The 57,183-nt window shown below is 71.7% G+C and carries 49 protein-coding genes (1 of these 49 only partly in view); 26 read left to right on the top strand and 23 right to left on the bottom strand.

Features of this window, described 5'->3' with window-relative positions:
• The 3 genes from rfbG to PSR1_RS01110 all read left to right on the top strand — a co-directional run.
• On the top strand, window positions 1–291 hold the final stretch of the coding sequence (gene rfbG, locus PSR1_RS01120) for a CDP-glucose 4,6-dehydratase (protein ID WP_059435807.1). 822 nt of this gene lie to the left of the window's left edge; 291 of the gene's 1,113 nt are visible here — the last part of the coding sequence; the start codon falls outside the window, past its left edge; its stop codon occupies window positions 289–291.
• Entirely contained in the window at window positions 292–1,659 is a 1,368-nt protein-coding gene (gene rfbH, locus PSR1_RS01115; protein ID WP_059435806.1) for a lipopolysaccharide biosynthesis protein RfbH, read from the top strand.
• 339 nt (window positions 1,660–1,998) lie between these two features.
• Window positions 1,999–3,531, top strand: a complete 1,533-nt coding sequence (locus PSR1_RS01110) for a capsule assembly Wzi family protein (protein ID WP_237757774.1) — start codon at window positions 1,999–2,001, stop codon at window positions 3,529–3,531.
• Here PSR1_RS01110 and PSR1_RS01105 read toward each other — a convergent pair.
• The gene (locus PSR1_RS01105) at window positions 3,515–5,086 is read right to left on the bottom strand and encodes a glycosyltransferase (protein WP_059435804.1); all 1,572 of its coding nucleotides are present in this window, start codon (window positions 5,084–5,086) and stop codon (window positions 3,515–3,517) included. The genes PSR1_RS01110 and PSR1_RS01105 overlap by 17 nt on opposite strands.
• A 258-nt stretch (window positions 5,087–5,344) precedes the next feature.
• On the opposite strand from PSR1_RS01105, the gene PSR1_RS01100 reads away from it, so the two are divergent.
• Complete coding sequence (locus tag PSR1_RS01100) at window positions 5,345–6,667, top strand: nucleotide sugar dehydrogenase (protein ID WP_059435803.1); 1,323 nt, start codon at window positions 5,345–5,347, stop codon at window positions 6,665–6,667.
• 15 nt (window positions 6,668–6,682) lie between these two features.
• On the opposite strand, the gene PSR1_RS01095 is transcribed toward PSR1_RS01100, so the two are convergent.
• Window positions 6,683–7,579 (bottom strand): SDR family oxidoreductase, encoded by an 897-nt coding sequence (locus PSR1_RS01095; RefSeq protein WP_059435802.1) that lies wholly within the window; start codon window positions 7,577–7,579, stop codon window positions 6,683–6,685.
• Window positions 7,580–7,743: 164 nt separating this feature from the next.
• Here PSR1_RS01095 and rfbA point away from each other — a divergent pair, with 164 nt between their 5' ends.
• The 3 genes from rfbA to rfbB are packed head-to-tail and all read left to right on the top strand — an operon-like array spanning window position 7,744 to window position 10,201.
• Window positions 7,744–8,628 (top strand): glucose-1-phosphate thymidylyltransferase RfbA, encoded by an 885-nt coding sequence (gene rfbA / locus PSR1_RS01090; protein WP_059435801.1) that lies wholly within the window; start codon window positions 7,744–7,746, stop codon window positions 8,626–8,628.
• Window positions 8,628–9,194, top strand: a complete 567-nt coding sequence (gene rfbC / locus PSR1_RS01085) for a dTDP-4-dehydrorhamnose 3,5-epimerase (protein ID WP_059435800.1) — start codon at window positions 8,628–8,630, stop codon at window positions 9,192–9,194. Before rfbA ends, rfbC begins: the two co-directional genes overlap by 1 nt.
• Complete coding sequence (gene rfbB, locus PSR1_RS01080; RefSeq protein WP_059435799.1) at window positions 9,191–10,201, top strand: dTDP-glucose 4,6-dehydratase; 1,011 nt, start codon at window positions 9,191–9,193, stop codon at window positions 10,199–10,201. The genes rfbC and rfbB overlap by 4 nt, the downstream gene beginning before the upstream one ends.
• Window positions 10,202–10,213: 12 nt before the next feature.
• On the opposite strand, the gene gmd is transcribed toward rfbB, so the two are convergent.
• Window positions 10,214–11,236, bottom strand: coding sequence for a GDP-mannose 4,6-dehydratase (gene gmd, locus PSR1_RS01075; RefSeq protein WP_059435798.1), 1,023 nt, complete (start codon window positions 11,234–11,236; stop codon window positions 10,214–10,216).
• Entirely contained in the window at window positions 11,233–12,183 is a 951-nt protein-coding gene (locus PSR1_RS01070) for a GDP-L-fucose synthase (RefSeq protein ID WP_059435797.1), read from the bottom strand. Before PSR1_RS01070 ends, gmd begins: the two co-directional genes overlap by 4 nt.
• Window positions 12,184–12,503: 320 nt before the next feature.
• On the opposite strand from PSR1_RS01070, the gene PSR1_RS01065 reads away from it, so the two are divergent.
• On the top strand, window positions 12,504–13,826 hold the full coding sequence (locus PSR1_RS01065; protein WP_059435796.1) for a nucleotide sugar dehydrogenase: 1,323 nt from the start codon (window positions 12,504–12,506) through the stop codon (window positions 13,824–13,826).
• A 111-nt stretch (window positions 13,827–13,937) separates the two neighbouring features.
• Here PSR1_RS01065 and PSR1_RS23290 read toward each other — a convergent pair whose 3' ends face one another.
• The 7 genes from PSR1_RS23290 to PSR1_RS23270 all read right to left on the bottom strand — a co-directional run bounded on the left by PSR1_RS23290 (window position 13,938) and on the right by PSR1_RS23270 (window position 21,896).
• On the bottom strand, window positions 13,938–15,158 hold the full coding sequence (locus PSR1_RS23290; RefSeq protein WP_082100081.1) for a glycosyltransferase family 4 protein: 1,221 nt from the start codon (window positions 15,156–15,158) through the stop codon (window positions 13,938–13,940).
• Entirely contained in the window at window positions 15,155–15,727 is a 573-nt protein-coding gene (locus PSR1_RS23285) for a putative colanic acid biosynthesis acetyltransferase (RefSeq protein ID WP_082100080.1), read from the bottom strand. Before PSR1_RS23285 ends, PSR1_RS23290 begins: the two co-directional genes overlap by 4 nt.
• A 7-nt stretch (window positions 15,728–15,734) precedes the next feature.
• The gene (locus PSR1_RS24020; RefSeq protein WP_237757777.1) at window positions 15,735–16,433 is read right to left on the bottom strand and encodes a glycosyltransferase; all 699 of its coding nucleotides are present in this window, start codon (window positions 16,431–16,433) and stop codon (window positions 15,735–15,737) included.
• Window positions 16,434–16,843: 410 nt separating this feature from the next.
• A complete protein-coding gene (locus PSR1_RS23275; protein ID WP_160308987.1) occupies window positions 16,844–17,977 on the bottom strand; it encodes a glycosyltransferase in 1,134 nt (377 codons plus the stop codon).
• Window positions 17,978–18,007: 30 nt separating this feature from the next.
• On the bottom strand, window positions 18,008–19,138 hold the full coding sequence (locus PSR1_RS01050) for an acyltransferase (protein ID WP_160308986.1): 1,131 nt from the start codon (window positions 19,136–19,138) through the stop codon (window positions 18,008–18,010).
• Window positions 19,126–20,454 carry a hypothetical protein gene (locus PSR1_RS24015; RefSeq protein WP_059435792.1) on the bottom strand — a complete coding sequence of 443 codons (1,329 nt, stop codon included), beginning with the start codon at window positions 20,452–20,454 and terminating at the stop codon, window positions 19,126–19,128. Before PSR1_RS24015 ends, PSR1_RS01050 begins: the two co-directional genes overlap by 13 nt.
• Complete coding sequence (locus PSR1_RS23270; protein ID WP_082100076.1) at window positions 20,451–21,896, bottom strand: lipopolysaccharide biosynthesis protein; 1,446 nt, start codon at window positions 21,894–21,896, stop codon at window positions 20,451–20,453. The genes PSR1_RS24015 and PSR1_RS23270 overlap by 4 nt, the downstream gene beginning before the upstream one ends.
• A 555-nt stretch (window positions 21,897–22,451) precedes the next feature.
• Between PSR1_RS23270 and PSR1_RS01040 the strand changes: the two genes are divergently transcribed.
• The 4 genes from PSR1_RS01040 to PSR1_RS01025 all read left to right on the top strand — a co-directional run bounded on the left by PSR1_RS01040 (window position 22,452) and on the right by PSR1_RS01025 (window position 27,679).
• Window positions 22,452–23,768: an MraY family glycosyltransferase gene (locus PSR1_RS01040; RefSeq protein ID WP_237757773.1), complete on the top strand. Its 1,317-nt coding sequence runs from the start codon at window positions 22,452–22,454 to the stop codon at window positions 23,766–23,768.
• A gap of 136 nt (window positions 23,769–23,904) precedes the next feature.
• Window positions 23,905–24,351 carry a low molecular weight protein-tyrosine-phosphatase gene (locus PSR1_RS01035; RefSeq protein WP_059435790.1) on the top strand — a complete coding sequence of 149 codons (447 nt, stop codon included), beginning with the start codon at window positions 23,905–23,907 and terminating at the stop codon, window positions 24,349–24,351.
• A complete protein-coding gene (locus PSR1_RS01030) occupies window positions 24,348–25,442 on the top strand; it encodes a polysaccharide export protein (protein ID WP_237757771.1) in 1,095 nt (364 codons plus the stop codon). The genes PSR1_RS01035 and PSR1_RS01030 overlap by 4 nt, the downstream gene beginning before the upstream one ends.
• Window positions 25,442–27,679: a polysaccharide biosynthesis tyrosine autokinase gene (locus tag PSR1_RS01025; protein WP_059435788.1), complete on the top strand. Its 2,238-nt coding sequence runs from the start codon at window positions 25,442–25,444 to the stop codon at window positions 27,677–27,679. Before PSR1_RS01030 ends, PSR1_RS01025 begins: the two co-directional genes overlap by 1 nt.
• Window positions 27,680–27,809: 130 nt before the next feature.
• Here PSR1_RS01025 and PSR1_RS01020 read toward each other — a convergent pair whose 3' ends face one another.
• The 3 genes from PSR1_RS01020 to PSR1_RS01010 are packed head-to-tail and all read right to left on the bottom strand — an operon-like array spanning window position 27,810 to window position 29,362.
• Complete coding sequence (locus PSR1_RS01020) at window positions 27,810–28,241, bottom strand: hypothetical protein (RefSeq protein WP_059435787.1); 432 nt, start codon at window positions 28,239–28,241, stop codon at window positions 27,810–27,812.
• 16 nt (window positions 28,242–28,257) lie between these two features.
• Entirely contained in the window at window positions 28,258–28,740 is a 483-nt protein-coding gene (locus PSR1_RS01015; RefSeq protein ID WP_059435786.1) for an anti-sigma factor, read from the bottom strand.
• The gene (locus PSR1_RS01010; RefSeq protein WP_059435785.1) at window positions 28,733–29,362 is read right to left on the bottom strand and encodes a sigma-70 family RNA polymerase sigma factor; all 630 of its coding nucleotides are present in this window, start codon (window positions 29,360–29,362) and stop codon (window positions 28,733–28,735) included. The genes PSR1_RS01015 and PSR1_RS01010 overlap by 8 nt, the downstream gene beginning before the upstream one ends.
• 207 nt (window positions 29,363–29,569) lie before the next feature.
• Between PSR1_RS01010 and PSR1_RS01005 the strand changes: the two genes are divergently transcribed.
• The 8 genes from PSR1_RS01005 (at window position 29,570) to PSR1_RS00970 (ending at window position 40,854) form a co-directional block, all read left to right on the top strand.
• Window positions 29,570–32,923 (top strand): DUF4175 family protein, encoded by a 3,354-nt coding sequence (locus tag PSR1_RS01005; RefSeq protein ID WP_059435784.1) that lies wholly within the window; start codon window positions 29,570–29,572, stop codon window positions 32,921–32,923.
• Window positions 32,924–33,006: 83 nt separating this feature from the next.
• The gene (locus tag PSR1_RS01000; protein ID WP_237757770.1) at window positions 33,007–34,677 is read left to right on the top strand and encodes a tetratricopeptide repeat protein; all 1,671 of its coding nucleotides are present in this window, start codon (window positions 33,007–33,009) and stop codon (window positions 34,675–34,677) included.
• The gene (locus PSR1_RS00995; protein WP_059435782.1) at window positions 34,674–35,693 is read left to right on the top strand and encodes a MoxR family ATPase; all 1,020 of its coding nucleotides are present in this window, start codon (window positions 34,674–34,676) and stop codon (window positions 35,691–35,693) included. Before PSR1_RS01000 ends, PSR1_RS00995 begins: the two co-directional genes overlap by 4 nt.
• A 282-nt stretch (window positions 35,694–35,975) precedes the next feature.
• Complete coding sequence (locus PSR1_RS00990) at window positions 35,976–36,317, top strand: GIY-YIG nuclease family protein (RefSeq protein WP_202813213.1); 342 nt, start codon at window positions 35,976–35,978, stop codon at window positions 36,315–36,317.
• A complete protein-coding gene (locus PSR1_RS00985) occupies window positions 36,314–37,222 on the top strand; it encodes a DUF58 domain-containing protein (protein WP_059435781.1) in 909 nt (302 codons plus the stop codon). Before PSR1_RS00990 ends, PSR1_RS00985 begins: the two co-directional genes overlap by 4 nt.
• Complete coding sequence (locus tag PSR1_RS00980) at window positions 37,219–39,372, top strand: BatA domain-containing protein (protein ID WP_059435780.1); 2,154 nt, start codon at window positions 37,219–37,221, stop codon at window positions 39,370–39,372. The genes PSR1_RS00985 and PSR1_RS00980 overlap by 4 nt, the downstream gene beginning before the upstream one ends.
• Window positions 39,373–39,399: 27 nt before the next feature.
• The gene (gene nagZ / locus PSR1_RS00975; RefSeq protein ID WP_059435779.1) at window positions 39,400–40,497 is read left to right on the top strand and encodes a beta-N-acetylhexosaminidase; all 1,098 of its coding nucleotides are present in this window, start codon (window positions 39,400–39,402) and stop codon (window positions 40,495–40,497) included.
• A 48-nt stretch (window positions 40,498–40,545) separates the two neighbouring features.
• The gene (locus PSR1_RS00970) at window positions 40,546–40,854 is read left to right on the top strand and encodes a hypothetical protein (RefSeq protein WP_059435778.1); all 309 of its coding nucleotides are present in this window, start codon (window positions 40,546–40,548) and stop codon (window positions 40,852–40,854) included.
• Here PSR1_RS00970 and PSR1_RS00965 read toward each other — a convergent pair.
• The gene (locus PSR1_RS00965) at window positions 40,748–41,827 is read right to left on the bottom strand and encodes an alpha/beta hydrolase family protein (protein WP_059435777.1); all 1,080 of its coding nucleotides are present in this window, start codon (window positions 41,825–41,827) and stop codon (window positions 40,748–40,750) included. The two genes, PSR1_RS00970 and PSR1_RS00965, sit on opposite strands and share 107 nt — an antisense overlap.
• A gap of 145 nt (window positions 41,828–41,972) precedes the next feature.
• A complete protein-coding gene (locus tag PSR1_RS00960; protein ID WP_059435821.1) occupies window positions 41,973–43,328 on the bottom strand; it encodes a response regulator in 1,356 nt (451 codons plus the stop codon).
• 187 nt (window positions 43,329–43,515) lie between these two features.
• Between PSR1_RS00960 and PSR1_RS00955 the strand changes: the two genes are divergently transcribed.
• Genes PSR1_RS00955 through PSR1_RS00935 form a run of 5 tightly spaced genes read left to right on the top strand, consistent with a single transcriptional unit; the run spans window position 43,516 to window position 48,270 of the window.
• Complete coding sequence (locus PSR1_RS00955) at window positions 43,516–44,730, top strand: ABC transporter substrate-binding protein (RefSeq protein WP_059435776.1); 1,215 nt, start codon at window positions 43,516–43,518, stop codon at window positions 44,728–44,730.
• A 27-nt stretch (window positions 44,731–44,757) separates the two neighbouring features.
• Entirely contained in the window at window positions 44,758–45,690 is a 933-nt protein-coding gene (locus PSR1_RS00950; RefSeq protein ID WP_059435775.1) for a branched-chain amino acid ABC transporter permease, read from the top strand.
• On the top strand, window positions 45,690–46,748 hold the full coding sequence (locus PSR1_RS00945) for a branched-chain amino acid ABC transporter permease (protein ID WP_059435774.1): 1,059 nt from the start codon (window positions 45,690–45,692) through the stop codon (window positions 46,746–46,748). The genes PSR1_RS00950 and PSR1_RS00945 overlap by 1 nt, the downstream gene beginning before the upstream one ends.
• Entirely contained in the window at window positions 46,745–47,557 is an 813-nt protein-coding gene (locus PSR1_RS00940; protein ID WP_059435773.1) for an ABC transporter ATP-binding protein, read from the top strand. Before PSR1_RS00945 ends, PSR1_RS00940 begins: the two co-directional genes overlap by 4 nt.
• Window positions 47,554–48,270: an ABC transporter ATP-binding protein gene (locus PSR1_RS00935; protein ID WP_059435772.1), complete on the top strand. Its 717-nt coding sequence runs from the start codon at window positions 47,554–47,556 to the stop codon at window positions 48,268–48,270. The genes PSR1_RS00940 and PSR1_RS00935 overlap by 4 nt, the downstream gene beginning before the upstream one ends.
• A gap of 105 nt (window positions 48,271–48,375) precedes the next feature.
• Here the strand turns inward: PSR1_RS00935 and PSR1_RS00930 are convergent, their stop codons facing one another.
• From PSR1_RS00930 to PSR1_RS00900, 7 genes are all read right to left on the bottom strand, one after another.
• Window positions 48,376–49,398 carry an alpha/beta fold hydrolase gene (locus PSR1_RS00930; protein WP_059435771.1) on the bottom strand — a complete coding sequence of 341 codons (1,023 nt, stop codon included), beginning with the start codon at window positions 49,396–49,398 and terminating at the stop codon, window positions 48,376–48,378.
• An 11-nt stretch (window positions 49,399–49,409) separates the two neighbouring features.
• On the bottom strand, window positions 49,410–51,065 hold the full coding sequence (locus PSR1_RS00925; RefSeq protein WP_059435770.1) for a hypothetical protein: 1,656 nt from the start codon (window positions 51,063–51,065) through the stop codon (window positions 49,410–49,412).
• A gap of 85 nt (window positions 51,066–51,150) precedes the next feature.
• Window positions 51,151–51,759, bottom strand: a complete 609-nt coding sequence (locus tag PSR1_RS00920; protein WP_059435769.1) for a hypothetical protein — start codon at window positions 51,757–51,759, stop codon at window positions 51,151–51,153.
• Window positions 51,756–53,063 carry an MFS transporter gene (locus tag PSR1_RS00915; protein ID WP_059435768.1) on the bottom strand — a complete coding sequence of 436 codons (1,308 nt, stop codon included), beginning with the start codon at window positions 53,061–53,063 and terminating at the stop codon, window positions 51,756–51,758. Before PSR1_RS00915 ends, PSR1_RS00920 begins: the two co-directional genes overlap by 4 nt.
• Complete coding sequence (locus tag PSR1_RS00910; RefSeq protein WP_059435767.1) at window positions 53,060–54,643, bottom strand: class I adenylate-forming enzyme family protein; 1,584 nt, start codon at window positions 54,641–54,643, stop codon at window positions 53,060–53,062. The genes PSR1_RS00915 and PSR1_RS00910 overlap by 4 nt, the downstream gene beginning before the upstream one ends.
• Window positions 54,616–55,623, bottom strand: coding sequence for a 3-oxoacyl-ACP synthase III family protein (locus tag PSR1_RS00905; RefSeq protein WP_059435820.1), 1,008 nt, complete (start codon window positions 55,621–55,623; stop codon window positions 54,616–54,618). The genes PSR1_RS00910 and PSR1_RS00905 overlap by 28 nt, the downstream gene beginning before the upstream one ends.
• Entirely contained in the window at window positions 55,620–56,279 is a 660-nt protein-coding gene (locus tag PSR1_RS00900; RefSeq protein ID WP_082100075.1) for a TetR/AcrR family transcriptional regulator, read from the bottom strand. The genes PSR1_RS00905 and PSR1_RS00900 overlap by 4 nt, the downstream gene beginning before the upstream one ends.
• Before the next feature lie 126 nt (window positions 56,280–56,405).
• Here PSR1_RS00900 and PSR1_RS00895 point away from each other — a divergent pair, with 126 nt between their 5' ends.
• Entirely contained in the window at window positions 56,406–57,152 is a 747-nt protein-coding gene (locus PSR1_RS00895; RefSeq protein ID WP_059435766.1) for an SDR family oxidoreductase, read from the top strand.
• Window positions 57,153–57,183: the final 31 nt, after the last annotated feature.

Here is a 57,183-nt window from a genome sequence, read left to right as displayed (position 1 = left end):
CCGCGCCACGAGGACGCGCGCACGGTCCGCGAGGTGGTGGAGACGCTCGTGGCCGCCTGGGGCGGCGGCGCCTGGGAGGACCGGAGCGACCCGGCCGCGCCGCACGAGGCGGGGGTGCTGCGCCTGTCGGTGGAGAAGGCGTGGGCGCGGCTGGGCTGGGCGCCGCGCTGGAGCTTCGAGGAAGGGCTGCGCCGGACGGTGGAGTGGTACCGGGCGCACGCCGCCGGCGCGGGCGCGCCGGCGCTCGCCGAGCTGTGCCGCGCGCAGATCCGCGCATACCTGGAGCGCTGAGTGTCGATCGATCCGAAGGAGCGGGAGCGGCAGCTCACCGCCGAGATCCTGGAGCGCGTGCGCGAGATCGCGCGGCTGCGCGAGGGCGCCGAGCCGGCGTTCGTGCCGGGCAAGTCGGCGGTGCGCTACGCCGGGCGCGTGTACGGCGCGCCGGAGCTGACGAACCTGGTGGAGAGCGGCATCGAGTTCTGGCTCACCGCCGGCCGCTGGCACCGGCGCCTCGAGGAGCGGCTCGCCGAGTGGTACGGGGTCGAGCACGCGCGGCTCGTGAACTCCGGCTCGTCGGCGAACCTGCTCGCGGTCGCGGCGCTCCGCTCGCACCTGCTCGGCGAGCGCCGGCTCCGCGACGGGGACGAGATCATCACGGTCGCGGCCGGGTTCCCCACCACCGTGGCGCCGGCGCTCCAGCTCGGGCTGGTGCCGGTGTTCGTGGACGTGTCGCTGCCCGGCTACAACCTCGACGTGTCGCAGCTCGAGGCGGCGCGCTCGCCGCGGACGCGCGCGGTGATGGTGGCGCACACGCTCGGCAACCCCTTCGACCTCGCCGCGGTGAAGGCGTTCTGCGAGCGGCACCGGCTCTGGCTGGTGGAGGACAACTGCGACGCGGCCGGCTCGCTCTACCAGGGGCGCAAGACCGGCACGTTCGGCGACCTCGCCACGCTCTCGTTCTACCCGCCGCACCACATGACCATGGGCGAGGGCGGCGCGGTGCTGACCTCCGACGACACGCTCAAGCGCGCGGTCGAGTCGCTGCGCGACTGGGGCCGCGACTGCTGGTGCAACCCCGGGGTGGACAACACCTGCCGCCGGCGCTTCGAGTGGCAGCTCGGCGAGCTGCCGCGCGGCTACGATCACAAGTACGTGTACGGCCACCTCGGCTTCAACCTGAAGGTCACGGACATGCAGGCCGCGGTGGGCCTGGCGCAGCTCGAGCGGCTGGCCGGGTTCGTGGAGGCGCGGCGCCGGAACTGGGCGTTCTACCGCGAGGCGCTCGACGACCTGTCCGACGCGCTGGTGCTGCCCGAGCCCACGCCCGGCTCGGAGCCGTCCTGGTTCGGCTTCATGATGACGGTGCGGGAGGGCGCCGGCGTCACGCGCGACGCGCTGGTCCGGCACCTCGAGGGCCGGAAGATCCAGACGCGCATGCTGTTCGCCGGCAACCTGGTGCGGCAGCCCGCGCTCACCCAGCTCGTGCAGGACGCGCGCGACGAGGGCCGGCCGCCGCCGTTCCGCGTGGTGGGCGACCTCGCCAACACCGACGCGATCATGAACCGCTCGCTGTGGGTCGGCGTGTATCCCGGGCTGACCGAGGCCATGCGCTCGTACGTGGCGGCGACGATCCGCGAAGGCGTGCGCGGCGCGGTCTGACCGGCCCGCTCGCGGCGCGGCGCCGGGGCGGTTACACTGCGCGTCCCGATGCGAACCGCCCGCGCGTCCGTCCTCGTCGTCGCCGTCGCCGTCCTGACCGCGCAGCCCGCTCGTGGTTCGACAGGCTCACCACGAGCGGAGATAGCGGGCTCACCACGAGCGGAGATGGAGGATGCGACCACCGCTCGTGGTTCGACGGGCTCACCACGAGCGGACGCAGCAGGCTCGCAAGGAGCGGAGGCAGCAGGCTCACCACGAGCGGACGCAGGGGCTGCGCCCCGGGAAGCCCCGCTCACCCCGAGCCTGTCGAGGGGCGAGCGGGGTTGCACCCCGGTCCCGATGGCGGTGGACGGGATCGGCACCCCGTCCGACGAGCTGCTCCGCCTGGGCGAGCTGTCCGGCGCGGTCCCCCTCTCCCCCCGCGTGCTCCGCCGCGCCGGGGCGCGGGTGGAGACGCGCTGCGCCGAGGCCGCGCTGCCCTGGGACACCGCCGGCCTCGAGGCCGGCGCCGGCGCGGACGGCGTCCGGCTCGTGCCGCTCCGGCTCGACGCCGCCTGGAACTCGCACTACCCGTCCGGCGGGAACGACGGCCTGCTCTGGACCGGCCGCGGCACCTCGTCGATGCTCTCCGGCGGCGCGTCGTTCCGCTGGGGCGCGCTCTCCGGCGCGCTCGCGCCGGCCGTGTCCTGGTCGCAGAACCGCTGGTTCACCACGCGCCAGAACGGCCAGTCCGGCGACCTCGCGTTCCGGAGCCCGTTCTACGGCGACGGCATCGACTACCCGCAGCGCTTCGGCGCCGGCCCGTTCGCGGACTGGAGCCTCGGCCAGAGCTACCTGCGCGCCGACGCGTGGAACGTGGCCGTCGGGATCTCCACCGAGAACCTCTGGATCGGCCCCGGGATCCGGAACGCGCTCACCATGACGAACGCCGCGCCCGGCTTCCCGCACGCGTTCGTCGGCACCTCGCGCCCCGCGGACATCGGCATCGGCACCGCCGAGGTGCTGGTGTACTGGGGCCGCCTCTCGCGCTCGACCTACGTCGAGCACCCCACCCACCCGATGGTGAGCGGGCTCGTGCTCGACTACACGCCGCGCTGGGTTCCCGGGCTGACCGTCGGGCTCTCGCGCCACTTCGTGCAGGTCTGGGACGGCCTGCGGGTGGGCGACTGGCTGGCGGTGTTCCAGAGCCCGCGCAAGAACGACCTCAAGGGCTGGTACGACGATCCCACCGGCAACAACCCCAACGACAACCAGCTCGCGTCGCTGTTCGCGCGCTGGGTGTTCCCGGAGGCGCGGCTCGAGATCTACGGCGAGTTCGGCCGCGAGGACCACGAGGGCTCGCTGTACCAGTACGTCCGCGAGACCGACCACACCGGCGCGTACCTGCTCGGCCTCCAGAAGCTGTTCGGCGGCGGCGCGCGCACGGTGCGGCTCCAGCTCGAGGCGACCGCGCTCCAGGCGGTGCGCCCCCCCGACAGCCTGCGCGGCATGCCGACCTGGTACACGCACGGCCGCGACCTCTCCTGGACGAACGAGGGCCAGCTCCTCGGCGCGTCGATCGGCCCCGGCTCCGACAGCCAGACCGTGGCGGTGGACGTGTTCGGCCCGCGCGGCCGGATCGGCGGCTACCTGGAGCGCGTCCGCCGCGACAACGCCTACTACTGGAGCGCCATCGAGCCGCTCCGCGACGACGCGCTCACCCAGGACGTCGAGGTGACCGCCGGCGCGCGGCAGCTCCTGTTCGCGGGGCCGTTCGAGGTCTCGTGGGACGCGAGCGCGTCCTACCGCTGGTCGCGGGCGTTCCTGCCGCGGAACGAGCCCAACCTGCGGCTCGTGGTGCAGGTGGCGCTGCCGGTCATGCCGACGCGCTGACGTCCGGCGGCGCGGCGCCCTCCGGCGCGGCGCCCGCGTCGGGGCCGGACCCGGACGGCGCGGCGCTCGCCGACGTCGGCCGCAGCACCGCGATGAGCGAGAGCGGCGGGAACGGCAGCGCGCGGTCGATCAGCCGGAACAGCGGCGTGAGCAGGTTGAGCGCCTTGATCTGGAGGAGGCCGAAGGAGCGGCGCTTCAGGAGCTTCCCGTTCAGCCACCAGGCCGGCGTGCCCACGCGGTTGAAGTGCAGGAGCTCCTGGACCTCGAAGCCGGCCTTGCCGGCGAGCTCCACCAGCGTGTTCTCGGTGTAGCGCCGCTTGTGCCCCAGCACCTCGTCGAGCGTGCCGAACAGGTCCGGGCCGCGCGGCACGAGCACGATGGCGCGGCCGGTCTCGGCGAGCGCCGCGCGGACGTTCCGGAGCGCGCCGAGGTCGTCGTCCACGTGCTCGATGATGTTGAGGCACACCACCGTGTCGAACCCGCCCTCCACCGCGGGGAACGACTCGCCCTTCGTGACGTCGGTGAGCGTGACGTCGAGGTACGGGCGATCGAGGGTGAGGCCGCGCAGCGTCTGGAGGTAGAGCGGGTTGACGTCGGAGGCGACGTAGGTGTTGCGCGGGACCAGGCGCCGGGTCAGGTTTCCGGTGCCGCTGCCGATCTCGAGCACGCGCTGCCCGCAGAACGGCCGGATCACGTCGGCCATCCAGGCGTTGAAGCGCGGCGCGCGGGCGAGCCGGCCCAGGATCTGCGAGCCGTACGCGTCCTCCTGGTAGACGTGGTCGGAGAGCCAGAAGCGGGTGATGGCCCACAGCGCCTTCACGCCGTCCCGCCAGTTGATCTTCTTGCCCTCCTGGTAGGTCCGCCCCGAGTAGCTGATGGGGATCTCGAAGATGCGGGCCTCGCGCTTCGCGAGCTTGATGGTCAGCTCGGGCTCGAGCCGGAAGTCGTTCGAGACGATGGGGATCGACTTCAGGAGGTCGGTGCGGACCGCCTTGTAGCAGGTCTCCATGTCGGTCAGGTTCACGTTGGTCACCCAGTTGGTGAGGAACGTGAGCAGCCGGTTGCCGAGCTCGTGTCGGAACAGCAGCGCGCGCCGGGCCTCGCCGCCCGCGAAGCGCGAGCCGAACACCGCGTCCGCCTCCTCCTCCACGAACACCTTCACGATGCGGGCGAGGTCGCGCGGGTGGTACTCGAGGTCCGCGTCGTGGATCACCGACAGCTCGCCGTCCGCCTCGGCGAGCGCGGTGCGGATGGCGCGGCCCTTCCCGCCGTTCATCACGTGGCGGAGGAACACCCACTGGAACTTGCCCTGCCGGCCGTGGCCGCACAGCTCCACGCCGTTCTCGATGGGCCCGTTCTCCAGCCACTGGACGCCGCGGGCGGCGGCGAAAGCGCGCAGGACCTCGCCGGTCGCGTCGCGCGAGCAGTCGTCCACCACCACCACCTGCACGCGCTCGAGGTGCGGCGAGCCTTCCAGGATCTCGAGCCGGCCGAGGGAGGTCGAGACGAGGTGCTGCTCGTTGTAGACGGGGACCAGGACGGAGAGGGAGGTCATCGCGCAGGGGTTCTAGCAGACGCGGCCGGGTGCGGGTACTCGCGGGCGGGGAGCGGGCGGGCGGCCTCCGGGAGCCCCTCCCGCGCCTGCTGCGGCAAACCGGCGCCGTCCCGACCCAGGACGGGCACCATGGCTCCCCGGCATGAAAGCCCCCGCCCCCGGTGGTAGGTTCGGCCGTCCCTGGCGCCCCACCGGACGGTAGGCGGCGCGGGGGACGAGACGCAGGGCGGCCGGCAGGGCCGGTCGTGGGGGGACATCGTGATCAGGGAACTCGAGGCGCGGATCGCCGCGCGCACCGCGCGCGTGGGGGTGATCGGCCAGGGCTACGTGGGGCTGCCGCTGGCGCTGGTGTTCCGGGAGGCAGGGTTCCCGGTGCTGGGGCTCGACGTGGACCCGGCCAAGATCGAGGCCATCTCGCGGGGCGAGTCGTACATCAAGCACATCGGCCCCGACCGCGTGAAGGCGGCGGTGGAGAGCGGGCAGTACTCCGCCACCACCGACTTCGAGCGGCTGCGCGAGTGCGACGCGATCCTCATCTGCGTCCCCACGCCGCTCGGGCCGCACCGCGAGCCGGACAACTCGTACATCCACTCGACCGCGGAGAAGATCGCGAAGCAGCTCCGCCCCGGGCAGCTGGTGGTGCTCGAGTCCACCACGTACCCCGGGACCACCGACGAGGAGGTGAAGCCGCTGCTCGAGAAGAGCGGGCTCCGCTTCGGCGACGACTTCCTGCTCGCGTTCTCGCCCGAGCGCGAGGACCCCGGCCGCAAGGACTTCAGCACCCGGACCATCCCGAAGGTGGTCGGCGGCGTGGACGAGGCGTCCACCCGGGCCGCCGCCGCGCTGTACGGCGCCGCGCTCGAGCACGTCGTGCCGGTGTCGAGCGCGCGGGTGGCGGAGTCGTGCAAGCTGCTCGAGAACGTGTTCCGGTCGGTGAACATCGCGCTCGTGAACGAGCTGAAGGTGATCTTCGACCGGATGGACATCGACGTGTGGGAGGTGATCCGCGCCGCGTCCACCAAGCCGTTCGGCTTCATGCCGTTCTACCCGGGCCCCGGCCTCGGCGGGCACTGCATCCCGCTCGACCCGTTCTACCTGTCGTGGAAGGCGGCCGAGCACGGTGAGTGGGCGCGCTTCATCGAGCTCGCCGGCGAGATCAACACGCGGATGCCGCGCTACGTGGTGCAGAAGGTGGCCGACGCGCTGAACGGCGACCACAAGTCGGTGAAGGGCTCGCGGGTGCTGGTGCTCGGGCTCGCCTACAAGGCGAACATCGACGACGACCGCGAGTCGCCCTCGTACGAGATCATCGAGCTGCTCCGCGAGGGCGGCGCGGTGGTGGACTACTGCGACCCCTACTTCCCGAAGGCCCACCGGACGCGCAAGCACGACCTCGGCCTCTCGTCGGTGCCGCTCGACGCGGCCACGTTCGCGTCCTACGACGCGGTGGTGGTCGCGACCGCGCACGAGCTGTTCAAGGACGCGAAGCTCTACCGCGGCGTGCGCCTGGTGGTGGACACGCGGAACCTGCTCCCCGCGCTCATGCAGGGGAACGGCGGGCCGCGGGTGGTGAAGGCGTAGCCGCGGGCGGGGCCGCTACCCGCGCGCCAGCCACTGCGCGTGGAAGCGGTCCAGCGCGGTGTCGATGGGGAGCGGCTTCGACCGCAGCAGCGCGGCCGCGCGGCCGACGTCGAGGCCGCTCCGGAGCGGTCGCGGCGCGAGCAGCTTCACCTCGGCGGTCTTCACCGGGACGATCTCGCCGGAGAGGCCGAAGCGCGCCGCCACGCGCCGGGCGAAGTCCACCCGGTCGAGCGCGGTCGCGCCCGCGGTGTGCAGCACGCCCCGGTAGTCGTGGTCCAGGAGCAGCTCGAGCGTCATCTCCGCCGCGCTCTCGGCGAGCGTGGGCGAGACCACCTGGTCCGAGAACGCCTTCACCGGCTCGCCTCGGGAGAGCTTCTCCACCACCTGGGTGGCGAAGGTCGGCTTCGCGCCCCTGCGGCCGCTGTACACCACCGCCACCCGCGCCACGGCGGCGTCCGGCGCGATCACGAGCGCCGCCTCCTCGCCGCAGCGCTTGGTGCGAGCGTAGGCGCCCCGCGGGTCCGGCACGTCGTCCTCGCGGTAGCCGCCGCGCGTGCCGTCGAAGACGTAGTCGGTGGAGACCGCCACCAGGCGCGCCCCGAGCGCCCGGCAGGCGCGCGCCACCTGCTCGGTGCCGCCCACGTTGGCGCGCCAGGCCAGCTCCGGCTCGCGCTCGCAGCCGTCCACGTCGGTCATCGCGCCGGCGTGGAGGACCGCCCCGGCGCGGAACTCGAGCAGGGCCCGCTCGACCGAGTGCCCGTCCGAGAGATCGGCGTCGGCCCAGGCGAACCCGCCCGGCGCGAGCCGGCACGGGCCGCGGCCGATCCCCAGCACCTCGTGGCCGGCCGAGACGGCCAGCCCGACCGCGGCCCCCCCCAGCAGCCCGTTCGCCCCGGTGATCGCGATGCGCACGCGGCGAGCCTACCGCCGAACCGCGCTGCGGCAAACGAGCGCCGTGCGACCCGGCGCGGGCACCATGCCTCCCGGGCATGAAAGCCGTGGGTCCCGGTGCTAGGGTGGGTCGTCCGTGGCGCCCCCAGGGCGGCGCGCGGCCGCACTCGGGGGAAGACCACCGCATGATCAGTCGCAAGGGAATCATCCTCGCGGGCGGAGCCGGTACGCGGCTCTATCCGGCCACGCTCGCGATCTCGAAGCAGCTGCTGCCCGTCTACGACAAGCCGATGGTCTACTACCCGCTCACGGCCCTGATGCTGGCCGGGATCCGGGACATCCTCGTCATCTCCACGCCGCAGGACACGCCGCGCTTCGAGGAGCTGCTCGGGGACGGGCGGCACTGGGGGCTCAACCTCCAGTACAAGGTCCAGCCCAGGCCGGAGGGCCTGGCGCAGGCGTTCGTCCTTGGCGCCGACTTCGTGCGCGGCGGGCCCTCGGCGCTCGTGCTCGGGGACAACATCTTCTACGGCCACGAGCTGCAGAACATCCTCAGGGCCGCGGACGCGCGCACCGACGGCGCCACCGTGTTCGCGTACGCCGTCACCGACCCCGAGCGCTACGGCGTGGTGGAGTTCGACGCCGAGCGCCGCGCGGTGAGCATCGAGGAGAAGCCCGCGAAGCCGAAGTCGCGCTACGCCGTCACCGGGCTGTACTTCTACGACCGCAACGTGGTCGAGCTCGCCTCCACCATCCGGCCGTCCGCCCGCGGCGAGCTCGAGATCACCGACCTCAACCGGCTCTACCTCGAGCGCGGCCAGCTCTCGGTCGAGATCATGGGCCGCGGCTACGCCTGGCTCGACACCGGCACGCACGACTCGCTGCTCGACGCCGGGCAGTTCATCGCCACCATCGAGAAGCGGCAGGGGCTCAAGATCGCGTGCCCGGAGGAGGTCGCCTGGCGGCAGGGCTGGATCGACGACGCCCAGCTCGAGGCGCGCGCCGCCGCGCTCGGCAAGTCGACCTACGGCCAGTACGTGCGCAGCCTGCTCGCGACCCGGGTCTTCTGATGCAGGCCCGAGGCACCGTCATCCCCGACGTGCTGGTGCTCGAGCCGAAGGTGTTCGGCGACGCGCGCGGCTTCTTCTACGAGAGCTTCAAGCAGAAGGCGTTCGACGCGGCGGTGGGGCGCCACGTGGAGTTCGTGCAGGACAACCACAGCCTCTCCACGCGCAACGTGCTCCGCGGCCTGCACTACCAGCTCCCCAACCCGCAGGCGAAGCTCGTGCGGGTCACGCGCGGCGAGGTGTTCGACGTGGCGGTGGACCTCCGGCGCGGCTCGCCCACCTTCGGGCGCTGGGCCGGCGAGCTCCTCTCCGCCGGGAACCGGCGCCAGCTCTGGATCCCCGAGGGCTTCGCGCACGGGTTCCTCGTGCTCTCCGACGAGGCCGAGTTCCTCTACAAGATCACCGACTACTGGCACCCCGAGCACGAGCACTGCATCCGCTGGGACGACCCGGCCCTCGGCATCGACTGGCCCACCGGCGGCGCACCGCCGATCGTGTCGGCCAAGGATGCCGCCGGGCGGCCGTTCCGCGAGGCCGCCGTGTTCGAGGGCCCGGAGCACCATCGATGAACGTCCTCGTCACCGGCGGCTGCGGCTTCATCGGCTCGAACCTGGTCCGGCTGCTCCTCGCCGAGCGGCCCGGCTGGCGGGTCGTCAACCTCGACAAGCTCACCTACGCCGGCAACGCCGAGAACCTGGCCGACGTGCACGGCAGCTCGCAGTACCGGTTCGTCCGCGGCGACATCGGCAACGGCGAGCTGGTGGCCGACGTCTTCCGGACCGAGCGGATCGACGCGGTGATGCACCTCGCCGCCGAGAGCCACGTGGACCGGTCGATCCTGGCGCCGGCGGTGTTCATCGACACCAACGTGCGCGGCACGCAGGTGCTGCTCGAGGCCGCCCGCGAGCACGGGGTGAAGCGGTTCCTGCACGTCTCCACCGACGAGGTGTACGGCTCGCTCGGCCCCACCGGCTACTTCACCGAGACGACGCCGCTCGACCCGTCGTCGCCCTACTCGGCCTCGAAGGCCTCGAGCGACCTGCTCGCGCTCGCCTACGCGCACACGTTCAAGCTGCCCGTGGTGGTGACCCGCTGCTCGAACAACTACGGGCCCTACCAGTTCCCCGAGAAGCTCATCCCGCTCATGATCGCGAACGCGCTCCGCGACATCCCGCTGCCGGTGTACGGCGACGGCATGAACGTGCGCGACTGGATCCACGTCGAGGACCACTGCCGCGGCCTGCTCGCCGCGCTCGAGCACGGCCACGACGGCGAGGTCTACAACTTCGGCGCCTCGAGCGAGCGTCACAACATCGACATCGTGAAGCAGGTGCTCCGGCACGTGGGCAAGCCGGAGACGCTCATCACCTACGTGAAGGACCGCCTCGGCCACGACCGCCGCTACGCCATCGACGCCACCAAGGCGCGCACCAGGCTGGGCTGGGCGCCGCGCCACCGGTTCGAGGAGGCGCTCGCCGACACCGTGCGCTGGTACCGCGAGCACCGCCCGTGGTGGGAGCGGATCATCTCCGGCGAGTACCTGAAGTACTACGAGAAGCAGTACGGGCGGGGGTAGCCGCCGGCGCGGCTATCCGTGCCGCGACACCGCCGGCCCCGCGCCCGCGCGCAGCTCGCGCTCGGCCAGCTCCAGGTCGGACTCCATCATGAGCCGGACCAGCTCGGCGAAGCTGGTGCGCGGCTTCCAGCCGAGCTGGCGCGTCGCCTTGGAGGGGTCGCCGAGGAGGTAGTCCACCTCGGTCGGGCGGTAGTAGCGCGGGTCGATCTCGACGTACTGGCGGTAGTCGAGGCCGGCGTGGCCGAAGGCCGCCTCGCACAGCTCGCGGACCGAGTGCGCCTCGCCGGTGGCGACCACGTAGTCGTCGCCCTTCGGCTGCTGGAGCATCAGCCACATCGCCTCGACGTAGTCCTTCGCGTAGCCCCAGTCGCGCTTCGCCTCGAGGTTGCCGAGGTAGAGCTTCTGCTGGAGCCCGACCTTGATGCGCGAGGCGGCGCGGGTGACCTTGCGCGTGACGAACGTCTCGCCCCGCCGCGGCGACTCGTGGTTGAAGAGGATGCCGTTCGAGACGTGGAGGCCGTAGGCCTCGCGGTAGTTCACGCCGATCCAGTAGGCGTAGACCTTGGCGCAGCCGTAGGGGCTGCGGGGGTAGAACGGCGTGGCCTCGTTCTGCGGCGGCGGCGAGGCGCCGAACATCTCCGAGGACGACGCCTGGTAGATGCGGGTGTCGGCGAGGTTCAGCTCGCGGACCGCCTCGAGCAGGCGCGTGGCGCCGAGGCCGGTGACCTCGCCGGTGTACTCCGGGACGTCGAAGGACACGCGCACGTGGCTCTGCGCGCCCAGGTTGTAGATCTCGTCCGGCCGGAGCTTCTTCAGCAGCAGGTTGAGCGACGAGCTGTCGTTGAGGTCGCCGTAGTGCAGGAACAGCCGGCAGCCCGGGGTGTGCGGGTCCTGGTAGATGTGGTCGATCCGCTGCGTGTTGAAGGACGAGGAGCGGCGGACCATGCCGTGGACCTCGTAGCCCTTCTCGAGCAGCAGCTCCGCGAGGTAGCTGCCGTCCTGGCCGGTGATGCCGGTGATGAACGCCTTCTTCACGGGATGCTCCCTCGGTTGGCCTCGAACCACTCCACCGTCTCGCGCAGCCCGTCCTCGAAGCCGATGCGCGCCTTCCAGCCGAACTCGCGCAGGGCCTTGGAGGTGTCGAGCATGCGCCGCGGCTGGCCGTTCGGCTTGGTGGTGTCCCAGACGATCTCGCCCTCGAAGCGGCACAGCCGGGCGACGAGCGGCACGAGGTCGCGGATCTTGATCTCGAACCCCGCGCCCAGGTTCACCGCCTCGGACTTGTCGTAGCGCTCGGCCGCGTCGAGGATGCCCTCGGCCGCGTCGCGCGCGTGGAGGAACTCGCGCGAGGCGGAGCCGTCGCCCCACACCACGATCTGCCGGTCGCTGCGCTCGCGCGCCTCGACGCACTTGCGGACGAGCGCCGGGATGACGTGCGAGGTGCGCAGGTCGAAGTTGTCGCGCGGGCCGTACAGGTTCACCGGGAACAGCACCACCGAGTGGAACCCGTACTGCTGCCGGTAGGCCTCGCTCTGGACGAGCAGCATCTTCTTGGCGAGGCCGTAGGGCGCGTTCGTCTCCTCCGGGTAGCCGTTCCAGAGGTCCTCTTCCCTGAACGGCACCGGGCAGAACTTCGGGTACGCGCAGATGGTGCCGAGCGCGACCAGCTTCTTCAGCCCGACCTGGCGGCCCACCTCGATGAGCTGAACGCCCATCATGAGGTTGTCGTAGAAGAACTTGCCCGGGTTCTCGCGGTTCGCGCCGATGCCGCCCACGCGCGCGGCGAGGTGCAGGACCATCGTCGGCCGCGCGTCGCGGTAGAGCGCCCGGACCCCCTCCATCTGGACGAGGTCGTAGTCCTTCGAGCGGGGCACGAACACCTCGGTCGCGCCGCGCCGCCGCAGCTCTTCCTGGACGAAGCCGCCGAGGAACCCCGCGCCGCCCGTGACGACGATGCGCTCGGAACGCCAGTCGAAATCCATGGGGGCGCAGAGTAGGGGGCGGGGCGGCGGACGTCAATTGTGGGGGCGGGCGTCACGTTGGGCGACGTGGGCGTTCAGCTTTGGAGCCACGGAGCCTACCCGGCAACCGTCCGCTCGTTCAGGTCGGGAGCGTGATGGACTCGTGACGCACACGTCCAAGGTGACGGACCCACGCTAGCGCGAAGCCGCTCGACCGCGCCCGTCTCGACTCAACGTGAGTCGGTCTGTATATTGCGCGCTGCGAATCGCGCAACCGGGCTAGTGCATTGAAGCTGTGTTCGGCAGCGCGCCGCGACAGCGACATTCATTCCGGAGCTACGTTGAAGAGCGCACTTCTCGACAGCATTAAGGCGCGCACCGCGCGCGTGGGTGTCATCGGCCAGGGGTACGTGGGGCTGCCGCTGGCGCTGGTGTTCCGCGAGGCCGGCTTCCCGGTGCTCGGGCTGGACGTCGATCCCGCCAAGATCGCGGCCATCGGGCGGGGCGAGTCGTACATCAAGCACATCGGCCCCGACCGCGTGAAGGCGGCGGTGGAGAGCGGGCAGTACTCCGCCACCACCGACTTCGAGCGGCTGCGCGAGTGCGACGCCATCCTCATCTGCGTCCCCACGCCGCTCGGGCCGCACCGCGAGCCCGACAACTCGTACATCCACTCGACCGCCGAGAAGATCGCGAAGCAGCTCCGCCCCGGTCAGCTCGTCGTGCTCGAGTCCACGACGTACCCCGGGACCACCGACGAGGAGGTGAAGCCCATCCTCGAGAAGAGCGGGCTCCGCTTCGGCGACGACTTCCTGCTCGCGTTCTCGCCAGAGCGCGAGGACCCCGGCCGCAAGGACTTCAGCACCAAGACCATTCCGAAGGTGGTCGGCGGCGTGGACGAGGCGTCCACCCGCGCCGCGGCCGCGCTCTACGGCGCCGCGCTCGAGAACGTGGTGCCGGTGTCGAGCGCTCGCGTGGCCGAGTCGTGCAAGCTGCTCGAGAACGTGTTCCGGTCGGTGAACATCGCGCTCGTGAACGAGCTGAAGATGATCTTCGACCGGATGGACATCGACGTGTGGGAGGTGATCCGCGCCGCGTCCACCAAGCCGTTCGGCTTCATGCCGTTCTACCCCGGCCCTGGGCTCGGCGGACACTGCATCCCGCTCGACCCGTTCTACCTCTCGTGGAAGGCCGCCGAGCACGGTGAGTGGGCGCGCTTCATCGAGCTCGCCGGCGAGATCAACACGCGGATGCCGCGGTACGTGGTGCAGAAGGTCGCCGACGCGCTGAACGGCGACCACAAGTCGGTGAAGGGCTCGCGGGTGCTGGTGCTCGGGCTCGCCTACAAGGCGAACATCGACGACGACCGCGAGTCGCCCTCGTACGAGATCATCGAGCTGCTCCGCGAGGGCGGCGCGGTGGTGGACTACTGCGACCCGTACTTCCCGAAGGCGCACCGGACCCGCAAGCACGACCTCGGCCTCTCGTCCGTCCCCCTCGACGCCGCCACGTTCGCGTCCTACGACGCCGTGGTGGTCGCGACCGCGCACGAGCTATTCAAGGACGCGAAGCTCTTCCACGGCGTGCGCCTGGTGGTGGACACGCGCAACCTGCTCCCCGCGCTCGTGCAGGGGAACGGCGGGCCGAGGGTGGTGAAGGCATAGGCATACCGCAACGGACGGGCCGGGGTGCCTTGGCGCGGGCCTGCGGGGCGATCAAATCTGAATCCCGCTCAGCGACGTCCCCGTCGAGCAGGAATTGGATGCGCGATACCGCTAAGCGACCCTGGGTGAGTCCGCGCACAACGTCTCTAGCAGTTGCCTAAACGTTCCAGTAGCAACGCTGCGAGTGTAGTGCTGAGTGAGAGCAGCGCGAGCGCGCCGCCCGAGCGCGAGTCGCTCTTCCGGTGCGTCTGCTAGGGCACCGATCGCCAGCGCGAGGCCTTCCGAATCCCCGTTCGCGAAGATGCGGCCGCAATCGTGCCGAAGAATCGTCCGGGCCACCTCGCTACCTTTGGGCCCAACGTATAGCGCGGGACGACCTACAGCCATAATGCCGTAGAGCTTGGAGGGCTCAATAAGGCCCTCCACCTCTTGCGAAAGCCCGATGAGGTGCAAGTCACCCGCCGAAAGCGATTCGGCAAGTTGCTCCCTGGGCTGGTACGGCGCGAGCCGAACATTCGGGAGTTCTCGCGCGGCAGCCTCTACAAGCGCGCGCTGAACGCCCTCGCCAACAAATATGAACGCAATATCGGAACGGCCGTGCAATCTGCGCGCTGCATCGAGCAATGTGACAATGTCGTGGGCCTGGCCGATATTGCCTGAGTACATGACGAGCGTGCGCGCTCCGCGGGCGAGCTCGCTACGCAGTCGATTTCCTGAGTGCTCAATAGGCCGAACTGAATCGCCATCGGACCAGTTGGGTATAACAGACACGGCTGTGGGGCGCGCACCGCCAGCAATACAGCGCGCGCCCATGGCCTCGCCGAGAACCACGATCCGGTCAGCGCGCGCCATTACTGCGTGGGACGTGGCTGCCATGAGGCGTGCCACGAGCGCCCGAGGCTTCAGCGCTCCGAATGCGACCGCAACGTCTGGGTAAAGATCCTGCACCCAATACACAAGGCGCGCTCGCTTAACGCCCTTCAGAGCGAGGGCAGTGGCAGCGATAAGCGGCGGCGTCGTCATCGCGACAACAACGTCGTGCCGAGGAAGCCGTGCGAGCGCCGCGGTCGCCGCGAGATAGAAGCTCGCGTAATCAGCGGCACGATGGAACAGCGTGCGCTTGCCAAACGACGTAGCGGACGCACGTACGATCTCCACCCCACGATGCACGGATCGCTGTGCGAGTTGTTGGCCGCCAAGGTAGCTGCCGCGTCCAGCGAGCGCCGTTACGTTCATTCCAGCGGTAACGAGATCCTCAGCAAGGTCGGTCGCGATCTGCGAGGTAGCTGAAAGATCCGGGTGAAAGAACTGATTCAAAAGTAGGACCTTCATTCCGCAACCTCGATACGACGCTCCTTCACCTTTCTCGCTGGAACGCCGACGTAGATGCCGTAGGGAACGGTATCTCCGGACAGCACGGAACCGGCCCCTAGGATGGCATGGGATGCGAGCCGACTTCCCGGCAGCAGGAGAGAATTCACCGCAGCCCAAGCGCCTTCCTCGATGACGACTTCACGCACAACGAGGTCAAACGTCGAGCGCGACCAGTTGTGATTCCCGGTCTCAATCATGCAGCCCTGCGAGAGACAGGCGTTGCTCAGAATGGTGACCTTTGCAAGGGAATCAAGCCAGGCCGCCTCGCCGATCCAAACGTCGTTCCCTATCGCGAGAAGCCAGGGGTACTTGATATTCACTCTTGGCTTTATCACCACGCGCTCCCCGACCTGCGCGCCAAACGCGCGCAAGAGCGATACCTTCAGTCGTGACGGCCAAGGGAACCAAGTCAAAAAGAACCACCGGCTAAACAGGAGCCACAGAACGCGAATGGGCAGGCTGCGCCCGGTCGAGTACCAAGCGTTGTCAAACGTCGCGAGTCGTACTGATGATCGCCGGTTATCCATCACGCTCCTACTCCTCGACCGCGCAGATCGCGCCCAGCATGCTGTCTGCCATCTTTCGAGTGTCGAGGTCAGACGCGGTGGCGAGGGCAGCGTGCGACAGACGGGCCCACAGCTCACGGTCTTTCAAAAGATGTCGTATAAGCTCAGCGAGTTGAGGAACTGAGCGGCTCCGATAGAGCAAGCCGTTGATCCCGTCGCGAACAAATCGGGCCTCTGGGCCATGCCTCCCAAGGTCATCACCGATGAGCGGAGGGCACCCATAGGACATCGCGTGCACGATCGAGAGACCGCCATTGGCGGGATAGACCGTGCAGAGGGCGGCCCCGAACAAGCCTGCAAGACACGCCTCGTCGTAGACGGGTCCGTGCCACTCAACTCTGTCAGCGACGTTAGCGCGCCTGGCGTATTCCATCAAAGCCCCACGATGAGGACCATCGCCGATAATGCCGAGGCGCACGTCGTCAGGCAATGCACACAACGCATCGATCACCTCCTCGGTTCTGTTCTCAGCAAACAACCGCGAGCAGAACAACACGAGCTTCCGCTCTCTGGAGGAAGGTACGGAAGCCGCCGCGCGTGCGGCAGCGATAGATACCTGGTCGAGGCCGTTACGACATACGAACACTGCTAGTCCCCTGTGCCGCGCACGCCACTGCTGAGCCGTACAGTCATCGTAGAACACGACACCGCTCGCAAGCCGTGCCATCCAGGACCGCAAACTGTGGCGAAACGCGCTCTCACTCTTGGAGTAGCCGTGCCCCCACACAAGGGCCGCCTTCCCCAAAGCACGCGCCAACAGCAGCGCTATCCAATGACTGAGATAACGGGTGTTCCAAGGAAGAACCACGGTGCGGGTCGCGGAACTGCAGACAGCCGAAATAATCTTGGCCTGCCAAAGCAAGCCGCCCGGAAGTCGATACGTGCGAACCCTAGCGAGTGGGAGAGAGTTACCCTGGCTTTCAGGGAGCAAGGGCTCGCCGGATGCAATGAGACGCAGGCGCCCCCGTAGCAAGCCAGTGAGGGCGACAAACATGGCCGTTCTGTATGTGGGGACCGCAGGCTGAACCAAAACGACTCGTCCTGACGACCTCATCGGACGCCTCGTATCGTCCACATCTACACTCCGGCTCGGAAGAGAATGGAATCCGGCGGCGTTCCCCCGCCAGCAATCCATCGATAAAGCTCCACCATCTTCGCAGACACGTGTGCCCAGCTGTAGTTGGCCACAACCTCACGCCTGCCCCGCTCGCCGATAGTCTGGAGCTCGTAGGCCGAAGCACCCATCATCGCGTCCAAGGTCGAAGCCAATGAATCCGGTTCAGGGGTCGTGACCCAGCCAGCGCCAAAGGCTTCGACATTGAAGTTGCATTCAGGAGTAAGTACCACTGGCAAGCGAGCGGCCATCGCCTCAAGCACGGCCATAGAAAAACCCTCACTGAACGACGGCAAGATGAAGGCCTCAGCCGCGTTCAATGCCGCCTGCTTGGCCTCACCGTATAGCGGGCCAGGGAACCGAACGCGGTTCGCAACACCAAGGCTGAATGCAAGCGCCTCGACCTCGGCCCGATGCCCAAGCTGGTCTGGACCAGCGACGACCAGTGTCCAGTCGCGGCGGCGGGGCGCGACCTTGGACCAGGCGCGAATGAGTGGAATCAGGCCCTTCTTCGGGTGAATGCGCCCGAGAAAGAGCAGCACACGTCCGTCAATCTCGAGTGCTCGCCTCGAGCCAGCCCGGGCGGATTCGTCGGCGACAGCCGGAACATCGACTCCATTCGGGATAACAGCAACGGAGCGCGCGAGCCCAAGCCGCCGAATGTTGCGCGCCTCGGCTTCGCAAAGAGCGTGCACCACGTCCGCGCGCCGAAGGTTTCGGTTCTCCACGAGACCACGGAAGAGTGCCTTCTTCCATTGAGACCTAGCCAGAGCCCAGGGCTCGAGCATCCCATGTGGCGAGATGAGAAACCGAGCCTCGCCGCGGCGAAGCGCGGCATCGACGGCAAATGACGGCCATGTGAAGAGACCGTGCAAATGTACGAGATCCGCGTCTTTCAGCTTGGCGATTACTCCGGGTGCGAACCCGAATGCCAATGGGCCGTACGCTGGCAATTCGATGCTTGCGCTCCCAGTCGCACCGGAGCTGTTAACAGTCGGATCGCGCGCACTGACAACAAGCGCGTGCACGCCTGTCTGGCGCTGCTCGCGAACGAACGCGCGAACGACGGGCGGGATGCCGCCACCTCGGTGAGACATCAACCACGTGACATGTGTGACTCGCATCTTCTATTCCAGAGAACACTTCGCAAATAGACGCGCGCCAAGATTGCGGCGAAGGCGCTGCACCGGCAGTTCAAAATAGCGCCGCGAAAGCACCCCGGCCACAACGACGACGCCGACTACAGTGAAGGCGCGAACCAGCTCGGCGCCCAGCGAGCCTCGCGACAAACCCATGCGGGCCCAAAAGTAATCGAACGCAAGAATGGCGGTTAGGTGATTGAGATACACGAAAAAGCTGATATCTCCGAAAAACCCCAATACGCGAACAACGTTCGTGGGCGCGCGCGAACCGACAGACCGAATGGCTAAGAAGAGGGCGCCGATGAAGAGGGTGGTGCTGCTGAACTGAAGCGCAGCGCCCAATTCCGATGTGCGGCTCAGGGCCCCGACGCGCCAGAGTAGCGCGCCCAACGTGAGCCCTGCTGCAGCCAGCGCGGCAACTGCGCCAACGGTTATCCGTCGCGAAACGCGCTCATGCTTCATCAAGGCGAAGATCGCGCCCAAAGCAAGGCCGTCCAACCGAAATGCGGTGAAGCCGTAAATATCGAAAGGCGCCCCGCTGTGAGCAGACCAAAAACGCAAGGCGGGACTGGCAACGATAAGGCCTGCGCAGGCGAACCAGAGCCAGCGGACGGGAAGAGAGCGAACCAGCAGTGGCCACAGGAGGTAGAAATGCTCTTCAACGGCGAGTGACCAATACACGCCAAACGGTTCGGTCAACGTGAAGGATAGAAGGGAACCGGTGTTGGCGAGAAAGCCGATGGAGAAGAAAACACCCCGCCAGTCGACAGGAGCGTTCAGCGCCACAACGGTCAGGCACGCGACGCCTACTGACGCATAATAAAGAGGCAGGATGCGGAAGGCCCGCTTCGCATAGAAATCGCTGTAGTAGTCGGGGCGCTGTCGGGCCTCAAGCAGCAGGCCCGTGATCAGGAAACCGGAGAGCACAAAAAAGACATCGACCCCGAGCCATCCCCAACGAAAAAGGGACGCCAACATGCGAGCAGGGCCAGTGGACTGAGCCGGTCGCGTGCCCCATGCGAAGAGGTGGTAGAACAATACGCTGAGCGCAGCAAAGCCGCGAACAGCATCAAGATCAGGAAGGCGGCGTCGGGGCGCCGGGGTTACAGCTGGCACGCTTTTGCTCCGAATCCGGAAGGGAGCGGCATGCGACGTCGCCGGTGGCGTGCAGTCCAGCCGAGTAGCGACGCCACGACTGCGGCTAGCACAAAGCCGCCGCTCAGAAGAACTGTCAGGATCGACACGCTCGCGATGGAAACGGACGAAACAGTCCAAACCGCGTACAAAGCTACGCACGTATCGGACTTTGCGGAGCGCAGACACGCACGATCTGCGAGCGCAAGACCTGCCCCAACGCAGAATGAGGCGCCGATAACGCCAACGTAACCCGCGGCGGCCCAAGCCTCTGATGCCCAGAAGGCGTTCAAGCTTACGTCTGAACGCCCAGTGACAAGCGAACCCACGAGCAAGGGCGGACTGACGTACGTGTTATCGCCAAGGAGCCTGGCTACGAGGCCAATTCCGGTTCCGTAATTGAACTCCGCACGCTTGGGGTACACCTGCAGAAAGGCTTCTAGGCTGTTCTGAGGTGCAACGGCGATACGGTGCAAAGTCCAAGAAAGCGCCTCGATGGGGCCGATGTCGTAAGTCAGGCAGTATCCCAATGACCCCAAGCCCACGACCAGGATCGCGCCAGCGAGAGCGGTCTTGGGTAGTGATACGCGGCGGAAATGGCCGCTGTAGTACGAGTTGATGACAACGTAGAGGAAGGCGACGACTATAGGGGCCTTGTGCAGGCCCGCTGCGGACATTGCCAACAAGACGACAAACAGTGAGATGCCGACCCATCTCCACTTCCAGGAGGTGACTGCGGCCGCGCGGTTTAGAGCGGTGAGCATCAGTACGGGAAGAACCGCGTTCATTGCCAGGGCGGCGACGTAGGTGTACGGGTTGGCTTCGCTAAAACCAGCTCGGTGCTCGCGGAGGAGTGTGGCGTCGGCCCCTGGGCGAAGCAGTGTCAGGCCCGTCGCGCCGGCGCCGAAGAGATAGAGGAGCGCGACGAGCACTGCGGCAACAGAGAGAATCGCGAAGAGCGCAAATCGCAAGCGACCAGCACCGGTGGGCGTGGCGAAGAACTGGCTCTGGGCGCGCGTGACGGAGAGCCGAAGGACGGCGGGGACAGCAAGGGCTCCCGCGGTATAACAGAGAAATGAGAGCCCGATAACGAGCGGAAAGGATTCCGGAACGGGAGTGTGCGCAAACTCTGCTCGGTGAAGTAGATCCAAAGCATAGGGGATGGCGGAAGCCCCGTGTAATGCGAATAGCGTCCAGAAGGTGACCGTCACAACCGAGAGTCTGCGACCGGCACCAAAGCGCCAGATCATCGCAATCGTTGATAGCGTCAGGGCGAACGCGAGGAAGAGGAGGCTCATGAGTGCGTCGAAGGCCCCGTGGATGTGCGTCGCTGGTCGCGAGGATGAGTTAGGGCTGTGCGTAAATGATGGCGAAGGCTCGCCCAGTATGCCCGCGAAGAAGGCAACAGAGACGTGATGCTTTCGCCCGTGTGCGTTCGCCGGTCGTACGCCATCACCGCAAAGGCGGACACCCGACCTAGGGAGAAAGCCGCGGCAAGGCCGGCAAGGCCACTACGAGGGACGAGGGCGTAGGCGACGCCCGCCATCGCTCCCATCCCGACGAATTCAGAGCAGATGCAGGGACCGATGCGCTGCTGCGACCGGGCCGCGGACTGCAGGACGACTGTGGATGCAGCAGCAAGTGAGCCGATAATCGTGATGGCTGCGGGCGCAACCGCGGGCGAAAAAGAGGCGCCGAAGAGCAGGGGAATCGCAACCGGTAGCATCGGGAGGGCCAGCGCCGCCATTCCCAGCGTCACGAGCTGCCCTTGGCTATAGGCGGCCCGTGTGAGTGCCTCGGGATCCTCCACCTTCGCTGCCAGTCGGGAAAGCAGACGCTGTGAAATCGCCTGGGCTCCGAGAGGCATGATGACAGTTAGGGTGGAAACTACCTGCCAAAGCCCAATCCCGGCCTGCGTCAGCGTCCAGTTGGCGAGAGCGCGGTCTTGCGAAGACGCTAGTACTGACGCTACCCGTGGGAGCTGAAGCCGAACGGCATCGGACGCGAGGCCTGGCGCTAGCAGTGTGCTCCGCAGGGGCCCGCGCCCCCCCATGAGCACAAGCGGAATGCCGACGATGAGTGGAAACGCGCGAATGGCGATCGTGCTGACGGCGATTGGCGTCACGCTCGCGTGGCGTGTGCCTATCAGTACTGCCAAGAGTAACAGATACAGGAGGACGTTAAGAATGCGGATGAGTGCGACGGCGCGAAACCGCTGGCGTCCAAGCAGGAGGCCCAGAGGCACGTTGGCGAGCAACGAGAGTGGAATAAACAGCAGACCGACGTTCGCAAGCGGCAGGATGCGTTGCTGCTCTTGTGTAAGGAGCAGAGGAAGAGCGAGATACCCGATTGCGAGGGCGAGTGCGCTAAACGCGCTCGAGAGCGCGAGGCCAGGGCCGATCAGCGATCGTGCGTTTGCATGGCTGGATGCCGACCTAAGGGTGAGCGCTTCCGAAATGCCGGCGTCCAGCAGGCTAGTTAGAAGCGCGGGCCAAAACAGCACTACCGCGAGATCCCCTCGACCGTCTGGGCCGAGGGTCCGAGCTGTGACTATGCCCGTGACGAGCCCGAGTATAGTCGCGCCGAGATTTGCAAGGATGAGAGCGCCCGTATCACTGCTAAGAGCCAGAACGCCGACGGACGTCGCGGTGCGAATGCCATTTCGCAACCTGGGGAGAATGGCCATCACTTTGTGGGCGCTCGCCGCTCTATGCAGGCGGCCGTGTGCGCCGCCGCCCATTCTCGGCGGACAATACGGCGCAACGTAGAGGGAAGCGCGCAGGCCGTCAAGAGGAGGGGCCGCGCTCCGGAATGTGCCGGATTTGGGATGCGGACGAAGCGTACGGCTGCGCTTCCGCTGAGTGTCGTGACAGGCGCGTACCTGCCGACCCGTTCATCAGAGTGCTTGAGTACGGGAGCCGTGCTCTCCGTTGAGTTCTTCGCTCGTGGTGTCACGTTTGCACTGCACGGGGTTCAGCTGGACTGGTCATCGGGCCAGGTTTGACGTAGAGAACTAGGACCGCCAGGGGACGCGGCGGCCGCAACCGAGGAATACCCGAAACATGACGTGCACTGGGGTGGGCCCGGGCGCCGACGGCGCAGGGGTGGGAGGGCGCCGTTGAACGCCGCGCTCCTGGGTTTTTCGGTCGCCGCAGCCATCAGCTTGGCCACGACGCCGCTCATTCGCGAGGCAGCGCGGCGGCGCGGTGCGCTCGACGTGGCGCACAGCTCGCGGAAGGTTCATGGCCGAGCTGTCCCACGGCTCGGGGGCATTGCCATCGTCGTCGCCTTCTACGTGGCGGTGGGTCTCGGCCTGCTCATGGGTCCGGCCGCCGGGTCCATGATCAACCTGTCGCCGGTCATGACCGCCGCCTTCCTGGCCGGGGGCGCGGTGATCGCCGCGCTGGGCATCTACGATGACCTCCGCGGCGCGAACGCCAGGACCAAGTTCGCGGTCCAGTTCGGCGTGGCGGCGACGATGTACGCGCTCGGCTTCCGGATCGAGACGCTCGCGAATCCCTTCGGGCCGCCCATCGAGCTCGGCTGGCTCGCGTTTCCGTTCACGATGCTCTGGATCGCGGGCATCATCAACGCGCTCAACCTCATCGACGGGCTCGACGGGCTCGCCGGCGGGGTGGCGGTCGTCGCCCTCGCGACCACCGTCGTGGTGGGCGTACTGCACGGGCGCACGGGCATGATCTTCTTCGCCGCGGTCCTCGCGGGCGCAGTGCTCGGCTTCCTCCGCTACAACCTGAACCCCGCGTCGATCTTCATGGGCGACTCGGGGTCGATGTTCCTGGGATTCGTGCTCGCCACGCTGTCGATCGGCACGCACCAGAAGTCCACCACCGCGGTCTCGCTGCTGCTCCCCATCATCGCGCTCGGCCTCCCCATCGCCGACACGCTGCTCGCCATGAGCCGTCGCGCCGCGCGCGGCGTGCCGATGTTCTCGGCGGACCGGGGCCACATCCACCATCGCCTGCTCGATCTCGGCCTGACGCACCGCCAGACCGTGCTCGTGCTCCACGGCGCCTCCGTGATGCTGGGCTGCACCGCGATCGCGCTGGCGCGTGCCACCCCGGCGCAGGCGTTCGGCGGGCTGCTCCTGCTCGCGACGGCGTCGGCCCTCGGCCTGTATCGCCTCGGCTTCTTCCGGGTGGAGAACGCGCTCGAGGTACTCGAGGCACGCAAGCGGAACGCCGCCATGCGCCAGGCGGTCGTTCAGGCCCGGCCGGCGCTGGAGGCGGCGGAGAGCTTCGATGAGCTGTGGCGCGCGATCGAGCCGGCCGCGCGGGCGCTGAAGGCCCGCGACATCCAGCTCCGCCTCGGCGTTCACGGCGGCCCGCGGCGGCTCTACACGAGCGGCGTGGAGACCGCCGACAGCGGGCTGGCGTGCGCGACCTTCGGCATCGGGGGCGAGCGCTCGGCCGGGGACGAACTGCTGCTCGGCTGGGCCGACGGCCGGAGCAAGGTCGATCGGGACACGGAGATCGCGGTCGAGCTGCTGTGCCGCGAGGTGGAGCCCGTGCTGGTGCGCATCCGGAGCCGGGTGCGGCTGCGGAACATGATTGGCAGCGCGCGGCAGGGCGGGCGGAACCAGCGCTCCGCGTGAGCCGCACTCACCGTCCGGAGCACGCCGGCGTGCCGCCTTTGGTGGACGGTTGGTGTAGGACGACGCTCTCACGCCGGCGGCGGCTCGACTTGACGCGCAGCGTGGGGTAAAACGCGGCTCTTTCCGCCCCCCTACGATGCTCGACCGCGTACTCATGGTTTGCGTCGGCAACATCTGCCGCAGCCCGATGGCCGAGGCCCTTCTGCGGGCGCGGTTCGAGGGACGGGCCGGCGCGCGCGTGGAGTCCGCGGGCGTGGCGGCGCTGGTGGGCCGCCCGGCCGACGAGAGCGCCCGCGAGCTGCTGGCGGCGCGCGGCATCGACCTGTCGGCGCACCGGGCGCGGCAGCTCACCCCGGCGCTCATCACCGGCTTCGATCTGGTGCTGGTGATGGAGGAAGGCCACCGGCGCGAGGTGGAGGCCATCGCCCCGGGCGCGCGCGGCCGCGTGCAGCGCCTGGGCCGGTTCGGCGGGTTCGACGTCCCGGACCCCTACCGCCAGGGCCGCCCGGCGTTCGAGCGCGCGCTCGCGCTCATCGAGCGCGGGCTCGACGACTTCGAGGAGAAGGTGTGGAAGGTCTCGTGAGACGCAGCGTCCTCCTGATCGCCCTCGCGCTGTCCGGCTGCTCCACGATCTCCCCGGGCCTGCACATGAAGGAGTCCGCGCTCGAGGGGCGCGGCGAGGACGGCAAGGACGTGAAGGTCCTGCCCATCACGCCGGCGCTGCTGGTGGAGCAGGCGGGGGCCCGCGCCCGCGCGGCCGGCGCCCGCGCCGCGGATCCGCTCGCCGAGACGCTCGCCGGCTACCAGTACCGGGTGGCGCCCTACGACGTCCTCTCCATCATCGTGTGGGATCACCCGGAGCTGACCATCCCGGCCGGCGAGTACCGCCCGCCGGAGCAGACCGGCAACCCGGTCAACGCCGACGGCACCATGTTCTACCCGCACGTCGGGGTGGTCGAGGTGGCGGGGAAGACGCTGCCGGAGATCCGCGCGCTCCTCACCGAGCGGCTCCGCAAGTACGTGGCGAACCCGCAGCTCGACGTGCGCGTGGCCGCGTTCCGCGGCAAGCGCTTCCAGGTCACCGGCGAGGTGGTGCAGCCCTCCACGCTCCCGGTCACCGACGTGCCGGTGCGCGTGCAGGACGCCATCGCCTCGGCGAAGGGGCTCACCGCGAACGCCTGGACCCGCACCGTCACGCTCACCCGCGCCGGCAAGACCTACGCGCTCGACCTCCAGGCGCTCTACGAGGAGGGCGACGTCTCGCAGAACTGGCTGCTCCAGGACGGCGACATCCTCAACGTCCCGAGCCGCGAGCAGAACAAGGTCTTCGTGCTGGGCGAGGTGCGGAAGCCCTCGTCGAAGCTGATGGCGAAGGGGCGCATGAGCCTCGCCGAGGCCATCGGCGACTCGGAGGGCTTCGACCCGCTCACCTCGAACCCGGGCGAGGTCTACGTGCTCCGCGGCCGCTACGAGGCGCCGCGCGTCTTCAAGCTCGACGCCTCCAGCGCCGACGCGCTCCTGCTGGCGGTGCAGTTCCAGCTCGAGCCGTACGACGTGGTGTTCGTCTCGCAGTACAAGCTCACCGACTGGAACCGCGTCATGACGCAGATCCTCCCCACCGTGCAGGGCATCTGGCAGACGGTGGACGTCGGCAACCGGACGGGAGTGTACTGATGACCCCGAAGCCCGGAGGCCCCGCCCTGGAGATGGTCGCGGAGCGGCGCGGCGCGCCGTCGCCCGAGCCGGCCTACGACGGCGGCGACGGCGACGAGGTGAGCCTCTCCGAGTACCTCGACGTGCTGGTGCAGGGGCGCTGGCTCATCGCCGGCGCGGCCGCGGTGGCGCTGGTGCTCGGCGTCTCCTACGCGCTGCTCGCCACGCCGGTGTACCGCTCCGACGCGCTCGTGCAGGTGGAGGACAAGAAGGGCGGCACCGGGGCGCTGGGGGATCTCTCGGCGCTGTTCAGCGAGGCCTCGCCGGCCGAGACCGAGATGGAGATCCTCCGCTCGCGCTCGCTGGTCGGGTCGGTGGTGGATACGCTCAAGCTCGAGATCACCGCCGAGCCGCGGCGGTTCCCGGTGGTCGGCCGGTTCCTGGCGCGCCGCCACAAGGACGGCGCGCCGGCCTCGGCCCTGCCCGGCTTCGGGCGCTTCGGCTGGGGCGGCGAGAAGCTCACCATCGGCCGGCTCTCGGTGCCGGAGGACCTCGAGGGCGAGCCGCTCACGCTGGAGGCCCGCGAGGGCGGGCGCTTCGCGCTGCTCGATCCGGACGGCGAGCCGCTCGTGGAGGGCGCGGTGGGCGCGGCCGCCTCGGGCCGGCGCACCGAGGTGTTCGTGGCGGAGCTGGTGGCGCGCCCGGGCACGCAGTTCCGGGTGTCGCACCAGCCGCGCGACGCGGCCATCGCCGCGCTGCAGGAGGACCTGCGCATCTCGGAGAAGGGCAAGAAGACCGGCGTCCTCCAGCTCGCGCTCGAGGACGAGGACCCGGCCCGCGCCGCCGCCATCCTCGACGCGCTCTCCAGCGCCTACCTGCGCCAGAACGTGGAGCGGAAGAGCGCCGAGGCCGAGAAGACGCTCGAGTTCCTGGAGACGCAGCTCCCCGAGCTGCGCGGCAAGCTCGACGTGGCCGAGCGCGACCTCGAGACCTACCGGTCGGCGAAGGGCAGCGTGGACGTCTCCATGGAGACGCAGGCCGCGCTCACCCGCGCGGTGGACATCGAGAAGGCCGCCTCCGAGCTGCAGCTCGAGATCGCCTCCCTGCGCCAGCGCTTCACCGAGGACCACCCGCTCCTCATCGCCGCCCGCCAGAAGATGGGCCGGCTGGAGGAGGAGCGGCGGAACCTCGAGGCGCGCATGCGCAAGCTGCCGGAGGCGGAGCTGGAGTCGGCCCGGCGCCTGCGCGACGTGAAGGTCGCGAACGAGCTGTACCTCACGCTCCTCAACAAGGCGCAGGAGCTGAAGGTCGTGAAGGAGGGCACGGTCGGCAACGTGCGCATCCTCGACGCCGCGCTCGTGCCGCTGAAGCCGGTCGCGCCGAAGCGCGGCGCGGTGGTCGCGCTGGCGCTCCTGCTCGGCCTCGCCGGCGGGGTGGCGCTCGCGTTCGTGCGCCGGGCGCTCGACCAGGGCGTCGAGGATCCGGACGCGCTGGAGCGGGCCACCGGGGTGGGCGTGCACGCGTCGGTGCCGCACAGCACCGTCGAGGTCGCGGCCAACCGCGCCGCGGGCCGGGGCGGGGCGTACCCGGTGCTCGCCCGGAGCGATCCGAACGACCTCGCGGTCGAGGCGCTCCGCAGCCTGCGCACCAGCGTGCAGTTCGCGCTCCTCGAGGCCTCGTCCAACGTGGTCACGGTGGGCGGCCCGGCCCCGGGCATCGGCAAGTCCTTCGTCACCGCGAACCTCGCGTACCTGCTCGCCGAGGCCGGGAAGCGCGTCGCGGTGGTGGACGCCGACCTCCGGCGCGGCCACCTGCACCGCTTCCTGGGCGGCGAGCGCGCGCCGGGCGTGAGCGACGTGCTGAGCGGGCAGCACACGCTCGCGAGCGCGCTGCGCGAGACCACGCACGAGAAGATCGGCCTGCTCACCACCGGCACCATCCCGCCCAACCCGGCCGAGCTGCTCGGCTCGGAGCGCTTCCAGCGCCTGCTCGAGGAGCTGTCGGCGCAGTGGGACGTGGTGGTGGTGGACACCCCGCCCATCCTGGCGGTCGCCGACGCCGCGCTCATCGCGCGCCAGGCGGGCGTGAACCTGTTCGTGGTGAAGGCCGGCAAGCACCCGATCCGCGAGATCCAGGCCGGCCTGCGCGCGCTCACCCGCAGCGGCGCCCGCATCCACGGGATCGTGATGAACGACGTGCGCCTCGACCGCGGCCTGGGCCGGCGCAGCGCGTATCACTACCAGTATTCGTACAAGTAGGGTCCCTCGACCGCCGCTCACCCTTCGACAGGCTCAGGGTGAGCGGTTCTCGGAAGCCGCTCATGGTGAGCGGAGGTCATCCCGCTCACCCCGAGCGTAGCGCCGCGAAGCGGCGCGGAGTCGAGGGGGCCTACGGCCCCGCGATCACCGTCAGGAAGAACGCGGCGCCGCTCTTCTCGCCGGTCACCTGGTGCACGATGCGCTGGCCGCGCTCGACGGTGAGCCGGGACTGGGTGTTGCGCGAGGCGAGCGCGACCTCGAGGGTCACGGTGTTGCCGCGCTGCTCCTGCAGCGTCACGCCCACGTGATCGCCGTCGGGCAGGCTCACGAACTCGGTCTTGCCGCGGGTGAGCGAGACCTCCTGCTCGGAGGTCTGCTCCCAGCGCACGTACGCGAGCGGCGAGAGCTGCCGCTTGAGGTTGGCGAGGCGCGGGTCGATGTGCGGCGGGCCCTTGCGCGAGCCCTTGATGAGCCGGACGTGCACGGGCACGTCGGCCCGGGAGACGGCGGGGGCGAGGGTGACCAGGGCGAGCAGGGCGAGGAGGAACGAGCGGCGGGTCATGACCTCTCCGGGCGGCTCAGGAGCCGGATCCCTCGTCGTCGTCGTCGAGCAGCACCACCGGCCCGTCGGACGTCTGGATGACGGTCGAGACGTTGCCCTCGCTGGAGAACTCGAGGAGCGCCATCTCGCCCGGCTGGCTGCCTTCCCAGCGAACGTACAGGAACACGGCCACCGCCGCCACCGCCGGGGTCAGCGCCGCGGCGGTGCCGCGCCAGTGGCGGCGCAGCCAGGACAGGACGCCGCGGGGGGCGGGCGCCTCGTGCCCGATGCGCGCCATCACCTGGTCCACGAACGGCGCGAAGTCGCGCTCGGCGGCGCGGGCGAGCAGGGCCTCGGAGACGAGCCCCTCGGTGGCGGCCAGGTCGAGCGCGCGGGCCCCGCAGGCGTCGCAGGCCTCGAGGTGCGCCGCGAGCGCGCGCGCCTCCTCGGTGGAGAGCTCGCCCTCGCGGGCGCCGATCATCGGCGCGTACCGGACGCAGTCGCTCTTGGCCCTAACCATCGCCCTGCCCGTCCTCTCCGCCCTCCGGCCCGTCCGCCGCGGCGAGCCCCGCGTACTCGCGGAGCGCGGCCTGCATCTTCTTCCGCGCGTGGAACAGCCGGCTCATCACCGTGCCCTTGTGGATCTCGAGCCGCTCCGCCAGCTCTTCGTACGACAACCCCTCGACCTCGCGCAGTACCAGGATCGTGCGGTGCTTCTCCGGGAGGGTCGCCAGCGCCTCCTGGATCTTGCCGGCCAGCTCGCGCCGGAGCGCGTTCTGCCGCGGGTCGTTGCCGAGCGCGGTCGAGAGGATGCCCTCGCCGCCCTCCTCCAGCTCCGCCTCCTGCACGTCGTCCATGTCCTGCCGCTGCGAGTGCCGCTCCCGCCTCACCGCGTCGATGGAGAGGTGGGTGGTGATGCGGAACACCCAGGTCGAGAAGGCCGAATCGCCCTTGAAGTCGCCGAGGTGGCCGTGGACGCGGACGAACGCCTCCTGGGCGACATCCCAGGCCAGGTCCGGATCTTTCACGATGCCCAGCGCCACGGCGTAGACCTTCCTCTGGTAGCGGACGACGAGCGCGCGGAACGCGTTGGCGTCACCGGCCTTGGCTCTCGTGACCAGCGCGTGGTCGTCGGCTTCCATCGGAGGGACGGGGCGTCCGGGTGGGAAATTCACGGGACGGTGCGGCAGGCTAGCACGGGCGCCGCCGGGGGAGGGTCTCCACGCCGATCGCGCCGCGGCGATCCGCCGCCCGGGCGGAGCGGATCGGCTCACCCCGCGCGTTCCCCCGCGTTATCCTTCCGGGAACCGCCGGAATGTGCGGTGGCTACCACGGTTCGACAGGGGCACATGGCCGGCGCCTACGCAGATATCGCCCGCGTCCTCCAGGGGGCGCGCAGGCGGCAGGTCCGGGTCGTCCTCCTCACGGCGGCGGCCGGGGGCGGCGCCGCGGCCCTGCTCTGCCTGCTCGCCGGCGCGATCGCCCTCTCCGCGGGCGCCCGGACCGGCTTCCGCCTGGTGGCGCTCGCCGGCGCCGGCCTGGCCGTGCTCGGGGCCGCCATCGCCGCCGTCCGGGCGCTCCTCCGCGGGGCGCGCGACGACGAGGCGGCCGCCCGCGCCGTGGCCTCCGGCGAGCCGGCCCTCCGCTCCGCGCTCCTCTCCTCCGTGGAGCTGGCCCGCGCCCGCCCGCTCCTCGCCGCGTCCGGCGAGCTTTCGGTCGAGCTGCTGGACGCGCACCTCGACCTCACCGCCGAGCGGGCCCGCGGGCTCGACCTCGCCCGCGCCATCCCGGACCACGGGGCCCGCCGGGCGGGGTGGGCGCTCGCCGCGGTGCTGGGCCTCCACCTGCTCGGGCTCGCCGGCCTGGGGCAGGGGTTCCGCGCCGCCTACGGCCGCGTCCTCGGGGGCGATCCTCCCGGCGCGCCGGCGGTGCAGGCGGACCCGATCACCGGCGACATCGAGCTGACCTACCGCTACCCGGCCTACATGAAGCGCGACCCGCGCACGCTGTCGGGCACCGGCGGCGAGGTGCGCGCGCCCCGCGGCACCGAGGTCGAGCTGAAGACCCGCGCCGACCGGCCGGTGGTCGCGGCGGAGCTCGTGATCGAGCAGGAGGGGCTGGTGCCCGCTCCCGCTCGCCCTTCGACGGGCTCAGGGCGAGCGGATGACTCGAACTCCGCTCACCCCGAGCCTGTCGAGGGGGGAGCGGCGCAGGGGACCGGGGCCGGGGGCGAACCAGATCCGCTCACCCCGAGCGTAGGCCGGGCGCCAGCCCGGCCGGAGTCGAGGGGCCGTCCTTCGACAAGCTCAGGACGAGCGGATGAATCGAAGTCCGCTCACCCCGAGCCTGTCGAGGGGCGAGCGGACTCCCCCGTCCTGAAGCGCCGCGCCCTCGCCGTCGCCGGCGGCCGGGACCTCTCCGGCCGCTTCGTGGTCGATCAGGGCGGGAGCTATCGCTTCCGCTACCTGGACGCGAAGGGCCGGGTGGTGGCCGAGGGGCCGCCCATCCCCATCGCCGTCGAGGTGGACCTGCCCCCGCAGGCGCGCATCACCGCGCCGGAGCGCCAGCTGGAGGTGGACGCGAACGCGGTGGTGGCGATCGAGTGGCAGGCCGAGGACGACGTGGGCCTGTCCGAGGTGGCGCTCGTGGTGAAGCCGCCGGCGGGCGAGCCGCAGCGCCGCGTCCTGCGCAAGGGCGACGGGCTGCGCCGCGACGGCGGCACGCAGCAGCTCGCGCTCGCGCCGGAGCGGCTCGCCGAGGGCGAGGCGCTCGAGTACTGGATCGAGGCGGTGGACGGCGACACGGTCTCGGGCCCGAAGACCGCCGCCTCCGAGCACCAGCTCGTGAAGGTCTACTCCGAGGCCGAGCACCGCCGCGCGGTGCTGGAGCGCGCGCGCCAGGCGTTCGAGGAGCTGGTGGCGCTGCTCGGCGACCGGCTCGAGACGCTCTCGGACGGTCCGGTCGCGACCGCGGAGCGGCTGCCGGTGGCGCAGCAGCTCGACGCGCGCACGCGCCGGCTCACCGACATGCTGCGCGACGCCGCCCGCGAGCTGCGCCGCGATCCCGCCGGCGCCCGCGAGGTCGCGGCCGCGCTGCAGAACGTGTCCGGGAACGTGCGGGTGGCCGAGCAGCGCGTCGCCGCCCTCCGCGCCGCCATCGGGCAGGCGATCCGCGTGCGGGTGAGGCCGGACGCCTCGCTGGTGCGGAACATGACCTCGGCCGACGCGGCGCTCGACGCCACCATGGAGAAGGGCGTCCTGTACCTCGAGCAGCTCCTCGACAAGCAGCGCGCCCAGGACCTGGTGCGCCTCGCCAAGGACCTGGCCCAGCGGCGCCGCGACCTCGCCGGCCTGCTCGAGAAGTACCGGGCCTCGCCCACCGAGGCCGCGAAGAAGGAGGTCCTCGCCCAGATCTCGCGCATGAAGGACCGGGTGAAGGACCTGCTCGCGCGCATGGCCGAGCTGTCGAAGGGCTTCAACGACGAGCACATGAACGAGGAGGCGCTCGCGGAGCTGGCGAGGTCGCAGGACCTCGTGGGCGGGCTCGACGACGTCGAGAAGAAGCTCGCGGCGGGCGACGTCGAGGGCGCCATGAAGGCGCTCGACCAGCTGGCGGGCGCGATGGACCAGATGCTGGCCGGCCTGGAGCGCACCGCCGGCCGCCCGGACGAGAAGGCGCAGCAGCTCATGAAGGAGATGCTCGCGTTCAAGGACCAGCTCGAGCAGGTGCAGTCGGAGCAGCGGCGCACCGCCGAGGAGACGGACCAGGTGCGCCGGCGCTACCGGCAGAAGATCGCCGACCGCATGAAGGGCGCCGAGGGCGACCTGAAGCGGCTCGCCGAGCTGGCCGGCAAGGCGCGGCAGGACCTCGACCGCGCCGAGCCCGGCGTCACCATGCGCGCCGAGCCGGAGTACGAGCTGTCGCGCGAGGCGCTGAAGGACCTGGAGCGGGCGCTGGGGATGCGCGAGCTGGAGGGCGCGGCCGAGGCGGTGATGCGGGCGCAGCCGTCGGTGGAGCGGCTCGCGATGGAGCTCGACGAGGACGCGGCGCTCGGCGACCGCGGCGCGCCGCTCACCGGCCGCGAGCCGGAGCAAGTGGCCGACGCGCGCAAGCACGCCATGGACGCGGTGCCGAAGGTGCGCGAGATCCGCGAGAAGCTGCAGCGCATGTTCCCGGACCCGCGCCAGGTGCTGGGCCAGGAGGAGCAGCGGAAGCTGGGCGAGCTCGCGCAGAAGCAGGACCAGCTCGAGCGCAAGGCGGGGCGGCTCCAGTCGCAGCTCTACGACCTCTCGCAGAAGGCGCCGGTGTTCCCGCCCTCGGCGCAGCAGGAGCTGTCCGAGTCGCGCGGCCACATGGGCGAGGCGGCCGCCGAGCTGGGCGCCCGCAACCCGCAGCGCGGCCACGGGCAGCAGGAGCTGGCCATGGACGCGCTCTCGCGCCTGCAGAAGGGGCTCGAGGAGGCGGCGAAGAAGGGCGGCGGGTCGGGCGGGGGCCAGGGCTTCCCGTTCCCGTTCGCGGAGTCGGGCAGCGAGCAGGAGGGCGACGGCCGCGAGGCCTCGCGCGAGAAGGTGAAGATCCCGGGCGCCGAGGCGCACCGCGTGCCCGAGGAGTTCCGCAAGGACCTGCTCGACGCCATGAAGCAGGGCGCGCCGGAGCGGTACCGCGGCGAGGTGCAGCGCTACTACGAGGAGCTGGTCAAGTGAGGGCCGCCATCGCCCGATGCGAGCCGTCGCCGCCCGTCCTTCGACAGGCTCAGGACGAGCGGTGTTCGGGAGGTTCGCTCGCGGTGAGCCCGTCGAACCGCGAGCGGAAGCGCAGGATCGCTGCAGGGCTCCTCGCGGCGCTGGCGCTCGTCGTGATGGTGCCGGCCTCGGCTCAGGCCGCCCCTTCGACTCCGGCGCGGCCTGGCGGCCGCGCCTACGCTCAGGGTGAGCGGACAGAGGTGGACCGCACCGCCTTCAAGGCCCTGAAGCTCCTCGCGCAGGAGGACCTGCCTGCGGCTCGGGCGCTGCTCGAGCCGCTCGAGCCGTTCGAGGACGCGCCGGACGCGGTGAAGCTCGCCGGCGGCGTGCTGCGCTTCTTCGACCAGCGCTACGACGACGCCATCGCGCTCATCACCGCCTCCGGCGCGGGCAAGGCGGGCGGCTACCTGGAGCTGGCGCGGGCGGCGCGCGAGGTCACGAAGGACCACGCCCGCTCCGAGAGCGAGCACTTCGTCGTGTCCTACCCGAAGGGCAAGGACGAGGTGCTGGTGCCGTACCTGGTGGACGCGCTGGAGCGGCAGCGCGCCGCGCTCTCGAAGGCGCTCGGCGAGCCGCCGGCGCGCCGGCTCACCGTCGAGATCGTGAACGACGTGAAGGAGCTGGCGAAGGTCTCGACGCTCACCGAGGCGGAGATCCGCACCAGCGGCACGGTGGCGGTGGCGAAGTTCGGCAAGCTCATGCTGCTGTCGCCGAAGGCGCTGCTCAAGGGCTACGACTGGCTCGACACCGCCGCGCACGAGTACACGCACGACGTCGTCACCGCCCGCACCGGCAACCGCGCGCCCATCTGGCTGCAGGAGGGGCTCGCGAAGTGGTTCGAGTCCGCCTGGCGCGGGCGGGTCGATCCGCTGAGCCCGATCTCGGCGGCGCTGGTGAAGGACGCGATCGCGAAGAACACGCTCGTCACCTTCCAGGAGATGCACCCCTCGCTCGCGAAGCTCCCGTCGCAGGAGCGGGCCGCGCTCGCCTACGCGCAGGTGGTGCTGGCGGTGGAGTACCTGGTGAAGCGCTCCGGGCCGGAGGTGCTCGCGCGCGTCACCGGCCTGGTGGGCGAGGGCGTCGAGGCCGACGAGGCGGTGGCGCGGGCCACCGGGATGCCGTTCGAGCGGTTCCTGGGCGAGTGGCGGAAGTACATGGCGGCGCGCCCGCTCCCGCGCGGCGGCGAGCACGAGCTGAAGAAGCTCCGCTTCAAGGACGACCCGAAGCACGGCGGCGCCTGGGCCGAGTGGGCCGAGATCCCGGACCCGGAGGCGCGCGGCTTCGCGCGGCTCGGCGAGATCTACCGCGCGCGCGGGCGCTGGGCGGCGGCGCGCATCGAGTACGGCAAGGCGCATGCGCGCGTGGGCGCACGGTTCCCCATCCTCTCGGGTCAGCTCGCGCTCGCCGCGACCATGTCCGGCGAGGGCGAGGAGGCCGAGCAGGTGCTCCGCGGCGCGCTCGACTGGAACCCCGACTACCCGGCCCTGAACGTCCAGCTGGCGCGGCTCCTGTACGAGCGCAAGGAGCTCGCCGCCGCGCGCGACCGGCTGCTGGTCGCGAACCGGCAGGACCCCTTCGACCCGGAGATCCACGCCGGCCTGGCCCGCGTGCTCACCGCGCTCGGCGACCCCGGCGGCGCGTCGCGCGAGGCGCGGTTCGAGCGGATACTGGGCGGCCGAGACGCAGAGGGCGCACGCCCGGAGGAGCACCCATGACCGACGTCCCGAACGCCCCGCCGCCCCTCCCCGCCCCCGAGTCCGACCTGCGCGCCGTGCAGGAGCTGCACGAGGCGCGGCGCATGCTGCTCGGCGAGATCGAGAAGCGCATCGTGGGCCAGCGCGAGGTGGTGGACGCGCTGCTCGTGGCGCTGTTCGCGCGCGGGCACTGCCTGTTCGTGGGCGTGCCCGGTCTCGCGAAGACCCTGCTCATCTCCACCGTGGCCGAGGTGCTCGACCTCTCCTTCAACCGCATCCAGTTCACGCCCGACCTGATGCCCTCCGACATCACCGGCACCGACGTGCTGGAGGAGGACCACACCACCGGGCGCCGCGCCTTCCGGTTCGTGCAGGGGCCGATCTTCGCGAACCTCTTGCTCGCCGACGAGATCAACCGCACGCCGCCGAAGACGCAGGCGGCGCTCCTGCAGGCCATGCAGGAGTACCGGGTCACCGCCGGCGGCGAGACCTACCCGCTCGACCTGCCGTTCCTGGTGTTCGCGACGCAGAACCCCATCGAGCAGGAGGGCACGTACCCCTTGCCCGAGGCGCAGCTCGACCGCTTCATGTTCTACGTGCCGGTCGGCTACCCGAGCGCGACCGAGGAGCTGGAGATCGTCCGCTCCACCACCGTCGCGAAGCGCCCGGCGCTCCGGCGCATCCTCTCGCCCTCCAAGATCCGCGAGCTGCAGGACCTCGTCCTCCGCGTCCCCGCCGCCGACCACGTCATCCAGTACGCCGTCGAGCTGGTGCGCCGCACCCGCCCGAACGAGCCCGGCGCGCCGCAGTTCGTGAAGGAGAACGTCTCCTGGGGCGCCGGCCCGCGCGCCAGCCAGTACCTCATCCTCGGCGCCAAGAGCCGCGCCATCCTCGACGGCCGCATGGCCGCGAGCGAGGAGGACGTGAAGGCGCTCGCGAAGTACGTGCTCGTGCACCGCGTGATCACGAACTTCCGCGCCGAGTCCGAGGGCGTCACCAGCGCCCAGATCGTGGAGCGGCTGCTGGAGGGGAAGTGAGCGAAGGGGGTAGGCAGGGCAGTTGCACCCCGCTCATGGTTCGTCCCTCGACTCCGGCCGCGCCTGACGGCGCGGCCTACGCTCGGGATGAGCGGGGGTTCAAATGATCCGCTCACCCTGAGCGTAGGCGGGCCGAAGGCCCGCCGGAGTCGAAGGGTCACCCCGAGCGGATTCCAGCCCGCTCACCCTGAGCTTGTCGAAGGGTGAGCGGGGGACGCGGAGCAGGCAAGGCAGTTGCACCCCGCTCATGGTTCGACAGGCTCACCATGAGCGGAGCGTCAGATGGCTCACCAGCGCGGGATCCACTTCTTCGTGTACATGCTTCGTTGCAGCGACGGCAGCTACTACGTCGGCCACACCGACGACCTGGACACGCGCGTGGCCCAGCACCAGGACGGCGCGTTCGGCGGATACACCGCCACCCGCCGCCCCGTCGTGCTGGTCTGGAGCGCCGAGTTCGCGAGCCGGGACCAGGCGTTCCTGCGCGAGCGCCAGGTGAAGCGCTGGGGCCGGGCCAAGAAGGAGGCGCTCATCCGCGACGACTGGGGCGAGATCCGCCGGCTGGGGCTCGGACGCGACCGGCCGGATCGCGGCCCCTCCAACGGCGAAGGCCCTCCCCGATGACCGACCCCCGCAAGCCCCCGCTCCTCGACCCCGCGGTCCTCGCCCGGCTCGGGACGCTGAAGCTGCGGGTGCGCGCCATCACCGAGGGCGTGCTCACCGGGCTCCACAAGTCGCCGCACCACGGGCAGTCGGTCGAGTTCGCGGAGCACAAGGAGTACGCGCCGGGCGACGAGATCCGGCACATCGACTGGAAGGCGTACGGGAAGTTCGACAAGTACTACGTGAAGCGCTTCGAGCAGGAGACGAACCTCCGCGCGTACCTGGTGGTGGACGCGTCCGGCTCGATGGGCTACCGCTCCGACCCCGCCGGCATGACCAAGCTCGAGTACGCGAGCGCGCTGGCGGCCTCGCTCGCGTACCTGCTGGTGCGCCAGCAGGACGCGGCCGGGCTGGTGCTGGTGCAGGGGCAGGTGGCGGGCGCCATCCCGCCGCGCGCCTCGGCCGGGCACCTCGTGCCGGTGCTGGACGCGCTCGAGTCCGCGAAGGCCGAGGGGACGACGCGGCTCGCGGCCGCGGTGGACTGGGTGATCGAGCACGCGCCGCGCCGCTCGTCGGTGCTGGTGTTCTCCGACCTGTTCGACCCCGACGCCCAGGTGCTCCGGCAGCTCGCCCAGCTCGGACGGCGCAAGCACGAGGTGACGCTGTTCCACGTGCTCGACCGCGCCGAGCTGGAGTTCCCGTTCGACGACCCGACGCTGTTCCTCTCCATGGAGGACACGCGGCAGGTGGAGGCGCACGGGCGCGACGTGCGGAAGGGCTACCTCGACGTGCTGGGGCGCTGGCTCGAGGAGGTGAAGCGCACCGCCGCCGAGGCCGACGTGGACTACGCGCTCTGCCGCACCGACCGGCCGCTCGAGGAGGTGCTGCTCCCGTTCCTGGCGCGGCGCGAGAGGTCGGCGGCGTGAACCTCGGCTTCGGGAACCCGGCGCTGCTCTGGGGGCTGCTCGCCGCGGCCATCCCGCTCGTCGTGCACCTGTTCTTCCGCCGGCGCCCGCGGCCGACGCCCTTCCCCGCCATCGACTTCGTGCTCCGCGCGCGCCGCGAGACGCAGCGCCGGCTGCGCCTGAAGAAGGTGCTGCTCTTCACCGCGCGCACGCTGCTCCTCGCCGCCATCGCCGCCGCCATCGCGCGCCCGCGCGCCGAGCAGCCCGGCGACCCGGCCCAGGCGGTCGCCCGCGGCCCGCGCGCCACCGCCATCGTGCTCGACGCCTCCGGGTCGATGCGCTACCGGCTCGGCAACCGCCCGCTGTTCGACCGCGCCCGCGCCGACGCGCTCGGCGCGCTCGCGGCGCTCGCGCCGGAGGAGCCGGCCACCGCGGTGGTGTGCGGGGCCGGCGCGCCGCAGGCCGAGGCGCCCTCGTTCGACCGCGCCGCGGTGCGCCGCGTGCTGGAGCGCGCGCAGCCGAGCGCGGCCTACTCCGACCTGAGCGCCTGCGTGGGCGCGGCGCTCCGCGCGCTCGTCTCGGCGAAGGCGCAGGAGGGCCTGCCGAAGCGCGTGGTGGTCGCGACCGACCTCGCCGCCTCGGCCTGGCGGCTCGACGGGCCGGCGCCGGCGGTCGAGGGGCCGCAGGGCGCGGTGCGCCCGGAGGTGAGCGTGCTCGACGCCGCCCGTGGCGAGGGGCTCCCCAACCACGCGGTGGTGGGGCTCGAGGCCGAGCCGGATCCCGCTGCCGGCCCGCGCGGCTACCGCGTCACCGCGCTCCTCGCGAACCACGCCGCCGCGCCGCTGAAGGACGCGCCGCTCCTGCTCACCGTCGGCACCGGCCCCGCCGCGAAGACGCCCATCCGCGCCTTCACCGAGGTGCCGGCGGGCGGCGCCACCCGCAAGTCGCTGCTGCACGCGTTCGCGGAGGGCGGGCCGGCGGTGGTGCAGGTGAGCCTGCCCGAGGACGGGCTGCCCGACGACGACGCCCGCGCGCTCACGCTGGTGGTGCCGCGCGAGGTGCGGGCGCTGGTGGTGGACGGCGCGCCCTCGCCGGTGAAGTACCGCGACGAGGCGTACTTCGTGGAGTCGGCGCTCGCCTCGCCCGCCTCGCCGGTGCGCCCCACGCTGGTGGACGCGGAGGCGTTCCCGCGCACCGACCTGTCGAAGTTCGACGTGGTGTTCCTGCTCAACGTCCGCACGCTCGGGGGCAAGGCCGCGGAGCTGGCCCGCTTCGTCGAGGCGGGCGGCGGGCTGTTCGTGTCGCTCGGCGACCAGGTGGATCCGGAGCTGTACGGCCGCGAGCTGGGACCGCTCCTCCCCATGCCGCTCCACGTGGAGAAGACCGCCGGCGCGCGCGGCGATCCGGCCGGCGCGCTGCGGGCGGCCCGCTTCGCCGAGGTCGCCTGGGACCACCCGGCGCTCTCGATCTTCACCGGCGACGCGCGCGAGGGGCTGCTCGGGGTCCGGACCGGCCGCTACATGCTGGCGAAGCCCGGGGCCCGCGGCGCCGCCCCGCAGGTGCTCATGAGCTTCGACGACGGCGCGCCGGCGCTCGTCGAGGCGCGGCGCGGCCGCGGGCGCGTGATGCTCTTCACCTCCAGCGCCGACCGCGACTGGACCGACTGGCCCATCCGCACCAGCTTCCTGCCCGCCATGCAGCGCTTCGCCGGCTACCTCGCCGGCGCGCTGGAGGAGCGGCGCGAGCCGCCCAGCGTGGTGGGCGCGCGGCGGAAGCTCCGGCTCGGCCAGGGCGAGGCGCTCGTGTCGCTCGTCGGGCCGGACGGCCGCGAGCGGTCCCGCGCCGAGCTGGAGCGCGACGGGCTGACCGAGGAGAAGCCGGGCGTGCTGGAGCTGTCGCCGGCGGAGCCGGGCCTGTGGCAGGTGAAGATCGCCGCCGGCGGGCAGCAGCGGGTCGAGCCGCGGCTCGCGTTCGCGGTCGCGTTCGACCCCCGCGAGTCGGACACCCGCCGGCTCGAGCCCTCGGAGCTGACCGCCTGGTTCGGCGGCGCCGCGCACGCCCGGGTGGACGGCGACGCGCGGGGCGCGGGCGAGCGGCAGCTCCCGCTCTGGTCCATCCTGCTCGCGCTGGGGGTGGCCGCGTTCTTCCTGGAGGGGCTGTTGCTGGCGTGAGCCGGTTCCTCGGCTAGGATCCGCCCCGTGCCCACCCCGACCTCCCTCGACGCCCAGGTCGCCGGCCTGTTCTGCGTCGGCTTCGACGGCAAGACCGCCTCGCCCGAGGTGCTGGAGCTCATCCGCCGCGGCGTCCACGGCGTGGTGCTGTTCGCCCGGAACGTGGAGAGCGCCGAGCAGGTGGCGGCGCTCACCGCCGAGCTGAAGCGCGCGGCGGGGCGGCCGCTCCTCGTCGCGGTGGACCAGGAGGGCGGGCGGGTGGCGCGGCTGCGGGCGCGCCACGGCTTCACCGAGCTGCCGCCCATGCGCGCGGTGGGCGAGGTCGGCGACGCCGGGCTGGCCCGCGAGGTGGGCGCGCTGCTGGGCCGCGAGCTGCGGGCGGTCGGGATCGACCAGGACTACGCGCCGGTGGTGGACGTGGACACCAACCCCGCCAACCCGGTCATCGGCGACCGGAGCCTCTCCCGCGATCCGGAGAGGGTCGGCCGGCTCGGCGCCGCCATCGCGCTCGGGCTCCAGTCGGCCGGGGTGGCCGCCTGCGCGAAGCACTTCCCCGGCCACGGCGACACGAGCCAGGACTCGCACACCGACCTGCCCCGCCTCCCGCACGCGCTGGAGCGGCTCCGGGCGGTGGAGCTGGCGCCGTTCCGCGCGCTGGCGCGCGCCGGGGTGGCCTCGGTGATGACCGCGCACGTGGTGTTCGAGGCGCTCGACCGCGACCGCCCGGCCACGCTCTCGCCGGCGGTGATGCGGCTCCTGCGCGAGGAGGTCGGGTTCGACGGCTGCGCCATCTCCGACGACCTCGAGATGGAGGCGGTGGCCGGGCACTTCCCGCTGGAGGAGTCGGCGCCGGGGGCGGTGGCGGCCGGGGTGGACGCGCTGCTCGTGTGCCACTCGCCCGCGGTACAGCACCGGGCCATCGACCTGGTGCGGGCCGCGGTGGAGGCGGGTCGCATCCCCGAGGAGCGGGTCGCCGAGGCCCGGGGCCGGGTGGGTCGGCTGCTCGCGTACGCGGGTCCGCCGCCGGACCCGGCCCGGGTGCGCGAGCGGCTGCGGACGCCGGAGCACCTGGCGCTGGTCGAGAACGTGCCGGCCCTGGAGATCGGCCGCGACCCCACCGCCTGACGGTAACTTGTGGGGCGGTCCCCGCCTCGACTAGATTTCGTTCCTCGCGTGCCCGCGCCCACCGCCGCCTGCCCGAGCTGCCGCGCGCCGCTCACCGCCGACGAGATCCTCGACGCCGGCACGCTCGCCTTGCCCGACGCGCCGCTGCTCACGCTCCGCTGCCCGCGCTGCGAGGGCGACGCCTGGGCGCGGCTCGGCGAGGGGGCCATCGAGCTTGGCGCCGCGCCGGACGACGCGGCCCGCTTCGCGCCTACCGCAACCGCCCCGGCGCCCGGCCTCTCGGTCCGGCCCGCCGCGACCTGGCTCGACTGCTGGCACGCCGGCCGCTACCGGCGCTTCCCGGCGCGGCCGGGCTGACCTCGCGCTCCGCCGCCTCGAGCCGCAGGAACGCGTCCAGGATCGCCTCGCGCATCGCGCCCTGGTGGCGCAGCACCGCCGACACGTGTCCCGCCGGCAGCCAGCGCAGCTCGCAGCCCCAGTGCGCGGCGATGCGGGCCATCTCCGCCGGCGGCACCACGCCGTCCGCGGCGGTGCCCACCACGATGGCGGCGCCCGGCGCGACCGGCGGCGGCAGGGCGCACACCGAGAAGCGCGACAGGCCGGCGCACAGCTCCACCCGCGCCGCCTCGCGGTCCGCCGCGTCGCCCGCCAGCGCCGCCCAGTCCGGCACGTCGCGCAGCACGCCGGAGAGGAGCACCGAGTCCGGCGAGCAGGAGGGCGCGAGCGGCACGGTCGCGACCGGCCACGGCATCGAGGCGCCCACCATGGCCGCGAGCTGCCCGCCCATGCTGTAGCCGGTGACGCCCACCCGCGGCGCGCCCAGCGCCTCGCGCGCCCAGGCGAGGAGCGCGCGGCCCTCCTGGAAGGTGGCGGCGCCCATCAGGTAGAGGTCGGAGACCGAGCGCACCGCGTGGCGCGCCTGCCGCTCCGGGCGGCGCGCGCCGTAGAACGCGTTCTCGAGCACGATCGCGCCGATCCCGTGCGCGAGCAGCGGGGCGGCGAAGCGGAGCCGCATCGCGAACCCCTGGTCGCCCGAGGCGGCGAGGTGCACCGCCACCCCGCGCAGCGGGACCTCGGGCATGAGCACCTGGACGCGCGCGGCGCGGGCGCAGCCGGGGAGGCGCGACTCGGGGCTGCGGAAGGAGCCGTCGCGGAGCGTGCCGCCGTGCGCGGCCCGCGGCGGGCCCAGCGAGACGTCGACCCGGGCCGGGGCCCGCCGGGCGAGGGGCAGCGGCTGGAGCCTCTTCACCAGCCGCCGATCGCCCCAGCCGTCCGCGAAGAACCGCGGCCCGGCGGCGGTCAGCCCGAAGAGGACGTCGAGGACGTGCAAGTCTCGCTCCGCGTCAAAGGTGCGACCTGCGCGCACGGACGGGGAGCCGCTCCAATGGCCGTTCACCCTGAGCGTAGGCCGGGCCCAGCCCGGCCGGAGTCGAAGGGGCCTGAGCCTGTCCGAAGGCAGGCGGGCAGGCGCGGGGTCAGGCCCGGTCGAGGATCTGCAGCGCCACCAGGCCGTACAGGAACGCGTACACCACGTGCGCGGGCCGGTGCGCGAGGTGCACCAGCTCGGCGAGCGTGCGCGTGCCGTCCACCTTGGGCAGCAGCTCGGCCTCCCAGCGGTCGAGCTCCACCTCGTGCAGCCCGTAGGCGGGCTGCGTCGAGGGGATGAGGCGGTCCTCCGGGGCCAGCAGCCGGAAGAGCCGCTCGGGGCGGTACAGCTTCTTCACGCCCCGGCTGATGAGGCTGGCGGGTGGCAGCTCGATCCGCACCGCCTCCTGCGCGGCGCGGTCGGTGAAGTGCAGCCGGTACGCGCCCTCCTCCCAGGCGAACACCGAGTACGCGATCGATTTCACCTGCTGTGCGAGGTAGTAGAGCCGCTCGGTCTCCTGCAGCAGCCCCAGCTCGACCATGATCTCGCCGGTGCGCCGGCGGCTGCGCTCGGCCTCGGCGCGCACCTGCTCGAGCTGCGCGGACGAGAGCTTCCCCACCCGCACCAGGAACGCGCCGAAGCGGTCGGTGACGAGGTTGGAGATGGCGAAGCAGGGCCGGCCCGCGTCGAAGAAGATGGTCTTCTTCACCTTGCCCTTCTGCAGCGTGAGCGCGCCGGTCTGCTGGGCCAGGTGGAAGGCGGTGACGAGGTGCGGGAGGTTGTCCTCGAGGCGTCCCTCTGTGCGGGAGAGGTCCGGGACCGGCGTCGCCGACGGGCGCGGCGTGGGGACCGGCGCGCGCGGGCGGGGCGGCGGCACCACCGGCCCCGCGGTGACCGCCTCGCCGCGCAGCACCGCCGGGCCCTTCCCGTCCTCGGTCACCACCACCCGGCCGGTCAGCTCCATCGCGGCCACCGGCTCGTCCGACTCGACCGCCACCTCCACGTCGAAGTCGGGCTCGGGGGCGGCGGCCGCCCGCCGGACGGGCGGCGGCGTCGCGCCGGCCCGCGCCGGCATCGGCATCGGCGTGGGCGTGTCGCTCGGCGGCGGCAGGAGGGCGCGGAGCGCGTCCATGAGCTTGCGGGCGTCGAACGGCTTCTCGAAGTAGCCGGACGCGCCGTGCTGGGCGCTCGCCTCGGTGGCCGCCCGGCCGCCCTTGAAGACGCCGGTCATGAACACGAACGGCACCTTCGCGTTCCGGAGCGCGTGGGCGACGTCGTAGCCCATCATGTCGGGGAGCAGCACGTCCACCACCGCCGCGGCGGGCTTCACCGGCGCCAGCCGGTCGATGGCGGCGCGGCCCCGGTTCACGGTCACGGGGGTCCAGCCCTCCGACTCCACCAGGCGGGCGAGGAGCGTGAGCAGCTCCTGGTTGTCGTCCACCAGCAGGATCGTCGGCGCCGGCATCGCGTCGCGCACCATACCGGCGGGTCAGGCCGCCGATCAACGACCGCGTCATGTGAACACGGGACACACCAGGTATACCGACCGTCCGGTCAGCCCCGACCGGTGCGCCGTCCGGCGAGCGCAAACGTGGCCCAGGCCTCGGGCGTGTGCTAAAAAATCGTGCTTTCTCTGCCACTTCGGAGGCCTGATGCTGCGCTTCCCCCGCGCGCTGCCCCTCGTCGTCGCCGCCCTGGCCGTCCTCGCCTGCGAGAAGAAGAAGCCGGAGGGCGCCGCCGCCCCCGCGCCCGCCGGGGCCGGCGCGGTCGCGACGGGCGACCGGATCCTGCTCGGCCACGTCGGCTCGCTCACCGGCTCCGAGGCCACCTTCGGCGACTCGACGGACAAGGGCATCCAGCTCGCCATCGAGGAGGTCAACGCGAAGGGCGGCGTGAAGGGCAAGCCGCTCGCGCTCAAGACCTACGACAACCAGGGAAAGCCGGAGGAGTCCGCCATCGCGGCGACGCGCCTCGTGCTCCAGGACCGCGTGGCGGTGCTGCTCGGCGAGGTCGCCTCCACCCGCTCCCTCGCCATGGCGCCCATCGCCGACGCGAACCGCGTCCCGATGATCACGCCGTCGTCCACCAACCCGCGCGTCACCAAGGAGAACGGGAAGGTCCGCCCCTACGTGTTCCGCGTGTGCTTCATCGACCCGTTCCAGGGCACGGTGATGGCGAAGTTCGCGCGCGACCACCTGAAGATCTCGCGGGTGGCGGTGCTGCGCGACGTGGGCAACGACTACTCGATGGGCCTCGCCGACTTCTTCCTGGCGAAGTTCAAGGAGCTCGGCGGCACCATCGTGGACGACCAGAGCTACAAGGCCGGCGACCAGGACTTCAAGGCGCAGCTCACCAACATCAAGGGCAAGAACCCCGAGGCCATCTACGTCCCCGGCTACTACACCGACGTGGCGCTCATCGCGCGCCAGTCGCGCGAGCTGGGCATGAAGCAGCCGCTCATGGGCGGCGACGGCTGGGACTCGGCCCGCCTCTACGAGATCGGCGGCAAGGCGCTCGAGGGCTCCTACTTCTCGAACCACTACTCGCCCGAGGATCCCGCCCCGCGCATCCAGGACTTCGTGAAGCGCTACAAGGAGCGGTTCGGCGCGGTGCCCGACTCGCTCGCCGCCCAGGGCTACGACGCGGCCCGCATCGCCGCCGACGCCATGGGCCGGGCGAAGGACCTCTCCGGCGAGGCCATCCGCGACGCGCTCGCCGCGACGCGCGACTACCCCGGCGTCACCGGGGTCATCTCCATCGACGCCGACCACGACGCGGTGAAGCCCGCGGTGGTGCTGGAGATCAAGGGCAACGCCGGCCACTACGTCGCGACCGTGCAGCCGGACCAGCCGCAGGCCGCGAAGTAGCGGCCGGGCCGCGGAGACCGATCCTTAGTGACCGAGTTCCTGCAGCACCTCGTCAACGGCCTGTCGCTCGGGACCATCTACGCCCTCATCGCGCTGGGCTACACGATGGTCTACGGCGTCCTGAAGCTCATCAACTTCGCCCACGGCGACGTGTACATGGTGGGCGCGTTCGCCGGGTACTACCTCGGCAGCGTCACCGGCACCGACCGCGCGCCGGGGATGGTGGGCGCGGCGCTCGTCACCCTGGGTGCGATGGCGATCTGCGGCGCGCTCGGCTACCTCATCGAGCGCTTCGCCTACCGGCCGCTCCGCAACCGCGCCCGGCTCACCGCGCTCATCACCGCCATCGGCGTGTCGTTCCTGCTCGAGTACGGCTTCCAGCTCTCGCCCATGATCCGCTCGCCGGTGGAGTTCCCGCCCGGCCCGAGCCCGCGCTTCTTCCCGGCGCTCCTCGAGCTGGGCGAGCCGCTCACGTTCCTCGGCGTCACCGTGCCGCGCATCGACCTGCTCGGCCTGGCGGTGGCGCTCGTGCTCATGACCGGGCTGCAGCTCATCGTCTACCGGACCCGCTTCGGCATGGCCATGCGCGCCGCCTCCTTCGACCCGCAGGTCGCCGGCCTGATGGGCATCCCGGTGAACCGGATCATCTCCTGGACCTTCGTGCTGGGCAGCGCGCTCGCCGCCGCGGCCGGCATCATCAACGCCTCCTCGCGGCCCAAGATCGAGCCGCTGTTCGGCCTCATGAGCGGCCTGAAGGCGTTCGTGGCGGCGGTGCTCGGCGGCATCGGCTCGGTGCCCGGCGCGATGGTGGGCGGGCTCGTGCTCGGGCTCACCGAGGAGTACGTGGCGGGCTACACCAGCTCGCAGTACCGCGACGCCATCGCGTTCACCGTGCTCATCCTGGTGCTGCTGGTCCGGCCCGAGGGCCTGTTCGGGCGCGCCACGGTGGAGAAGGTCTAGTGGCGCGCGCCCGGGCCGTCCTCCGCTCCGTCCTGCCGTTCCTGGTGGGCCTGCCCATCCTGCTCGCCGTCCAGGCGCTCTCGCCGCCCGACTACACGCTCATCCTCGTGAACGTGGGCGTGAACGTGATCCTGGCGGTCTCGCTCAACGTGGTGAACGGCTTCACCGGGCAGTTCAGCCTGGGCCACGCCGGCTTCATGGCGGTGGGCGCGTACACCGCGGCCAAGATCACCCTCGCCTTCTCCGGCGTGCAGCTCGCCTTCCTGCCCGAGGCCGTCTCCGACCAGCTCGTGTTCGCGCTCGCGCTCGGGGCCTCGATGCTCACCGCGGCGGCGGCGGGCTTCCTGGTGGGCATGCCGTCCCTGCGCCTGCGCGGCGACTACCTCGCCATCGTCACCCTCGGCTTCGGCGAGATCATCCGCTCGCTCATCGAGAACATGAAGTTCCTGGGCCAGGCCACCGGCCTCTCCGGCCTGCCGCCGTACACCAACATCGCCTGGGTGGGCGTCTCCGCCATCGCCACGGTGGTGATGGCGCGGCGCCTCGCGGTCTCGACGCAGGGGCGCGCGCTGTTCGCCATCCGCGAGGACGAGGTGGCGGCCGAGGCCATGGGCGTGGACACCACCGGCTACAAGGTGCGCGCGTTCGTGATCTCGTCCGCGTACGCGGGCCTGGCCGGCGGGCTCATCGCGCACGCCATCCTGCTCACCACCCCGCGCATGTTCACGTTCGTGCGCTCGATCGAGGTGGTGGTGATGGTGGTGCTGGGCGGCCTCGGCTCCATCACCGGCTCGGTGGTGGCGGCGGTGGTGCTCACGGTGGCGCTGGAGGGGCTCCGCGAGTTCCAGCAGTACCGCATGGTCGCCTACGCGGCCGGGCTCATCGTGCTCATGCTGCTCCGCCCGCAGGGCATCTTCGGCACCCGCGAGCTGTGGGACCTGGCGCCGTTCCGCCGGCTGCCGCGGCCGCGCCCGTTCGGCGGGCGCGCCTCCACCGGCCCGGAGGGCGCCTCGCCCACCGCGGTGCGCGACGACTCCACCCACGGGGGCCGGCCGTGATCCCGCTCCACGTGAAGTCGGTCACCATGCGCTTCGGCGGCCTGAAGGCGCTCTCGTCCTTCAGCCTCTCGCTCGCGCCCGGCGAGCTGGTCGGGCTCATCGGGCCGAACGGCGCCGGCAAGACCACCGCCTTCAACGCCATCACCGGCGTGTACCGGCCGAGCGAGGGCGAGGTGGTGGTGGCCGGCGAGGTGGTGAACGGGCAGCGGCCCCACCAGATCTGCGCCCGCGGCATCGCCCGCACCTTCCAGAACATCCGCCTGTTCCGGGAGCTGTCGGCGCTCGACAACGTGCGCATCGCCTGCCACGCCGGCGCGCGCACCGGCTTCTTCGACGCGCTGCTGCTCACCGGCCGCCACCGCGAGGAGGAGGCCCGCATCCTGGAGCGCGCCGAGCGCTACCTCGAGGTGATGGGGCTCTCGCACCGCCGCGGCGAGATCGCCCGCAACCTCCCGTACGGCGAGCAGCGCCGGCTCGAGATCGCGCGCGCGCTCGCCACCGGGCCCAAGGTGCTGTGCCTGGACGAGCCCGCCGCGGGCATGAACGCGGCCGAGAAGCTCGAGCTCATGGCGCTCATCCGCGACCTCCGCGATCGCTTCGGCCTCGCCATCCTGGTGATCGAGCACGACATGCGGCTCGTGATGGGCGTCTCCGAGCGCGTGCTGGTGCTCGACCACGGCGTCACCATCGCCGAGGGGAAGCCGGAGGCGATCCGGAAGGACCCGAAGGTGATCGAGGCGTACCTGGGCGACGCGTACCTCGAGGAGAAGCACATCGAGCGGCCGGCCGGGCCGGGGGCGCACCCGTGAGCGGGCCCATCCTGCAGGTCGACGGGCTGCGGGTGCACTACGGCGCCATCGAGGCGCTGCGCGGCCTCTCGCTCGAGGTCCCGGACGGCCAGGTGGTGGCGCTCATCGGCGCGAACGGCGCGGGCAAGACCACCACGCTCCGCGCCGTCTCCCGCATGATCCGCGCCTCCGGCGGCGCGGTGCGCTTCCGCGGCGAGGACGTGACCCGGCTGCCCTCGCACGCGCTGGTGGCGCGCGGCATGGCCCACGCGCCCGAGGGGCGCGGCATCTTCCTCAACCTGACCGTGCGCGAGAACCTCGAGCTCGGCGCCTACCTGCGCCGCGACCGCGCCGGCATCCTGCGCGACGCCGAGCGCGCCTATGCGCTCTTCCCCATCCTGGCGGAGCGGCGCACGCAGGTGTGCGGCACGCTCTCCGGCGGCGAGCAGCAGATGCTGGCGGTGGCGCGCGCGCTCATGAGCAAGCCGCGCCTCATGCTGCTCGACGAGCCGTCGCTCGGGCTCGCGCCGCAGGTGGTGGAGAAGATCTTCACCGTGCTGCGCGAGGTGAACCGCGAGGGCGTGGCGCTCCTGCTCGTCGAGCAGAACGCGCACAAGGCGCTCCAGCTCGCCCACCGCGCCTACGTGCTCGAGACCGGCAACATCGTCATGCAGGGCACCGGCGCCGAGCTGCTCGCCTCGCCCGAGGTGCGGAAGGCGTACCTGGGGGAGTGAAGCGTTCGCTCATCCCGAGCGTAGCGCGGCCCCTCGGCCGCGCGGAGTCGAGGGACGCTCACCCCGAGCGTAGCCCGCCGCAGGCGGGCGGAGTCGAGGGGCCCTCTACTGCCCCACCCCCGCCAGGAAGCCCTTCACCGCCTCGCCGTACTCGCGCGGGCAGTCGAGCTGCACCGAGTGGCCGCAGCCGGCGAGGCCCACCAGCCGCGAGCCGGCGAGGCCGCGGTGGCCCACCTCGAACACCTCGCGCGGGAAGCCGCCGTGCAGGAACGGGTTCGGGATGAGCCGGTCCTGCTCCCCGAACACGATGAGCGCCGGCGCGGTCACCCGGCCCAGGCTCTGCCGCACGAAGTCGTTCCGCGCGAGCCCCTGCACGCTCCGCACCTGCGCGTACGCGTACTGGTCGAACGCCGCCGCGCGCGCCAGGCGCACCCGCTCCTCCACCAGCCAGCGCAGCTCGGGCCGGAAGCGGGCGAAGTTCGCCTGCGCCACCGTGCCCCAGATCCCGTACTCGGGGACGCTCTTCACGAGCGCGGTCGAGTAGGCCTGCTCGAACCAGGCCCGCTCGCGCGCGCTGAACGTCTCGAACCCCGCGGGCGAGGTGAGCACCAGCGCGCGCACGTCCTCGGGGTAGCGGATGGCCCAGGAGAGCGCCACCTGCGCGCCCATCGAGTGGCCGACCAGCACCGGCCGCTCCGCGCCGAGGCCGCGCGCGAGCTCGCGGGCAGCGTCGGCCATCGCCTCCATGGTGTACGGGAACGAGGCCGGCTTCTCCGACCGCCCGTAGCCGGGCAGGTCGAGCGCGACGACGTGCCAGCCGTCCGCGGCGAACGCGTCGAGCTGGAACCACCAGAACTTGAGGTAGCTGCCGAGCCCGTGGACGAAGAGCAGCGTCCCCTTCGGCCCGCCCTTGCCCAGCTCCACGTAGGCCACCTTCGGCGGCCGGGCCATCCCGTAGGCGCGCGCCGTCTCGGGCAGCTCGCGGGTGGCGACCGGCCAGGCCTTCCCGTCCGGCCCGGCGTAGGGGAGGTCCTGGAACTCGAGCGGCGGCCGGCCGGAGTAGCGCGGGGCGCAGGCCGCGAGGGCCACGGCCAGGGCGGCGGCGCCGAGCTGTCGTGCGAGGGTCATGGGCGCCTCCGCTAGAACGCGTACCAGGTGAAGGTGGTGTAGAGCGCGTACGGGTCCTTCTTCACGCGCGAGGTCTCGCCGTCGAACCAGTCGCCGCGGAACAGGTACCCGCCGTGCAGGCCGACCGTCATGAGGTAGCGGAACGTGTACTTCACCTCCGCGTTCACCTCGGTGCCGATGGTCTTGCCGCGCGCGGTGGCGCTGCCGGCGAACGCGGGCGGCGTCGCCCAGGAGCGCCCGTGCCCGGCGCCCAGCTTCACGTTCAGCTTGTTGGGCACCACGTCGTAGGCGGCGCTGCCCACCAGCGCCAGCATGCCCGAGCCCTGGTTGGAGAGATCGGTCACCGCGCCGCTGTAGTTGTTCACCGTGCTCGTGAACGGGAACAGCAGCAGCATGCGGTGGTTGAACCAGACCGCGCCGGGCAGGCCGTAGTAGTTGAGCGTGAACGGCCCGGTGTACTTCCCGTCGGTCGGGTTCGAGTCGCCGTTCGACACCACCGCCTCGAGCGTGGCGAGGTCGCCGGCGGTGCGGCCGTGGTTCCAGAGCAGCTCCGCGTCGGCGGCGAAGCCGCGCACGTCCACGCTCCGGTTGAGCGCCGTGTCGGGCCGCTGCGACTCGTAGCGGCCGGCGTTGTACATGAACCAGCCGGACGCGCCGAGGCGCCCGGCGCGGAAGTCGATGTTGTGGTGCGCGTTCACGCCGGCCCAGGCCACGCGCCCGTTGGCGCGCTCGATCTGGAACGGCTGCGTGCCGGTGAACGCCGACAGGCCGCCCGAGCCGGGGCCGGCCCGCACCAGCCCCTCGTACGCGTAGGCGTCGCCCTTGGTGGTGTCGTCGAGGTACCAGAGCGAGGCGCCGAGCCAGGTGCCGGGCGCGAGCTCGACCTGGTGATCGGCCATGGCGATCCAGGTGAACGCGAGCCTGGGATCGTCGCGGGTCGCCTTGTCCGGCTGGGCCGAGTCGAGCGGGAACCAGGACAGGCGGCTGCGGCCGCGCTTCGCCTGGAACAGCTGGATGCCGGTGGCGTCGCTGCCGGCGAACGCGAGCTTGTAGCCGGTGCGCACCACGTCGGCGAGGCCGGTGCGGGTGGGGTCGAGCGGGGTGTCGTAGAGCGGCTGCGTGCCGAGGAGCACGGTGAGGACGTCGGGGTCCTTCCACGGGTAGATCGCGACGTTCACGTTCTTGGTCTGGACGTTCACCTGGTCGGCGTTGAGGCCGCCGCCCTCGTTCGGCTGCACCGTGTTGGCGGCGCGGCCCCACACGTAGTCCACCTCGATCTGCGCGCGGAACGCGGCGCGGCCGTCGAGGAAGTTGGGCGTGAACTCGACCACCGGGATCCAGCGCTGCTCCACCCACGCGCCCGCGCCGGTGGCGCCGGCGTACACCGCGCTGCCGGCGAACTGGCCGTAGGGGCCGAGCGAGACGCCCTTCAGGCCGGAGGGGTCGCCGAGCGCGTTCGTGAAGGTGGCGCGGGTGAGGAAGTAGTTGATGAGCCGGAACTGCTGCGGCGGCGCGTCGTGCTCGCGCGCGTGCTGGTCGTACCAGTCCGGGAAGTAGAGCCCGGGGACCGCCGGCGACTGGGCCGCGCCGGCGCAGGGCAGGAGCGCGAGCAGGCCGGCGGCGAGCGCGGCGAGATGGCCGGGCGGGGTGCGGGAGGGCGACGCCATGTGGAGGCCTCCGGGCGGGAGAGCGGGTGCGCGCTTCGTGACGGGGCAGGCCGGGCGCACCGCGCGCCCGGCCCGGATCGCCGCGCTACTGGAGCCGGTAGACCTGCTGCGCGTTGCCGGTGAACGCGGCGCCGTTGAGCGTGACGGAGGACGCGCCCACCGCGCCGTTCGCGCAGCGGTGGCCGGTGGCCTGGCCGGAGAAGAACAGCTCGAGCGTCATGGTGCGCCCGTCGGCGCTGAACTTGCCGCGGCCCTCCTGCGCGAAGCCGGTGTACGTCACGGTGATGTCGAAGCACGCGCCGCCCGCGGCGACGTTCTCGATCAGCACCGCGTTCGAGTTGAACGCCGGCAGCGTGGCGAGCACGGTGGTGCGATCGCAGTCGCCCGTGTCGCCGGCATTGGGCGCGCCGGTCAGCGTGCCGAGCGCGCTCACCGTGGTCCAGGTGGAGGCCGCCATCGACAGCGTGACGCGGTTGTAGCACTGCGTGGCGGCGCCGTAGTTCACGTCCTCGCTGTAGCCGTTCGGGTAGGTGGGGATGTCATTGCCGGTCATCACCCAGCGCTTGCCGTCGAGGTAGGTGCCGATGGCGGTGGCGGTGTCGAGGGTCGGTCCGGAGGGCGGGTCGCTGTCGGAGCCTCCGCAGGCGGCGAGGGCGAGGGCGGCGAGGGCTGCGATGGCGATGCGCTTCGTCATGGCGTGCTCCTTTCGTTCGTCTGCGGCTGCGGTGGGGCCGGCCGGCGGGCCGGCGGTCTCGGGGCGCCGCGTGCGGCGGCGAGCGCCTCCGGAGGGAGGACGTTCCTCGGGCGGAGGAACAGGATCGCGAGCGTGAGCAGCGCGGCGGCGGCCACCGTGCCGGCGAGCGCGCGGGAGAGCGGCATGCGCCCGTCGGCGGCCAGCGTCGCCACCAGCGCCGGGGTGGCGGCGGCGAGCAGCGCGCCCACGTGGTAGACGATGCCCACGCTGCGCGCCCGCACCGCCGGCGGGAACAGGATCGTGAGCAGCACCGGCGTGACCCCGGAGATGCCGGCGCCGAGCGCCCCGGCGCCGAGCGCGCCCAGCCACAGCAGCGAAGGCGCGGCGCCCACGTACAGCGGCAGCACCGGGAGCAGCAGCACCACCGGCGCCGCGAGGGCCCAGAGGACGCCGTACCGGGTCGCGATCGCGCCGCAGGCGATGGCGCCCGCCATCATCCCGCCGTTGAAGAGGATCACCAGCCAGGCCACCGCGCCCGGCGCGAGCCCCAGCTCCGCCTGGAGCAGCGTGGGCCACAGGCCGGTGAGGCCGTAGTAGATCGCGAAGCAGACCCCCCACAGCACGCTCGCCCAGCCGATGCGGCCGAGCACGCCCGCGGCGAGCAGCTCGCGCCCGGAGATCCGGGGCGCCGCGTCCCGGGCCCTCCGCCAGTCCGGGCTCTCCGGCACGAACGCGCGGATGGGCAGCACCAGCAGCGCGGGGAGCGCGGCCAGCAGGAACAGGGCGCGCCAGCCGAACGCCGGGACCACCGTCGCGGCGGCCACCGCGGCGAGCATGTAGCCGATGGCCCAGCTGCCCTGCAGGATCCCGGAGGCGATGCCGCGGCTGCGCTCCGGCCAGTTCTCCATGGCGAGCGTGGCGCCGCTGGTCCACTCGGCGCCCATCCCGAACCCGAACAGCGTGCGGAACACGAGCACCCAGCCGAAGGACGGCGCGAAGGCCACCGCCCCGTCGCAGACCGCGAACCACACGATGGAGATCATGAGCGGGAGCTTCCGGCCCGCCCGATCCGCGAGCCAGCCGGCGCCGTACCCGCCTGCGAGCCGGAACAGCAGCGTGAGCGTGATGCTCCACGCGGTCGCGGCGTAGGTGACGCCGAACTCCCGGGCGATGGCCGGCATCACCAGCAGGAACACGGTGAAGTCGAAGCCGTCCAGCACCCAGCCCAGCCAGGCGGCCAGGAAGGAGATCCACTGCGGGCGGGTGGGCTCGCGCCACCAGGGCTGCGCGGCGGCGGCGCTCACGGCGAGCCCTCCGCCTGCGCGGCCTCGGCGGCCAGCCGGCGCAGCTCGGTCTTCAGCACCTTCCCGGCCGCGGTGAGCGGCATGGCGTCGAGCCGGGTGAGCCGCTTCGGGACCTTGTAGCGGGCGAGCCGCTCGCGCAGGTGCGCGAGCAGCGCCTCGGGCCCGGCGCTCCCGCCCGGCGCGAGCACCACGAACGCGTGGCCCACCTCGCCCCAGCGCGCGTCGGGCACGCCCACCACCGCGGCGAGCGCGACCTCGGGGTGCTCGAGCAGCGCCGCCTCGATCTCCAGCGGGTAGACGTTCTCGCCGCCGGAGATGAACATGTCCTTGCGCCGCCCGACCACGAAGTGGAAGCCCTCCGCGTCGCGCCGCGCGAGGTCGCCGGTGTGGAGCCAGCCCTGCGGGTCGATGGCCTCGGCGGTGGCCTGCGGGTCGCGGAAGTAGCCGTCGCAGCAGGCGGGGCCGCGCAGCCACAGCTCGCCCACCACCCCGGGCGCGACCTCGCGCCCGCCCTCGTCCACCAGGCGCGCCTCCACGAACTGGTTGGGCCGGCCCACCGAGCCCGCCTTCCGCGCCGCGTCGGCCGGCTCCATCGAGAAGATGCCCGGGCCGAACTCGGTCATGCCGAAGCCCTGCTTGAACGGCACCCGGTGCACGCGCTGCCAGGCCTCCAGCAGCGGAACGGGCAGCGCCGCGCCGCCGCTGGTGAGGAAGCGCAGGCCGGAGAGGTCGGCCGACGCGAAGCCGGGCGCCTCGAGGAGCTGCTGGTACTGGGTGGGCACCGCGAAGAAGAAGGTGGCCCGCTCCTCGGCGAGCAGCCGCAGGCCCTCGGCGGCGTCCCAGCGGCGCAGCACCACCACCCGGCCGCCCACCGTGAGGAGCGGCAGCGTGTACACGAACAGCCCGCCGGTGTGGAACATGGGGGTGTGCGTGAGGGTGACGTCGCCGGGCCGCAGCTCGTGGACCAGCGTGGTGAAGGTGTTCCAGGCCACCTGGCGGTAGGTGATGCGCGCCGCCTTGGGCGTGCCGGTGGTCCCGCCGGTGAAGAGGAGCGCCAGCACCTCGCGCTCGTCGAACGGCCGGTCCGGGATCGGCGACGCGTCGCCGGCCTGGATCGCGGCGTACGGGGTCGAGCCGGGGAGCCCGTCGCCCTCCAGGTGCACCAGGCGCGCGCCCCCGAGCGCGGCGGGATCGACGAGGTGGGCGAGCTCGGCGGAGTGGAGCAGCACCTCCGGCTCGGTGCGCCGCACGCAGCCCGCCAGCTCGGCCCGGTGGAGCCGCCAGTTGTACGGGACCAGGATGGAGCCGAGCTTGGCGCAGGCGAACAGCGCGTCGAGCGGCTCGACGCCGTTCAGCGCCAGCAGGCCCACCCGGTTCCCGGGCTGGACCCCGGCGGCGGAGAGCCAGCGCGCGAGCCGGCACGCGCGCGCCTCGAGGTCGCGGTAGGTGAAGCGGCCCGCCGCCCCCTTCGCGACGTCCACGACCGCCACCCGGTCCGGCCAGTAGTGCGCTCCGCGCGCGGTCCAGTCGCCGAAGTACACGTGCGAGGTCCTCAGGGTGAGGCGGCCGCGGCGGTCCATCGGACGAGCGCCGCCGCCATGGCGAGCCCGCCGCCGGAGGCGACCAGCGCCACCAGGTCGCCGGGCCGGAGCTTCCCGGCCTGGGCGGCGTCGTCGAGCGTCATGGGGATGCAGGCCGACCCGGTGTAGCCCCAGCGCTCCATGGTGCAGTGGGTCCGCGACATGGGCTGGCCCAGCGCGGCCATGGTGGCCTCGATGGTGCGGAGGTTGAGCTGGGTGAACACGTACAGCGCCACGTCCTCGCGGCGGACGCGGGCGCGCGCCAGCACCGCGTCCACCAGTGGCGGCCAGCGGTCGGTGTTGAAGGTGGCCGGGAACTTGCGGACGAAGCGCACGAACGGCTGGCCGTGCGCGGCGACCCACTCCGGCGTGGCCGGCTGGAGCGTGCCGCCCTGGTAGATCCCGAGCGCGTCGTGGTACTCGCCGGCCGCGTCGAGCTTCGCGCCCAGGAAGCCGGGCGCGTCGCCGGCCCCGAGCAGCACCGCGCCGGCCCCGTCCGCGAACAGCGTGCAGGTGCGCTTGTCCGACGGATCCACGTGGCGGCTCATCCCGTACGCGCCGACCACCAGCACGTGACGGTACGCCTCGTCGGCCGCGAGGGTCTTCGCGGCGACGTCGAGCGCGGTGACGAAGCCGGCGCAGGCGCAGTTGAGGTCGTACCCGCCGGCGCGCGACGCGCCGAGCTTGTGCAGCAGCACCGAGGCGGTGGCCGGGCTGGGCTGGTCGGGCGTGTCGGTGGCCACGATGACGAGGTCGAGGTCGGCGGCGGACAGCCCGGCGCGCGAGAGCGCCTGGCGGGCGGCCTCGGCGGCGAGGTCGCTCGTGACCTGGTCCGGCGCCATCACCCGCCGCTCGCGGATGCCCACGTTCTCGCGGAGCCACTCGTCCACCGGCTCGCCGAGGCGCGCCTCCAGCTCGGCGTTCGTGACCACGCGCGCCGGGACGCAGCGCCCGGTGGAGAGGATGCGGGCCGACCTCACGCCTTCCTCCCGGCGCGGCCGGACCGGCTCCGCCGCGCGCGGGCGGCGGGCGGGACGGCCGCCATGCCGCCGCGGATGAAGTCCACCGCCGCCTCGAGCGCGGCCTCGGCCTGGCGCCCGCGGCCCCACAGCACGTAGCGCATGCCCAGGAAGTCGGCCATGCCCATGAGCGCGTAGGCGAGCGCCTCCGGGTCCAGGCGGCGCAGCTCGCCGGCCGCCTGCGCGCGCTCCAGCGCCCGGGCGTAGGGCTCGGCGAAGCTGCGGTAGTAGCGGCGGAAGCACTCCTGGTCGATGAACTCGGCCTGCCGCACCACCCGGTAGAGCAGCCGGTGCCGGCTCACGAAGCGGAAGAAGGCGTCGAACCCGGCGCGCTCGACCGCCAGCCGGTCGCCGGTGCCCGCCGCCGCGATCCCCTCGGCGAGCGCCTCGCGGAGCCGCGCGCCCAGGCCGTCCACCACCTCCACGAACAGCGCCCGCTTGTCGGCGAAGTACACGTAGAACGTGCCCAGCGCCACGCCGGCCTGGCGGGTGATGTCCGAGATGGACGCCGCCTCGAAGCCCTTCTCGCCGAACACGACCTCGGCCGCCTCGACCAGCTTCCGGCGGGTGCGCAGGCCGCGCGCGGTGGCGGGCAGTGAAGTTGAAGGTTGATTCATGTTTCATCCCGGAGCTTGTCCGGCCCGCGGTGGCGAAGTAAAGCCGGGTGCCCATCAGGGAGCGAGCGCGCCGCGCCGCGGCACGGCTACCGTCTCGGCTCACGGCCTGCGCCGGAGGAGGGAAACGTGGAGCTTCGCGACCTGAAGGTGATCGTGACCGGCGCGGCCCAGGGGATGGGCGCGCACTTCGCCCGGCGGCTCGCCGAGGCCGGCGCCAAGGTGGCCGCCGGCGACGTGAACGAGGCGGGCCTCGCCGCGCTGCCCGAGGGCGTCCACCGGCGCCGGCTCGACGTGACCAGCCCGGACGACGCGCGGGCGTTCGTGGCCTGGGCGGCCGGCGCGATGGGCGGGCTGAACGCGCTCGTCAACAACGCCGGGATCATCCGCGACGGCCTGCTCGTGCGCCGCGATCGCGCGAGCGGCGAGGTGACGACCCTCTCCGAGGCCGACTGGGACGCGGTGATCGCGGTGAACCTCACCGGCGCGACGCGCATGGTGCGCGAGGCGGTGGCGGCGATGGCCCGGGCCGGCACCCGGCCCGGCGTGGTGGTGAACCTCTCCTCGGTGGCGCGGCACGGCAACCGCGGCCAGTCGAACTACGTCGCCGCGAAGGCCTCGCTCGCGGCGAACACGGTCACCTGGGCGCGCGAGTTCGCGCCGCTCGGCGTCCGGGTGGGCGCGGTGGCGCCCGGGATGATCGAGACGCCCATGACGAAGGGCATGAACCAGAAGGCGCGCGACGCGCTGGTGGCGGCGGTGCCGGTGGGGCGCATCGGCGAGCCGGAGGACATCTGGAAGGCCGTCCGGTTCGTCATCGAGTGCGACTACTTCGACGGGCGCACCGTGGACGTGGACGGCGGCCTGGTGATGTGAGGCCGCGGCCGCTCACGGCGCCGCCGCCACC

It is taken from the genome of Anaeromyxobacter sp. PSR-1, assembly GCF_000964525.1.
Lineage (GTDB): Bacteria > Myxococcota > Myxococcia > Myxococcales > Anaeromyxobacteraceae > Anaeromyxobacter.
This window is presented reverse-complemented; position numbering and strand designations above follow the sequence as displayed.

What these genes read in the sequence shown, in the direction of transcription:
- PSR1_RS00910 (WP_059435767.1), bottom strand. Translation starts at nt 54,643, where the DNA reads ATGGACCGCCGCGGCCGCCTCACCCTGAGGACCTCGCACGTGTACTTC.
- PSR1_RS24015 (WP_059435792.1), bottom strand. Translation starts at nt 20,454, where the DNA reads ATGAGCCTCCTCTTCCTCGCGTTCGCCCTGACGCTATCAACGATTGCG.
- PSR1_RS01105 (WP_059435804.1), bottom strand. Translation starts at nt 5,086, where the DNA reads ATGACCTCCCTCTCCGTCCTGGTCCCCGTCTACAACGAGCAGCACCTC.
- PSR1_RS23285 (WP_082100080.1), bottom strand. Translation starts at nt 15,727, where the DNA reads ATGGATAACCGGCGATCATCAGTACGACTCGCGACGTTTGACAACGCT.
- PSR1_RS00925 (WP_059435770.1), bottom strand. Translation starts at nt 51,065, where the DNA reads ATGGCGTCGCCCTCCCGCACCCCGCCCGGCCATCTCGCCGCGCTCGCC.
- PSR1_RS00900 (WP_082100075.1), bottom strand. Translation starts at nt 56,279, where the DNA reads ATGAATCAACCTTCAACTTCACTGCCCGCCACCGCGCGCGGCCTGCGC.
- PSR1_RS01110 (WP_237757774.1), top strand. Translation starts at nt 1,999, where the DNA reads ATGGCGGTGGACGGGATCGGCACCCCGTCCGACGAGCTGCTCCGCCTG.
- PSR1_RS23290 (WP_082100081.1), bottom strand. Translation starts at nt 15,158, where the DNA reads ATGAAGGTCCTACTTTTGAATCAGTTCTTTCACCCGGATCTTTCAGCT.
- PSR1_RS23275 (WP_160308987.1), bottom strand. Translation starts at nt 17,977, where the DNA reads ATGTCTCACCGAGGTGGCGGCATCCCGCCCGTCGTTCGCGCGTTCGTT.
- PSR1_RS23270 (WP_082100076.1), bottom strand. Translation starts at nt 21,896, where the DNA reads ATGGGCGGCGGCGCACACGGCCGCCTGCATAGAGCGGCGAGCGCCCAC.
- rfbB (WP_059435799.1), top strand. Translation starts at nt 9,191, where the DNA reads ATGAACGTCCTCGTCACCGGCGGCTGCGGCTTCATCGGCTCGAACCTG.
- PSR1_RS01005 (WP_059435784.1), top strand. Translation starts at nt 29,570, where the DNA reads ATGGCCGGCGCCTACGCAGATATCGCCCGCGTCCTCCAGGGGGCGCGC.
- PSR1_RS01070 (WP_059435797.1), bottom strand. Translation starts at nt 12,183, where the DNA reads ATGGATTTCGACTGGCGTTCCGAGCGCATCGTCGTCACGGGCGGCGCG.
- PSR1_RS01025 (WP_059435788.1), top strand. Translation starts at nt 25,442, where the DNA reads ATGACCCCGAAGCCCGGAGGCCCCGCCCTGGAGATGGTCGCGGAGCGG.
- PSR1_RS01015 (WP_059435786.1), bottom strand. Translation starts at nt 28,740, where the DNA reads ATGGTTAGGGCCAAGAGCGACTGCGTCCGGTACGCGCCGATGATCGGC.
- PSR1_RS01035 (WP_059435790.1), top strand. Translation starts at nt 23,905, where the DNA reads ATGCTCGACCGCGTACTCATGGTTTGCGTCGGCAACATCTGCCGCAGC.
- PSR1_RS01020 (WP_059435787.1), bottom strand. Translation starts at nt 28,241, where the DNA reads ATGACCCGCCGCTCGTTCCTCCTCGCCCTGCTCGCCCTGGTCACCCTC.
- PSR1_RS00920 (WP_059435769.1), bottom strand. Translation starts at nt 51,759, where the DNA reads ATGACGAAGCGCATCGCCATCGCAGCCCTCGCCGCCCTCGCCCTCGCC.
- PSR1_RS00960 (WP_059435821.1), bottom strand. Translation starts at nt 43,328, where the DNA reads ATGCCGGCGCCGACGATCCTGCTGGTGGACGACAACCAGGAGCTGCTC.
- PSR1_RS24020 (WP_237757777.1), bottom strand. Translation starts at nt 16,433, where the DNA reads ATGGCACGGCTTGCGAGCGGTGTCGTGTTCTACGATGACTGTACGGCT.
- PSR1_RS00955 (WP_059435776.1), top strand. Translation starts at nt 43,516, where the DNA reads ATGCTGCGCTTCCCCCGCGCGCTGCCCCTCGTCGTCGCCGCCCTGGCC.
- rfbC (WP_059435800.1), top strand. Translation starts at nt 8,628, where the DNA reads ATGCAGGCCCGAGGCACCGTCATCCCCGACGTGCTGGTGCTCGAGCCG.
- PSR1_RS00985 (WP_059435781.1), top strand. Translation starts at nt 36,314, where the DNA reads ATGACCGACCCCCGCAAGCCCCCGCTCCTCGACCCCGCGGTCCTCGCC.
- PSR1_RS00990 (WP_202813213.1), top strand. Translation starts at nt 35,976, where the DNA reads ATGGCTCACCAGCGCGGGATCCACTTCTTCGTGTACATGCTTCGTTGC.
- PSR1_RS00930 (WP_059435771.1), bottom strand. Translation starts at nt 49,398, where the DNA reads ATGACCCTCGCACGACAGCTCGGCGCCGCCGCCCTGGCCGTGGCCCTC.
- PSR1_RS00995 (WP_059435782.1), top strand. Translation starts at nt 34,674, where the DNA reads ATGACCGACGTCCCGAACGCCCCGCCGCCCCTCCCCGCCCCCGAGTCC.
- PSR1_RS01010 (WP_059435785.1), bottom strand. Translation starts at nt 29,362, where the DNA reads ATGGAAGCCGACGACCACGCGCTGGTCACGAGAGCCAAGGCCGGTGAC.
- rfbA (WP_059435801.1), top strand. Translation starts at nt 7,744, where the DNA reads ATGATCAGTCGCAAGGGAATCATCCTCGCGGGCGGAGCCGGTACGCGG.